Source organism: Bradyrhizobium iriomotense (assembly GCF_018130765.1).
Lineage (GTDB): Bacteria > Pseudomonadota > Alphaproteobacteria > Rhizobiales > Xanthobacteraceae > Bradyrhizobium > Bradyrhizobium iriomotense_A.
Genome location: NZ_JAFCJZ010000009.1, coordinates 1 through 57,401 on the forward strand (window position 1 = coordinate 1; position 57,401 = coordinate 57,401).

Sequence of the window (57,401 nt, forward strand, 5' to 3'; positions counted from 1 at the left end):
CGGCCAGCTTCCCGCTCCAGCCGGCGCGACGACCTGACCTGGTTGATGTAGCCGTAAAGATAGAGCCTCAGCAGATCCGCAGGATCGTAGGGCGGATGCCCCACTTCCTCGGCGCCACGGTCCGCGTGGCGGAAGCCGAGCTTGGCAAGGTCGAGCGCGCAAACGAAGCTCTCGATCGCCCGGACCGGATTGTCCGGCCCGACATAGTCCTCAATCCGCGCAGGAAGCAGACTGGGCTGCTCCCGGCTCTCGCCGGTCTTGAACGTGCGATTCGCCATAAGACGAAGCCTACATCAACTCCCAAAAAGCGTCGTTCTTGCCCAGCCTCGACGAGTCAAACGTCGGCGCACTCGCGCTAACGTTATTGCGACTTCCGTAAGCGGTTGAACTCCCACGCAGTTTCTACTGTGCATGGGGTTGTTTTCGTACTTTTTGTTTGGCGGCCGACTACTCCGCCGCTTTTTCTCTCAAGCGCTGCGCATAGACGTTGATGATCAGCGCCGCCAGCAGGATCAGGCCGCGGATCAGGATCTTCAGGAAGCTGTCGATGTTGACGTGGTCGAGGCCGTTATTCAGGACACCGAGAACGAAGAGCCCGACGATGGTGTTGCCGATGCCGCCGCGGCCACCGAACAGGCTGGTGCCGCCGACGACGACGGCGGCGATGGAGTCGAGCAGATAGGTGTCGAACTCGTTCTGCTGCGCGCTGCCGAAATGAGCGACACCGAGCATGCCGCCGATGCCGGAGCACACCGCCGAGATCACCATGACGGCGCCGAGGATGAGCTTGACGTTGAGGCCGGAATATTCGGCCGCCTCGCGGTTGCCTCCGACCATGTAGACGTAGCGGCCGAAGCGCGTGTAGGTCAGCACCAGATGGCCGCCGAGCAGCATGATGGCGGCGACGATGACGATCCAGGGGATGCCGCCGATCGAGCCGGAGCCGAGCGTCGTGATCAGGCTCGGCACCTTGTAGGCGATCTGGCCGCGCACCAGGAGTGCGGAGATGCCGGCGGCGATCTGCATCATCGCCAGCGTCATGATGAAGGAGGGGATGCCGATCACGGTCAGCCCCAGCGCATTGACGAGGCCGAGCAGGGCGCAGAGCAGGATCGACAGGATGATCGCAACTGCGCCGGGCAGCGGGATGTTGGCGATGTTGACGTAGGATTCCTGCAGCGTGAAGTAGGCAACGGCAATGCCGGTGACGTTGGCGATGCTGGCGATCGAGAGGTCGATCTCGGCGCAGAGGATCACGAAGGTGAGGCCGACGGCGATGATGCCCGTCACCGACACCTGCGTCAGGATGTTGCCGAGATTGTCGAGCGTGGCGAAGGAGGGGCTGGCGAAGGCGAAGAAGGCGGACAGGAAGATCAGCGTCAGGAACGGGGCGATGTTGCGCATCTGCGAGCGCAGGAAGGGCGCAAGGCCGCGCGCCCGATGGGCTTCCGCAAAGGCCGTCTCACTGCTCGCCATGGTGCTTCTCCGTCACGCCGCTTCCAGCAGGCGGTCCTTGCTGACCGGCTCGTTCTTGAATTCCCGCACCAATGCGCCGCGCTTGAGCACGAGGATGCGGTCGGCCAGCGACAGCACCGTTTCCGGCTCGGTCGACAGCACGATGATCGCGAGCCCCCTGGCGCGGAGGTCGCGGACGATGTTGATGACGTCGTTCTTGGCGCCGACATCCATGCCGCGGGTCGGCTCGCAAAGCACCAGCAGCCTTGGCGGATAGGTGAGCCATTTTGCCAGCGCCACCTTCTGCTGGTTGCCGCCCGAGAGCATGCCGAGATCGAGGCCGACCACCGGCGGCCTGATCTGCAACTGCTCAACCTGGCGCCTCGCGATATCGCGCTCCTGCGTTGGCTTGAGCAGCAGGGAGGAGATGCGGTCGAGAATACTGATCGAGATGTTCTTGTAGACCGGCTCCTGGTGAAACAGCATGTCGCGCCGGCTCTCCGGCACCAGCGCCACGCCCGCGCGCCGCGCTGCCGCCGTGCTGGCGAAGGTCTTGGGCGTGCCGTCGACGACAAGCGTGCCGCCGTCCGGCTTCAGCTTGCCGAACAGGATGCGCGAGAGCTCCTGCTGGCCGCAGCCCATAAAACCATAGATGCCGAGCACCTCGCCGGCGCGCGCCTCGAAGGAGACGTCCTTCAGGCTGCGCGCAAGCGAGAGCTGATCGGCCTTCAGAACCACCGTGCTGTCGCTCGGCTGCGGCAGCATCAGATCGTCGGTGTAGCTGTGCTCGAGCGCCTCGCCGCCACGGCCGATCATGGCCTCGATCAGCGCGCCCTTGCTGGTCGCCGCGCTCGCGGTCTCCGCGACCTTCCGCCCGTTTCGGAACACGGTCACCGTGTCGGACACAAGCAGGATGTCCTCAATGAAATGCGAGATGAAGACGATTGCCGTGCCGTCCTCGCGCAGCCGCCTCAGCGTTGTGAACAGACGCTCGACCTCGGGCGGGGAGAGGGCGGAGGTCGGCTCGTCCAGGATGACGATGCGCGCGCCGGAGAACAGCACGCGGGCGATCTCGATCAGCTGCTGCAGCCCGATCGGTAAGTCGCCAAGCCGCGACATCGGATCGACGTCGATGCCGAAGCGGGCGAGCTGCTCGCCGGCCTCGCGCGCCATCCGCCGCCATTGCACGAGGCCGAGGGCGTTGGTCGGCTGGTTGCCGAGGAAGACGTTCTCGGCAACCGTGAGATCGGGGGCGACAGAGAGCTCCTGATGCACCATGGCGATGCCGGCCGCATGCGCGTCGCGGGCCGAGCGGAAATGCGTCTCCTTCCCGTCGATCAGGAAGCGGCCGGAGAACTCGGTGTGCACGCCGGCGATGATCTTCATCAGCGTGCTTTTGCCCGCGCCGTTCTCGCCGACGAGACCGTGGATCTCGCCGGGAAGAAGCGCGAAGTCGACACCACGAAGCGCTTCGACGCCGCCGAAGCTCTTCGTGATGCCCTGCAGTTCCAGGATGGGTGAACGACCCGCTGACATGGACGCTCAGATCAGGAAGTGATCCTGCATCCACTGCATCCCGGCGGCGTTGGCCTTGGTCACGACCGGGCCGTCGGTGACGACGTTCTTGGGAATGCCCTGTCCGCTCTTTTCGCCGCCGACCACGGCGGAGACGCCTGCGATGATGGCGCCGCCATGGATGCGGCAGGACGGATTGCGCACGGTCGCGAACATGCGGCCTTCGCTCACCGCTTGGATCGCCGGCGGCATGGCGTCGACGCCGCCGATCAGGATGTTGGTGCGGCCGCGCGCCTTCATGATGTTGGCCGCCGCCAGCGCCATGTCGTCATTGTGGAAGAACGCCGCGTCGATCTGGGGATACTTCGTGAGGTACGTTTCCCAGAGACGTGCGGTCTTCGAGACGTCCCAGTCGGCCGGCTGGGTGTCGAGCACCTCGATCCCGGGGAATTGCTTGACGACCGAGTTGAAGCCCTTGGCCCGTCCTTGCGCGCCGGTATGTCCGAGCGCGCCCTGCGTCATGATGATCTTGCCCTTGCCGCCCATGGCGTTGCAGAGGGCCTGCGTCACCGAAGCGCCCATGAACTCGTTGTCGGGGGCGAGGAAGGAATGGACGTTAATCTGGTCGAGCGGCGCGATCAGCGTGTCCATGTCGATCACCGGCGTGCCGGCGTCGATCATCTTCTGCACCGGCTGGGTGAGGGTGCCGATGCCGAACGCCTGGATCGCGACGAAGTCCCATTTCTGCGAGGCCATGTTGTCGATCGCCGCGCGCTGCTTCACCGCATCGAGCTGGCCGTCGAACCAGGTGACTTCGACATTGAACAGCTTGCCCCAGAATTCCGCCGCCTGCTTGCCCTGCGCGCACCACGTCGCCTGAAGGCCCGCATTGGAGAACGCCGCCTTCAGCGGTTTCTCGCTGCGTCCGACTTCGGCGGCCAGTGCTGGATTTATGCCCATGCTGCCGAAGAGGGCAGCCCCGGCGCCGGCGGTCGCTGCCGCCTGAAGAAGATCGCGCCTCGTCGTCGAGAAATCTTTCGTCCCGGACATCGCTCGCTCCCATATATCTTGTCGTCGGCGCGTCATTGCTTGCGCGACCGATGTCCGAAAGTCTCTCACAAGAGTTGTTGGCACTCAATCTGCAATCAATCGTGAGATCGCCGCTCGCGTTGGTGCAGCGCAAAGCGTCAGGCCGGAATGCCGGCGTATGTGTCGATCTCGACGAGCAATGCGTCCCAGGCCAGCGCCATGTTCGGCGTCCATTCATCGCCGAGCAGATCGCGCAGCGTATCCCTGATGATGGCGAAGAAGGCGATGAACAGTTCGCGCGACGTGCCATAGGCGTCGTGCGATGCGATCTCGCAGGCGATCAGCCGGAAATGTCCGCACCGCTCGCCTGCGAAGTCGAGAATCGCCTCGATCGTCAGCGCCAGCATCGATCCCTTCACGAGCTTGCTGCCTTGCGTCCGGAACATCGTCTGCGTTTCCGGATGGGCTTCGAACAGCCTCTGATAGACGAGCGGCGTGAGATCAGCGCAGCGCCGTGCCGCGAGCTCAAAACTCTGTTCGATGGGATGGAGGGAAGCATTCATCGGCTTTTCAGCCATGCGGGCAAAAAAAGAGCGGGGCCCTGGCCCCGCTCAAAAATTGTGTCGACCCTATTATCCCCGATCTTAAGATTTGATCTTGATTGACGGGGCGACGCTGCATTTTGCGCGCCAGGGGCTCCTCCCGAGACTTGGACCACCAGGCCTCGACCTCGCGGTCAGCGCCTGAGCAAGAGGATGCTAGATCAACTTTTCTCACTTGTCATCATTTTCGGCAACGATTGTTCAAAATAAGAGCAGCTGACGAAATGATCGGGCTTTTGGCTATCTAAGCATATGACAAATATAAGAAATCTGTGGATGGGCGGGGATGGTTGGGCTGCCTCAAATGCCGGACCCCGCCCGCCGGTAGGGGGATCCGACCACAGTTTTGGAATTTGCGCTGGGCCAAGCGGGCGGCGGAACTGGCCTCGACTCGGGTGCCGACGCGGTGTTTAGTTAGCGCACGAACGAATGGTTCGGTGGATGCGCGCACGGCTGCAAAAATTCTTACCTCTGGTCCTGCTCGCTTTGGCGATGCAGGTGCTGGCGCCGATTGCCGCCTGTCTGGCGGCAAGCCGAGCCGTTGCCGATCCGCTGTCCGCCGCCGTCATCTGCCATAGCGCGAGCGACCAGGGCGGTCTGAACGATCGGACTGGCTCGCCGACCGCGCATGGCGCTGCCTGTGCACTCTGTTGTCTGGCGCAGGCGAACGCTTCGCTCGATTCGCCGCCGCAGACAGCGTTCGCCATTCCCTTCCGCCACGTCGAACGCGTGGTGTGGCACACGGCGGATGTTCCCAACGTTGCCGCCCATAAGGGCTCAAGCGCCCAGGCGCGCGCGCCTCCCCGCATTTCCTGACGACCTCCACCGTCGCCGCGGCTCGTCCGCTGGCGATTGATGCTGTCGAACAGCCGGGAAGAAAGCCGGCGTCAGGAATGCCCCATGTTACGTTGTCATGCCCGCCGTGGCGTGAGCATCGTTGCCGTCCAGGCTGCGCTGCTTGCCTCGTCGAGCGGAGTTTTCGCCCAGAGCAGCAGCGCAGTGCTGCCGCCGGTTACCGTCGATGCGCCCGCGGCAACGAAGCCCAAGCCGCGCAAGCCGTCGGTGCAGACGACTGCCGCCCGGGGCCGGTGGGCGAAGCCCGCCAGCGAGCGGGAAGCTTCCGTCGTCACAGGCGAGCAGGGGGCGGGTAGCACCCGGCCGTCACTGGAGCCACCGGATGCCGTGGCGCGCTATCAATTGCCGCAGCGCTCCTTCAGCATCACGGCGAAGGAGGTCGATGAGACAATCAACCTCAAGGACCCCGAGGACGCCGTCAAATACATGCCGAGCCTGTTCGTGCGGAAGCGCAACGACGGGGATAACAATGCCGTGCTCGCGACGCGCAGCTGGGGCCTCAATTCGAGCTCGCGGACGTTGATCTACTACGACGATCTCCTGATCTCGGCGCTGATCGGCAACAACAACACGAATGCCTCGCCGAAATGGAACCTGATCTCGCCGGAAGCGATCGGGCGGGTCGACTACCTCAATGGTCCGTTCGCGGCCGCCTATCCCGGCAATTCGATCGGCGGCGTGCTACTGATCTCGTCAAAGATGCCGGACAGGCCGTTTGCGGTCGCCAAGGAAACCGTGTCCGTGATGCCGTGGAACCAGTACGGCACCAAGGACACCTACGTGACCAGCCAGACCAGCGCGGCCGCCGGCAATCGCGACGGCAAGCTGTCCTGGCTCGTCAGCGCCAACTATCTCGACAGTTTTCAGCAGCCACTCACCTACACCACCAGCGCGACAATCCCAGCCGGCACGACCGGTGCTTTCCCGGCTAAGAACAAGGTCGGTCAGGAAGCCGACGTCGTCGGCACCGGCATTCTCGCCCATTCGCAGCAGACGTCAGCCAATCTGCGGCTCGCCTACGATCTGTCGCCGCTGGTGCAGGCAACTTATTCGCTCGGGATCTGGAACAATCACCAGGTATCGGATCCGCAGACCTATCTGCGGTCGACGGCAACGGGACTGCCGACCTTCAATGGCATCACGACCTTCGCGAATGCCAAGTACATATGGGACCAGACCCATATGAGCAACGCGGTCGCGATCAAGAGCGACACCAAGGGCATTTTCGATTTTGATCTGTCCGCCTCGAGCTACAACTATCTCGAGGACACTCAGCTCAATCCCTACACGGTCACGTCAGGCCTCGGTTTCTCTCAGAACGGCAAGATCCAGCGCATGGACGGCACCAATTGGCAGAACGCCGACGCCAAGGGCATCTGGCGTCCGCTGGGTTATGGCGGAGCGCACGAAATCAGCTTTGGCATTCACGGCGACAGGTATCGTCTTGAAAATCCGACCTACGGATCTTCAGTCTGGTATCAGGCCTCGACCGCGACGGGACAGCTCTATGCCAATAGTCAGGGTGAAACGCGCACTGGCGCGCTATGGCTTCAGGACGCCTGGAAGATACAGCCCAATCTGAAGCTGACATTGGGTGGACGGCTGGAGAACTGGCAAGCGCTCGACGGCCAGAACGTCGTGACCCTGGCGAACGGCGTCGGGCTTATCACCTCGTCGTTTTCGAAGAACCAGCCGGGTCTTGCGTCGACGAATTTCTCGCCAAAGGCGTCGCTGTCCTACGATCCGAACAAGGACTGGAACATAACCGCCAGTTTCGGCGAGGCCTATCGCTATCCGACCGTCCTCGAACTCTATCAGAACGTCACAGTCGGCAACACGATCACGGTGGCCAATCCTTTCCTGAGACCCGAGCAGGATTTCACCGGGGAGCTCAACATCGAGCGTCACTGGAATGACGGCCGTGTCAGGCTGACCCTGTTCAGAGAGCGGACCAACGACGCGATCATCGCGCAGACCAACATGATCAACGCCACCCAGAGTGCGACGACGTTCAGCAACGTCGATGCCATCAGGATGCAGGGTGTGGAATTATCTGCTGATAAGGACAATGTCGTCATCGAGGGCTTGCAGGTCTTCGGCAGTGTGACCTACGTCGACTCCAAAATCCTGGCGGACGCGGGCTGGGCTGGCAGGGACCCGCTGACGAACGTACCCACCACCGTCGTCGGCAAGCGCGTGCCTTACGTGCCCGACTGGCGCGCCAAGTTCGGCGTGACCTACCGGCCGAACGACAGCTGGGCCTACACGGTTGCCGCACGCTATAGCGGCAAGCAATATTCGACGCTGGACAACACGGATCGTGTTTCCCACGTCTATGGCGCGTTCGATAATTTCTTCGTCGTGGACTTGAAGATCCACTACAACGCGACGAAGAATTTTGCGTTCGACTTCGGCATCGATAATCTCTTCAACGAGCAGTATTTCCTGTTCCATCCGTTTCCGGGGCGAACCTTCGTTCTCGCCGCCAAGTACACGTTCTGACGGGTGGAATGATGTTGACGACAAGAAAGGCAAACCACATGCACAAGCTCTCACGCATCCTCGCTCTCGCCGCACTCTCCGCCGCAATGTTCGCCGCCCCCGTCCGCGCCGACGACATCAAGGCCGGGGATCTCGTCATCTCGCAGGCGTGGAGCCGGGCGACGCCGGGCGGCGCCAAGGTCGCGGGCGGCTATCTGACGATCGAGAACAAGGGAACGGCCGCGGACAGACTGGTCAGCGTTTCCGCCGACATCGCGGGCAAGGCCGAGGTCCACGAGATGGCGATGGACAACGGCGTGATGAAGATGCGTCACCTCGACCAGGGGCTGGTGATCGATCCCGGCAAGACCGTGAAGCTCGCGCCCGGCGGCTATCACCTCATGCTCCAGGAGCTGAAGGGGCCGTTCAAGCAAGGCGACAAGGTTCCGGTGACGCTTCAGTTCGAGAAGGCCGGCAAGGTCGCCGTGTCTCTCGATGTGCAAGCCGTCGGCGCGCAGGCGCCGGGCGACGGCGGGCAGATGATGAAGAAGATGCACGATCATTCGGGAATGAAAATGTGATGAAACGGATCAAGTCCCTCATGACCTCAAATCGAACCATCGCGGGCCTCGCGTTCGCAATGACTGCGCTGCTGGCGGTTGCCGCGACACCGCTTGCCGCGGCGACCGACGACGACAGCTTCTTCACGCATCTGCACACCGAGAAGGCGATGGCCAATGTCACGGTCTCGCCCGGCCGCGCCGGTCCGGTCGAAATTGCCATCCAGCTCGAAACGGTTGACGAAACACCGCTCACGGCCCAAGCCGTGTCGGTGACGCTCGTGGATACGCAGACCGGGAGAAAGCTCGCTCCGGTCGAGGCCTCGCGCGAGGGCGAGGATGGCTGGCGCGTGAAGGTGGCGCAGTTGACGCCCGGACGCTGGATGCTGGGTCTCGGGATTTCGATCTCCGAGGCCGATCATGTCGACGTCGAATCGCCGATCCTGATCAAATGACCCCGCTCGAGAGGCCGAACATGTCGAAGCAATCCCTCTTGTTCCTTGTTGCCGTGTTCGCCGCATCGCCTGCGGCGGCGCATGTTTTTCTGGAGAGCAAGCAGGCCACCGTCGGGGCGTCCTACAAGGCGGTGTTCGCGGTCCCGCACGGCTGCGCGGGCTCGCCGACGGTCAAAATCCGCGTGCAGGTCCCGGAGGGGGTGATCGCGGTGAAGCCGATGCCGAAGGCTGGCTGGAGCGTCGATGTCGTCGAGGGCCAATATGCCGCTGAGTACAATTATCACGGCAACAAGCTCTCCTCCGGCGTCAAGGAGGTCGCATGGTCCGGCGGCAAGCTGTCGGACAAGAACTATGACGAGTTCGTCATGCACACGGTGCTGACCGACGCGCTCAAGCCGAACACGACTCTGTATTTCCCCGTCGTCCAGGAATGCGAGACCGGTGTCAGCCGCTGGATCGAGATTCCGACTGAGGGGGCAGGACATTCGCACGAGGGCAAATCACCAGCACCGGGTGTGAAGCTGTTGCCAAAACCCTGATGCGCCTCATCGCCGCGCTCGCGACGCTGTTGCTCGTTGCCGGCTTCGCGACCGGCGCGTCGGCGCATGCCGCTCTGGTCTCGGTCGATCCGGCGAGCGGCAGCATCCTGAAGACCGCGCCGAAGGTGGTGGAGCTGCGCTTCAACGAGGCGGTGACGCCGGGCGCAATTCTGCTGATCGACGGCGCGGGCAGGGCGCGGGACGACGCGCGCATCGACGCATCGGGCGAGACCATTTCGGTCGTGATGCCGCGTGACCTGCCGCAGGGCACAGCGGTGGTCAGCTATCGCGTGACCTCGCAGGACGGCCATCCCGTCGCGGGCTCGGTGATCTTCTCGGTCGGTGCTCCGACGGCGACGAAGCCGCCCGCCCGTGCGGATGGCGGATTGAGCGCGCTGATCTGGCTGGCACGGATCGGTCTCTATCTCGGCCTGTTCGTCGGTGTCGGCGGCGTGTTCTTTTCGCGGTGGATTGCGTGGTCGATGACGGGCACGGCAGTGCCGCGCATGGCGCTTCTCATCGGCATTCCGAGTGCGATCGTCTCGCTCGGCGTGCAGGGCCTCGACCTTCTCGGCCTGCCGCCAGCGGCGGTCGTGACGGCTGCTCCGTGGAAGGTCGCATTCGCGACCAGTGCCGGCCCCGCGCTGCTCGTCGCGGTCGCATCGATGCTGCTCGCGATGATGGCGCTGCGCAGCGCGTGGTACGCGCGCGCCTTTGCGATGATCGCATTTATCGGCGTTGGCCTGTCACTCGCCATGACCGGGCACGCAGCAACGGCGCCGCCCGAGATGCTGACGCGGCCGGCGATCTTCCTCCATGGCCTCGGCGTCGCCTTCTGGATCGGAGCCCTCGCGCCGCTCGCCGCGCTGATGTCGAAACCGGCGACCGCGGCGCTGCCGGTCGTGAACCGCTTCTCGCGCATTGCCGTGCTGGCGGTCGGTGTGCTGGCGTTGACCGGCCTTGGCCTCGCCATCGTTCAGCTCGAAAGGCCGTCCGCGCTGATCGAGACCCGTTACGGGGCCATCCTGTCGATCAAGCTTGGTCTGGCCGTCCTGCTGCTGGCTCTTGCCGCACTCAATCGGTTCCGGCTGACGTCGGCGCTGGCGCGGGACGAGAAGGCCGCGCCCGCACTCAAGCGCTCGATCCTGCTCGAATGCGTGATCGCGCTCGCCATCTTCGCCGTCGTGGCCGGCTGGCGTTTCACGCCGCCGCCGCGGACCATTGTTCCCGAGACGCCGCTGGCGCTCCACATCCACACCGACAAGGCGATGTTCCAGGTGCTGGTCGCGCCGGGGAAGGCTGGCGTCAACGACTTCGTGCTCCAGCTCATGACCGGAGAGGGGACGCCGCTTGGGGCAAAGGAGGCGACGTTGACCCTGAGCCTGCCGGAGCGGGGCATCGAGCCGATCGAGCGGGCCGCTTCGCTCGGGCCGGACGGCTACTGGCATGTGCGCAAGGTCGAGCTGCCCTTCGCCGGCCGCTGGCATGTGCGGATCGATGCGCTGGTGACCGATTTCGAGCAGATCACGCTCGAGGACGAACTTGAGGTGGCGCCGTAGGCAAACCGGTTCAAGCTGAACCTGAAGGCAACGGAAAAATGACAGGAATTCCGCTGCCTTAGCGGCTTTTCCTCATTCCCGGTCTTGTGTTTTCGCTCCCAATCCGCTTTCACTGCAACCCCTCACTGATTCCCAGAGTATTGCCATGCGGTTGTCGCGGTTCTTTCTGCCCATCCTGAAGGAAAATCCGAAAGAGGCGGAGATCGTCTCGCATCGGCTGATGCTGCGCGCCGGCATGATCCGGCAGGAGGCGGCCGGCATCTATGCCTGGCTGCCGCTCGGCTTCCGCGTGCTGAAGAAGATCGAGCAGATCGTGCGCGAGGAGCAGGACCGCTCCGGCGCGATCGAGGTGCTGATGCCGACGCTCCAGCTCGCCGACCTCTGGCGCGAGAGCGGCCGCTACGACGCCTACGGCCCGGAGATGCTGCGCATCGCCGACCGCCACAAGCGCGAGCTGCTGTACGGGCCGACCAACGAGGAGATGATCACCGAGATTTTTCGCGCGTATGTGAAGTCCTACAAGAACCTGCCGCTGAATCTCTATCATATCCAATGGAAATTCCGCGACGAGCAGCGTCCGCGCTTCGGCGTGATGCGTGGCCGCGAGTTCCTGATGAAAGACGCCTATTCGTTCGACCTCAACGAGGCGGCGGCGCGCGTGGCCTACAACAAGATGTTCGTCGCCTATTTGCGCACCTTCGCGCGGATGGGACTGAAGGCGATCCCGATGCGCGCCGAGACCGGTCCGATCGGCGGCGATCTCAGCCACGAGTTCATCGTGCTCGCCGAGACCGGCGAATCCGGCGTGTTCATCAACCGCGACGTGCTGGACCTGCCGGTGCCCGGCGAGGACGTCGACTATGACAGCGACCTGACGCCGATCATCAAGCAATGGACCTCGGTCTATGCCGCGACCGAAGACGTGCACGATGCCGCGCGGTTCGAGCAGGAAGTGCCCGCGGACAAGCGGGTGAATACCCGCGGCATCGAGGTCGGCCAGATCTTCTATTTCGGCACCAAATATTCCGAGCCGATGAAGGCGCTGGTGGCGGGCCCTGATGGCGTCGATGTGCCGATCCATGGCGGCTCCTACGGCGTCGGCGTCTCGCGCCTGCTGGGTGCCATCATCGAGGCCTGCCATGACGATGCTGGCATCAAGTGGCCCGAGGCCGTCGCCCCGTTCCGCGCGGTGGTGCTCAACCTCAAGCAGGGCGATGCCGCGGTCGATGCGGCCTGCGAGAAGCTCTATGCCGAGCTTCAGGCCAAGGGCGTCGACGTGCTCTACGACGACACCGACCAGCGCGCTGGCGCCAAATTCGCCGCCGCTGACCTGATCGGTATCCCCTGGCAGATCATGATCGGGCCGAAGGGGCTCGCCGACGGCAAGGTCGAGATCAAGCGGCGCAGCGACGGCTCCCGCGAGACCATGTCGCCTGCGGACGCGGTCGCCCGGCTGGTCGGCTGAATATTGTTCATCGCCCGATATCGCGGCCGCCAATCCGGCCACAATTGACCCCGAATCATGGGATTATCGAGCGATGGACGAGACCATGACTGAAACCGTGCAAACCGCGCCTTTTGCGCCATTCGAGTGGATGCTGTCGGCGCGCTACCTGCGGGCGCGCCGCAAGGAGGGATTCATCTCGGTCATCGCCGGGTTCTCGTTCCTCGGCATCATGCTGGGCGTGGCGACGCTGATCATCGTCATGGCCGTCATGAACGGCTTCCGCAAGGAGCTGCTCGACAAGATCCTGGGCCTCAACGGCCACATCCTGGTGCAGCCGCTGGAATCGCCGCTGACCGACTGGAAGGACGTCGCCGACCGCCTCAGCCAGGTCAAAGGTATCCGGCTCGCCGCACCCGTGGTGGACGGCCAGGCGCTGGCGTCCTCGCCGTGGAACGCCTCGGGCGTGCTGGTGCGCGGCATCCGCTCCGACGATCTCAACAACCTCACCTCGATCGCCAAGAACATCAAGCAGGGCTCGCTCGAGGGGTTTGACGAGGGGCAGGGTGTCGCAATCGGCCGGCGCCTTGCCGACCAGCTGTCGCTGCATGCCGGCGACAGCATCACGCTGGTGGCGCCGAAGGGCGCGGTGACGCCCATGGGCACGACGCCGCGCATCAAGCCCTACAAGATCGTCGCCGTGTTCGAGATCGGCATGTCCGAATACGATCTCGGCTTCGTGTTCATGCCGCTCGCGGAGGCGCAGGCCTATTTCAACCGCAGCAACGACGTCACCTCGATCGAGGTGTTCACCACCAATCCCGATCAGATCGTCGCCTTCCGCCAGGCCGTGACGGAAGCCGCAGGCCGGCCGGTGTTCCTGGTCGACTGGCGGCAGCGCAATTCGACCTTCTTCAACGCGCTTCAGGTCGAGCGCAACGTGATGTTCCTGATCCTGACCATGATCGTGCTGGTCGCAGCCCTCAACATCGTCTCCGGCCTGATCATGCTGGTGAAGGACAAGGGCAGCGACATCGCGATCCTGCGCACCATGGGCGCCTCGCAGGGCTCGATCATGCGCATCTTCCTGATCACGGGTGCCTCGATCGGCGTGGTCGGCACGCTGGTCGGCTTCGTCGTCGGCCTCGTGATCTGTCTCAACATCGAGTCCATCCGGCAATTCCTGTCCTGGCTGACCTCGACCGAGCTGTTCTCGCCAGAACTCTATTTCCTGTCGAAGCTGCCCGCCGAGATCGACATCGGCGAGACCACGGCGGTCGTCATCATGGCGCTGACGCTGTCGTTCCTGGCGACGCTGTATCCGTCCTGGCGCGCCGCGCGCCTCGACCCCGTCGAAGCGCTCCGGTACGAGTGAGGGGCTGATGGAGCAGCAGGGGGCGGAAGACGTACCGGTCATTTATCTCCACGAGATAAAGCGGCAGTACTTGCAGGGCGAGGTGCCGCTGACGATTTTGGACGGCGCCAAGCTCGCGCTGTGGGCGGGACAGTCGGTCGCGCTGGTGGCGCCGTCGGGCTCGGGCAAGTCGACGCTGCTGCACATTGCCGGGCTGCTGGAAGCGCCCGATTCCGGCGAGGTCTATGTCAACGGCGCGCCGACCTCGCAGCTGCCCGACATCGAGCGCACCCAGCTGCGCCGCACCGATATCGGCTTCGTCTACCAGTCGCACCGGCTGCTGCCGGAGTTCTCGGCGCTGGAGAACGTGATGATGCCGCAGATGATCCGTGGCCTGAAGAAGTCCGAGAGCGTCAAGCGGGCCAAGGAGATCCTCGGCTATCTCGGCCTCGGCGATCGCATCACCCATCGCCCGGCGGAGCTGTCGGGCGGCGAGCAGCAGCGTGTCGCGATCGCGCGGGCAGTCGCCAACGCACCGCGCGTGCTGTTCGCGGACGAGCCGACCGGCAACCTCGATCCGCACACGGCCGATCACGTCTTCCAGGCGCTGATGCAGCTGGTCAAGGCGACCAAGGTCTCGATGCTGATCGCGACCCACAACATGGAGCTCGCCGGACGCATGGACCGGCGGGTCTCGCTGTCGAACGGCCAGGTCGTCGAGCTCGAATAAAAAAATCGCGAAAACAACCCCATGCACAGTAGCCGGCCTGTTTCAGCCGGTGCCGGCCTGACGCCTGCCAGGCGTTTGATGTGTCGGGCAAAACGGCGCTGACCGCGCATCGCCGCAGCGGGCACGTCAACTACGGCCTGATCACGGTCAATTTGAACGGCCCGCCATTGGCGGCGGCATGCGCCACGGCCTCATTGGCATGGTCGAGATCGAAGGCCGTCGTCTCGTATTCCTCCAGTCGCAGCAGCCCCGAGCGCACCAGTGCGATCAGACGCGCGGCCGCATCGGGCGGATACATCCAGACGCCGTGAATGCTGATGCAGTTGCGCATGATCCAGGGGTAGGGCAGCTCGAGGCCCGCGCCGCCGGCCATGCCGACCCCGCCCATGAGCACGACGCGGCCGTAAGCGCGCACCGTCATGACCGCCGCGCGCACGACGGTTGGGCTGACCGAGGGCGGCATGATGTCGAACACGCAGTCGATCGGCCCTGGTGCTGCGCGCTTCATCGCTTCGCGGTCGTCATCCTCGTTCCCGGTGAGCCTGACCGGCTTCACGCGGCTGCCGAAGCGGCGGACGAGATCGGCCAGGATCTTTTCGTTGCGGCCCGGCGTCACCACGCAGGCCGCCCCCATCGCCAGAGCAACCGACACCGCAGCGCTGCCGAAATTGCCGGTGGCCCCGCTCACCAGCACGGTCTCGCCCGGCTGAAGCTTGGCGGCGAGGAAGCCGCCATAGGGCACCAGCAGGGTCCCCAGCGCGCACCATTGCGTCGCGTCCTCCGACGTGATCGCACCGAGCCGTTTGACGTTCTCGGTCGGCACGCGCATCTGCTCGGCGAACGAGCCGTGACGAAAATGCTGTTGCAGGCGCATGCCGCCGGGACCGGCCGCCGTGAGCCCCTGCAGGGCGATGTCGGGCGCAACGGCATCGTCGCGCGAGCGCACCGTCGGGTCGCAGAACACCCAGTCGCCGACCGCGAGCTTGGTCGCGTCCGGGCCGACCGCGCGCACCCGCCCGATGCCGCCCGGGCCGGGGATAACAGGCAGGTCGAGCGCGTAGTTGCGCTCCCCGCTGAAGACCTCGTTCATGTAGGACAGCACGCGCGTGGCGACGACATCGACAATAACCTCGCCGGTACCGAGCACCGGGTCGGGGGCAGTCTCGATCGCGAGCGGCGAGCCGAAGGATTTGAGCACGGCAGCTTTCATGATGTTCACCTCAGGGACGGGTGAGGTGGATATGCCTCGCCCTTGAAGGGACAAGAAGGCCTGGTATTATCCTAGTATTCCCAAGGCCCTCCATCGAGGACACCGATCATGGCCGATCCACGCCGCGTCGAATTCGGCGACTTCTTGAGGTCCCGTCGTGAAAAGCTGTCACCGAAGACCGTCGGCCTTCCGGCAGGCCGCCGGCGCCGCACCGTGGGCCTGCGCCGCGAGGAGGTCGCCCAGCTCGCCGGCATCGGTGTCGACTGGTACATCCGCCTCGAGCAGGGCCGCACCGTCAGCCCCTCGGTCACCACGATCGACGCGCTGGCCCGCGCGCTGCGCCTCTCAAAGACCGAGCACGCGCATCTCAAGGCGCTGGCGCGCGATGGCGCCAGGGGCGCCTTCGTGCGGGAGACCGTGCCACCGCCGATCCAGCGGATGATCCAGAGCCTGACGCAGCCCGCCTACGTCACCGGGCGGCGCTGGGACGTGCTGGCCTGGAACGAGGCGGCCGAGGAGGTCTTCGGTTTCGGGAAGCTGCCCGAGCAGGACCGCAACACGCTGCTGCTGGTGCTGACAAACAGGCAAACGCGAAAATTCTACGGCGCGAGCTGGACCGATGTGGCCAGGAGCATGGTCGCGATGTTTCGAGCCACTCACGACGTCTGGGCCGGCGATCCCGCCTTCACGGAACTGCTCACGCGGCTGCGTCAGGGCAGTCCGGAATTCGTCAAATGGTGGGAGGCGCACGACATCCGCAGCACCTCGTCGGGCCTCAAGACCATGAACCATCCGACCAAGGGCCTGCTCCGGTTCGAGCACACGAGCTTCCAGGCCAATGACGATCCCGCGCTGAAGCTCGTGATCTACACGCCGGTGTGAGGCGTGAAGACACAGGGGGCGACTACCGGCTTTCGGCGGCCTCAATGCTTCAGCGTCGCGACCTCGAAAGTGAACTTGACCTCAACTTCGACTCAACAGGTTCGGGCAGTGCTGCTGTCTGAAGCCTTCGGCCGCGGGATCGTTCACTTCGCCTGATAAAGCCTGAGATAGTTGGGCGAATACATCGCCGCATTCTTGAGCGCGTCGAGATCACCGATCGTCAAGGTCCGATCCTTCAGCACGATCAGGCCGGACGCCCGCAATTCCTGGATCGTGCGGTTGAGATGAACCACCGACAGGCCGGTCGCGTCGGCCAGATCGGTCTGGGTCACCGGAAGCGCGCAGGAATTGCCATCGACCAGGCCCACGGGGCGAAGCCGCTCGAAGATTTCGCAGAACAGATGGGCCACCCGCTCGAACGCCGCGCGCCGGCCGAGGTTGATGACCCATTCGCGCTGGATCGCGCTGTTCAGCAGCGTCTCGCACATGAAGGCTTCGGCCAGCGTGCGATTGGCCACCATCAGCTGTTCGAAGCGCGCACGCTTGATCTCGGCATAGGCAACCGGCGTTGCCGTCGTGATCGAATGATCCATGGTGGAAAGAAGATAAGCGTGGGCGTCGCAGGTCTCGCCCGGCAGGATGAAATTGACGATCTGCCGACGCCCGTCCTCCAGCGTCTTGTGGCGGAACAGCCAGCCCGAGAGCACGAGGCGGACGCTGTCGACGGGATCGCCTTCGGCGATCAAGTCCTCGCCCGGCCCGGCACGCAACAAGCCTTCGAGAATGGCATGTTCCAGCGCAGCGGCGTCCTCGTCAGACAGCGGGCGCAAGGCGTTGAAGCGGCGAAAGACCGCCTGCGCCACACCGCCGTCGCTCCCGTGAGTCCGCATCATCCCTCCATCGACGGCGTATGGAAGGTACGCCTGGTCAGGGGGATCGCGATCAGGCAGGTGAGGCCGGATGCGTTGAACGACATGGTCGTCTGCCCCTTCAGCTCGAACGCAAGAGTGCGCTCCAGAAGCTCGGTGCCGAAACCCTTGCGCGGTGGCGGCGTCACCGCCGGACCGCCCCGCTCACGCCATTCGAACAGCAGTTGCGGAGGCTCGACGGCTCCGTCGATATGCCACGAGATTTCGAGCCGACCGCCGGGCTGGCTCAACGCGCCGTATTTGAGCGCGTTGGTCGCAAGCTCGTGGATCGCGAGCGCAAAGGTCTCTGCCGCCTTCGGCTGGAAGCGTACCGCAGGCCCGGAGGCGCGCACCTGCTCGCCCTCATGGGCATTATAGGCCAGCAGCTCCTCGATCACCAGATATTCAAGATCGACGCCGCCCTCCGGATCGCGCGTCACCAGGGCCTGGGTGCGCGCGAAGGCATTGAGGCGCCCGTCGAGATGGGCGGCATATTCCTCGACCGTGGAGCTCGTCTCCGCGGAGCGGCGCGCGATCGACCGCACCACGCCCAGCGTATTGCGCACGCGGTGCTGAAGCTCGGCGAGGAGAAGGCGCTGCCGTTCCTCTGCGCGGGTGATCGCGGTGACGTCGATGAAGGTGATCACGACGCCGGCGATGAAATTGTCGATGCTGCGATAGGGTAGGATGCGGACGATGTAGCGCGTGCCGCTGTCGGGCGCGGTCAGTTCGCGTTCGGCGCTGGCGAGCGTGCGCAGGACGCGGCGTACGTCGTCGTAGAGCTCCTCGATCGGAATACGCGCCTTGATGTGGGCGATCGGGCGGCCGACATCGGTCTCGACCAGATGCAGGATGTGCGTGATCGCGGGGGTGAAGTTCATCACGCGGAGATCGTTGTCGAGGAAGACGGTTGCGATCTGCGTGCTTTCGAGGAAATTCTTGAGGTCGCTGGTGGCGCGGGTCAGCTCCTGAACCCGGTGCGCCAGCTCGCCATTGACGGTGGTCAATTCCTCGTTGACCGATTGCAGCTCCTCGCGCGAGGTCTCCAGCTCCTCGTTGGCGGATTGCAGCTCTTCATTGAGCGATTGATATTCCTCGTTCGAGGATTTCAGCTCTTCGTTGGTGCTTTCGAGCTCTTCGATCGTTGCCTGGAGGCGCTCGCGGGTCGCCCGCAATTCACCTTCGAGACGTTCGACATGCTCGGTCCGCACCAGCACGCCGGGATTGTTCTCGGGGGCGTCGGCGACGGGCGCCGGGCCATCCTTGAACAGGACGATGAAATTGCGATGACCGCCGGCGCCATCCTGGATCGGCTCCACGGTGATGTCGACGAGAACGCGATGGCCGTTGACGCCGAGCTGGATCTGCTCGGCATGGGCGGACTCGTTGGTTTCCGATGCGCGGGAGAGGGCGGTGCGCAGCTCCAGCCTGAGATCGCGATGCACCAGCTGGAGCAGATCGAGCGAGGCGGCGCCGGCCGTCGGCTCGATGTAGCGTCCGGTGCGCCCGGAAAAATGCAGGATCTGGAAATTGTCGTCCGTGATCACATAGGCCGGCGCATACCGTTCCGCGACGCGCTGGGCGCGGCGTTCGAGGCCCACGTCCGGCCCGAACGAGCGGGCCGGCTGCACCTCGACCGGCGCACGCCCTGCCGAGGCCGAGATTGGAAATTCGGGCGGCAGCCGCGTGCCGGTGTCGAGCTTCCTGAAGATGCGGGCGCGACGATCGACCGGCGCAAACAGCTTCGGGTGCCGCGTCACGTTCTCTGAGTTGCCGAGGAACAGGAAGCGCTCGGGCAGCAACGCGAAATGGAACAGCGGGATCACCCGGTTCTGAAGCTCTGCGTTGAGATAGATCAGCAGGTTGCGGCAGGAGACGAGATCGAGCTTGGAGAACGGGGCGTCCTTGATCACGTTGTGCTGGGAGAAGATGCACATCTCCCGCAATTCCTTCACCACGCAATAGGTGTCGCCCTCGCGCACGAACCAGCGCGCCAGGCGCTCGGGAGACATGTCCTGCTCGATATTGGTGCGGTAGCGCCCGACGCGGGCGGTGGCGAGCGCCCGGCCGTCGATGTCGGTTGCGAAGATCTGCACCTGGGGAGCGGAATCGAGCGTCGCCATGTGCTCGCGCAGCAGGATGCCGATCGAATAGGCCTCTTCGCCGGTCGCGCAGCCCAGCACCCAGACGCGGACCTGCTGGCCGTTTCCCTTGGCCCCGAAGATATTCGGGATGATCTGCGTCTCGAGCACTTCGAACTCGCGCTTGTCGCGGAAGAACTCGGTGACGCCGATCAGGAGGTCATTGAAGAGGTTCTGGGCCTCGTCCTTGTCGGTGCGCAGGAAGTCGACATAGGCGGTGATCTCCTCGATCTGCACGACCTGCATGCGCCGCTGCACGCGGCGCAGGAAGGTGTTCTGCTTGTAGCCGTGGAAATCGTTGCCGGTCTTGTTGCGCAGGATGTCGGCGATGCGCGACAGCGAGGTCGCCGCCGCAGCCAGGACCTCGTCGAATCCCTGCTTCTCCTCCAGCCGCCGGAGATGGCGGGCATAGACCTGGATGTGCTCCGGGATGTCCTCCGGTGGCAGGACGTAGTCCGCGATCGCCGCCGGCTTGTTGCTGTCGACCAGATGGTCGGACGACTCGTCGCCGGCCAATCTTTCCGCAATGGCGAGGCCGCCGTGGTCCTTCAGCGTAGCCGTGCCGAGCGTGCCGTCGGCGCCGGTCCCGCTCAAGAGAACGCCGATGGATTGCTCGGCACGCTCTTCGGCGAGCGATACCAGGAAACTGTCGATGGTGGCCCGTTCGCCCGGACCCTGTTCGGCCTTGCGGACCGCAAAGCGCCCGCCCTGGATCGTGGTGATCATGGCCGCCGGGCTGAGATAGATCGCGCCCCCTTCCACCGCCATTGCATCGCGGACATCGGCGAAACGCGCGCCGTCGGCGCGCTGGATGATGCTGCGCAACCGCCCGTCGTCGAGCACCTCGGCGTTCTGGAGGACAAGAACCACCGCCTGGTCGTCGCTCAATGTCAGCTTGGCGAAGAACCGCTCGATGCTGTCGATTGCGCCGGCCGATGCCCCCACGCCGATGACCAACGGGGCCTTGGCCTGAGGCTCCGGCTCCCCCGCCGTCTTGCCGACTTCGTCCATGATTGCCGCTACTCTCGTTGCCCGGGGACCAACGGGTTCCGGTTTCTGCAAATAGCAGAAATCGACGTCATCCCAACAGCCAAAAGCGGAAAACGTTCGCGCCTCCGACGCGGTCCCGACGGTGCAAATCGCAAGGCGCGCGGCGCGGCCGTATCAGGCGACCGCTGGCGGCACCTGGTCGACCTCCTGCTGGAGGTAGTTCACTCTCTGAATGATCAGGGTGCGATGCCGCTCCCATTCCACCAGGGTCTGCTTGAGCAGCTCCACCAGCCGTTCCGCCTGCCGGCAGTCATATCCGCCGGCCTGTAACTCCCGCACCCGATCCTCCTGCCTGCGGACGCGCTGCCAGCCTTCTTCGATATCGAGATCGGCTTTCTTCAGAAGCCGCTGCTCGTCGCGGAGTTGCCGGGTACGCTCGGTAAGGGATGCTGCCATGGCGGCGTTTCTCACTTCCCGCGCGGGACGGGAGGATCAAGCGATTGTAGCACGACGCGCCGGATCATGTCGGCGTATTCGCGATATTCGACCGCGCGCCGCTCGTACATTTCGACCACGGCCGGCCTGCCGCTGCGACGGCCATCCGCGGCCATGCGCTGCACGAGCTCGGCCCGCTCCTCGATGATCCGGAGCGCGACGCGCAGGGCTTCATCGACTTGCCCTTCCTGCTCCTTGGCGAGGGCATCGGTGGTGTAGGCGTGGCCGACCTGACAGCGAAACCGCGTGGGATGAGCCTCTTTCACTTCGGAAAGGACCCCGCCGCAGGCGGGGCATGTCAGCGCCGCCGGATCGGCAATGTCGGCCAGGATTGCGGAGCCAATTCTTTCACCCGCGGCGATTTCCACCTCCAGGCGGATATCCGGAGCGATCGGACGTGCGGCCCCCGGCGGCTCCCGGGCAAGATCGCAGAGGACGTCGCCGAGCCGTGCGGCGGGAACGCAGCGGTCGGCGGTGGCTGCCTCCAGCGCGCGCTGCGGCATCTCCGCAGCGATCGCCTCCGAGGGGTCCTGCACGATCGTCATTCCGCCGCAGCGCTTGATTGCGTTGAGGCCGGCGGCCCCGTCCGAAAGCAATCCGCTCAGCACCACCCCGATCACGCGCGGACCGTGATGCAGGGCGGCCGAGCGGAACAGCGCGTCGATCGCGGGTCGCACCATGTTCTCGCGCGGGCCGCGCCCGAGCCGGATTCGATCGTCCAAGAGCAGCAAATGATGGTCGGGGGCACCGAGATAGACGTGGCCGCGCTCGAACTTCATGCCGTCCACGGCCTGATGCACCGGGAGCCTGCCGGCAGCAGCGGCCACGGTGGCCAGGATGCCGATGCCCTGCGCAGGTAGGTGGAGGACGATAAAGATGGCCGCCGGAACATCCGGATGCAAATCCGCCAAAATCTGTGTCAGCGGCACCGTGGCTCCGGAGGAACCGCCGATGACAATGATGTCGCGGTTGCTCATGGAACCCGCCATTCAATGCTTCGTTTGCACCAAGACGGCCTCGAGGCCTATGTTCCTATCCATTGCTGGGTGCTGGAGGAAACATGGCGCTATCGCCAACGTTGTCGCGCGGGCACGCCCCGTTGTCGGGACGTCGCATCCTCGTTGTCGAGGATGAGTATTTCCTCGCCGACGACATCAGCCGTGCGCTGCGGTCGGCGGGCGCGGAAATTGCCGGTCCGGTCGGCGTGCTTGACGATGCGCTCCCCATCATCAACGGCGGCGGTGTTCTCGACGGCGCAGTGCTCGACGTGAACCTTCGCAGCGAGATGGTCTTCCCGGTTGCGCAGGAGCTCAGGGCCCGCCAGGTGCCATTCGTGTTCACGACCGGCTACGACAAGGTCAGCATTGCTCCACAGTTTCACGACGTGTTGCTCTGGGAAAAGCCGATCGACGTTGCGGCGTTGGTCCGCGGCCTGGCTGGGTTGATCGGGAAGCCGAAGGCGTGAGGCGCAGCGTCGCGCCGTTGCGCGAGCCCAGGACATGATCCAAGTGAGGTTCGAATGATCTACATCCCCCGCGCGGGCGACGCGCAGCTCCTGTCCTTTTCCCGCGAACTGGTTCGCGATGCCCTTGAGATACTGCGCAACAGCGATCACATCGCAAAGGCGCAGCGTGTCCGTGATGAACTGGTTGCGCTCGGGCCGGTTCGCGGGGAGGGCGATCCGGCCTAAAGCAGGCGGCTCCAGGTCAGCCACATAGCCACGGCAAGGCAAAGGGCGATCCCGAGATAGGGCAACGCCTGCGACGAGGCTTGGCGCAAGGAGTAACCCGTCAGCTCACCATCATCCATATGATCGCCCCCAGCATCACCAGGAAACCCAGCATCGCCGTAGCGATGAATGCCCGTTCGACGCGATCCATCGTCATCGTAGTGCCCTCATCCCGGAGACGATTTTGACGTTTTGTCGCGCCGAGTGCATTAGGCTATGTGAATCGCCAGCCGCTTTCTGAGCGATGGCCGGCCTGGTCCAAGCGAAGCTGCGCTTACGGCACTGCGGCAGCCGGAGGCGTTGCGCTGACGTTCGGCACCGTGGCCGGCCAGGGGCTGATCGGGTTGAGCGCCGACAAGGCGCAGGATGACTTGAGCTGCGTCCAGGCCGGCGCGAGGCCCGTCAGGTCGATGTCGAATTTCGTCTCGTCCGTCTTGTCGTCGGGCATCGTCGTGGTCTCGCGGACATGGAGGGAGCGGGAGGCCAGGACCGCCTTGACCATGTCGGCGTCGATGCTGCCGCGCCAGACCTCGTACTTGCCTGATCGCAGCGGTGACCCTCCGGCCTGCTTGTCCGTGGCGGTGTCCGCCGCTATCAGGATCGTGCTCTTGCCGGTGGAGGCCTCGTCGATTTCGGCCGCGAACCACAGCGGCACGCGCGTCCTGTTCTCGCACGACAGGCGCCACTCCATGGTCCGGAACGAAGAGGCGTTCTCCTTCTTCATCACCGCGATCTTGCGGACGTACGGCCGGGCGTCCTTTTCCAGCTTCCACGCCGTTTCGGCGAGCGGTCGCGTGTCGATCCCGAAACGATAGAGCTCGGCGCGCGTCAGCACGTGCAGGTTCTCGAACTTCACGGTCCGGATCAGGGCGTCGAGCTCGCGGCTGATTCCCATCGACGCGATGAACGCAGTGCGGTCGCGATCGGCGCTCGCCATTCGGCGCTGCCTCGCTTCGGCGACCACCTGCGGGGGCGGATCCCCATGAAAGCGCAGGACCAGCCTGGAGTTGTGGACCGCCAGCGCCGCGTCGGGCGCCACCTCGCGGGATGTCGCTCCGATGAACAGGTAACCGCAGGCCGAGTTGCACATCGCCTTGCGGGTGGTGAGCTCGGCCTCGGCCTCGACCTCGCCGCCTGCGTTCTTCACCTTCAGGCAGGCGGCGTCCACCTGCGCGTTCGCCGCGCACGCCGTCACGATGGTGCGACCGACCCGGGCGATCGCCTTGCGACCGCGCAGCAGCCGCCCGATCGCGTAGGACTGCTCCACGTTCCCGCCGGGCGAATAAAGGTAGATCGGACGCTGTGTGTTCTTGACGGCGGCGAGGAAGCGGCTAATGCGCGGAGCTGCGTCCCCGTCGATATCGCCCTCGATGGCGATCCAGCGGTCGCAGCCCGGCCCGCATGCATCAGGCGCCCCCTTGGCGAGATAGATCGTCAGCTTGGATGCAAATCCGGCTTTCTCCGACGGCGTTTCGGCGCGCAATACACCGGGATGCAACAGCGCGGCGACGGCAACTAGAATACGGGCGAGCATGAAATGATCGACTATGCGGTGATGCCGATCCTGACGCTATACGACGCTTGGCGCTTTCACAACTTGCGGTGGCGCTCCAATTCGCGTTTATTTCGCTGAGGTCCGGGCGGGCAGATCCTCGTGAGCGGCCGAACGGCTTCGGTGGTCCGGCGCCAGCGGCGGCGCGAGCGGAGCAGCGTCGCGCCGTGAGGCGACCTCGACCGGAGCAGGTTCGGCATCGCGCCGGGCGATGGCCCAGATCAGCAAACCGAGAAGCGCGAGTGCAGCACCGACGGGACCGGTGGAGGTCCAGCCCAGCCCCTCGCGGATAGCAAGGCCGCCCAGGAATGGGCCGAGCGCATTGGCGGTGTTGAACGCCGAATGGTTCAGCGCGGCCGCGAGCGCCTGTGCATCACCCGCGACGTCCATCAGCCGCGTCTGGAGAATAGCGCCGAGCGAAACGCTGGTGCCGATCGCGAATATGTCTGCCGCCAGTAGCCAGGGATTGTGTGCGGCAAGCGGAAACACCAGCAGCGCGACGGCTGCAAACAGCAGGATGATGCCCGCCGTCGGCATCAGGGCGCGGTCGGCGAAGCGCGGCACGAACAGATTGCCGAGTGTCGCTCCAATCCCGAATAATGCGAGGAAGAACGGGATGGCCGCGGGGCTGACTTTGGTGACCTCGATCAGCGTCGTCGCAAGATAGGTGTAGACGGCAAACATGCCGCCGAAGCCGATCGCGCCGATCGCCAGCGTGATCCAGACGCGGCCGCTTCTGAGGGCGCCGAGTTCGCGCAGCGGATCGGACTTGCCGGCGTGGTCGCGCGGCGCGAACAGGGCGCACAGCAGCACCGTGAGCAGCGCCAGCACCGACACGAGACCAAAACTCGCGCGCCAGCCGACCGATTGGCCGATCGCATTGGCCAGGGGCACGCCGATGATGGTGGCGCAGGTCAGGCCGAGCATCACCTGGCCGATCGCCTGCGAGCGGCGCTGTTGCGGAACCAGCGAAGCCGCGACCAGTGCGGCGATACCGAAATAGGCGCCGTGCGGCAGCCCCGACAGGAAGCGCGCCGCGATCATCCAGCCAAAGCCGGGTGCGAGCGCGGTGAGCGCGTTGCCGAGCGCGAACACGGCCATCAGGACGAGCAGCTGCGTGCGCCGGGCGAACCGCGCACCCAGCACTGCGATCAGCGGCGCGCCCAGCACCACGCCGAGCGCGTAAGCGCTGATCGCGTGCCCCGCGGTCGGCTCGTCGATGTGGAGGTCGGCGGCGAAGAACGGCAACAGGCTCATCGACGCGAATTCGGTGGTCCCGATCGCAAAGCCGCCCATCGCGAGCGAGACGAGGACAATGGCGAGGTGAGGGGGATTGGCGGCCGCGGTCGAATTGGCGCGGGGCGAGGTCGCGTGAGGCGAGATCGTCATGAGTCCTGCATCGGTGGCGTCAACGGGAACCAGCCCAGCGAACGTCGCCATCCCTGCAAGATTTGTCCGTCGTACTTAAACCCGGATCAGTCTGCGTCAACAGCGGACGCGCGATGCAGGGCATGCCGCATATCAGTGTCCCGATTTGCGTGTGCCAACGCTAGCCGGAGTGCCTGGACCGCGGCTCGGGTCTCCGCTGCGAAAAATACGGGTTCGCGACGCAGCTCGCCGAACGTCCGACGGCGAGAAACCTGCACTGCTCGAGTGAGGTGTAGCGGCAGTCGAAATAGCCGACCTGGCCGTAGACCTGCATGCAGACGGGATAGGTGGGGTCATAGGTCTGCGCGCGCGCCTGCGCGCTCACGAAGAGTGTGCCGGTCGCAACGAGTGCAAGCCAGCCGCTGCGCATCTCAGCGCGACAACAAGTAGCCGGGTGCCAGCGTGCGCGGACGATTCTGATACGCGTATGGATCATCACTCTGTCCCCCGAAATAGGGATTGGCGATGCAGGTCAGCGCGCGGCCCGATGCGCTGGCCTGACACTGCGCGTAAGTATCGAACCTGCAATTGCTCAGTCCCGGCCATTCATCGCCCGTGAGGCAGAACGCGTGATGCGTACCGAATGCGCGTGCGGGCGTGCTTGTGCTCAGCGTCAGCGTGAATGTGGCGATTGCGAGCGAAAATGTGGCGACAATGGGGAGGGCAATTCGTGCGCGCATTTCTCGATTCTCCAATCACACAATTGTGCGCGCGACGATGTTACGCGCGCCTGCAGTTTATCTCGCCTCGTCGACATTGGAACTGCCGAAAACACTTGTTTCAAAGGGTTTCCAGCACGCTCTGATAAATCTTCATTAATGAAGCGCGGGCCTTTGGCGTGAACTGTTGCGTCGAGGTTACAGCAATTCCGTCGATCGCTGTTATGACCACGCCATGGCCAGGGGGCCTAACGACGAAACTGGAACGGGATTGAAATGAAGAAGAATTTGTTGCTTGCCGCTGTGAGCCTCGTCGCGCTCAGCGCAGCTGCACCGGCGCTGGCTGCCGATCTCGCGGCTCGGCCGTACACCAAGGCGCCCGCGATGGTCGCCACCATCTACGACTGGAGCGGCTTCTATATCGGCATCAACGGCGGCGGTGGTTCGTCGCACGCGACCTGGGATCTGGTCGGCTTCGGCCGTGACGGTTCGCACGATGCGACCGGCGGCACCGTCGGTGGTCAGATCGGCTATCGCTGGCAGTCCGGCCAGTGGGTGTTCGGTGTGGAAGGCCAGGGCAACTGGGCCGACTTCTCCGGCAGCCACGTCGGCGCGATCTCCGGCTTCACCAACAACACCAAGATCGATTCGTTCGGTCTGATCACCGGCCAGGTCGGCTACGCCTGGAACAACGTGCTGGTCTACGTGAAGGGCGGTGCGGCTGTGGTCGGCACCAAGTACGACGCCTCTCTCGCCGGCGTGTCGCTTGCTTCGGCCAACGACACCCGTTGGGGCGGCACGGTCGGTGCGGGCCTCGAGTTCGGCTTCGCTCCGAACTGGTCGGTTGGCGTCGAGTACGACCACATCTTCCTGGGCGGCAAGGATCAGACCCTGACCGGTGGTCTCGGTACTCTGGCGATCCACACCAAGCAGGACGTCGACATGGGCCTCGTCCGCCTGAACTACAAGTTCGGCGGCCCGATCCTCGGCCGTTACTGATACCGATCGGCCTTTGCGAGCGATCATCGAAAGCCCCGGCCATTGGCCGGGGCTTTTTTATTGCGTGAATTCAGCGAGTTAACCATCGCGTTGCGAGATCGCCAGCCAGGCTTGACTCCCGTGAACGAAATGAGAACAATGTTCTTCATACGTTCTAGCAAGGGAGCGAGGTCATGTTCAGGATTTTCGTGGAAGAGGCGGCTGCACTGGCGTCCATCACGCTGTTCGTCGGGATGATCGCGATCTGGGCCCAGGTCATACCGCAGCTCTAGACCTGCGGTTTTGTAGACCGCTGCTCCTCTTCACCGGCGCCCGTTGGGGAAAAGCGGGACGACGCGGCGAAGCGGCCGCTCCGGCGTGGACTCTGAAGCTGTGAGACCCCACCATTGTGACGCGAGTCGGCCGGGCGGGGACGTCCCCTCGGAGCCGGCGACCGCTCCATCTCATCTGCAAGAGGCCGTCACGCGACCATGCCGAGCGCCGGATTTGTCCACCTTCACGTTCACTCGGCCTATTCGCTGCTCAAGGGCTCGATCAAGATCGGCAAGCTCGCCGAGCTTGCCAAGAAAGACCATCAGCCCGCGCTGGCGCTGACCGACACCGACAATCTGTTCGGTGCGCTGGAGTTCTCCGACAAGATGGCGGGCTCCGGCATCCAGCCGATCGTCGGCTGCGAGCTTGCGATCGACTTCGCAGATCAGGATCCGAACGCGCGCAACGCGATGGGCCCCTCGCGCGTGGTGCTGCTGGCGGCGCAGGAGCGCGGCTATCGCAGCCTGATGCGGCTGAATTCGCGGGCGTTCCTGGAGACGCCCGACAGCCATGCCCCGTTCATCAAGTTCGACTGGTTCGACGGCGAGACCGAAGGCCTGATCGCGCTCACGGGCGGACCGGACGGACCGATCTCGCTGGCGCTGGCCGGCGGCATGGCCGAGCTGGCGGCGGCGCGCTGCGAGCGTCTGGCCAACCTGTTCGGCGACCGGCTCTACATCGAATTGCAGCGTCACAACATCGATAAGGAACGGCGCGTCGAAAGCGGCTTGATCGACATCGCCTATGCGAAGGGCCTGCCGCTGGTTGCGACCAACGAGCCGTATTTCGCTTCGACCGACGACTACGAGGCGCATGACGCGCTGCTCTGCATCGCCGGCGGCCGGCTGATCGCCGAGACCGACCGCGTGCAGCTCACCCCCGATCACCGCTTCAAGACCCGCGCCGAGATGGCGGTGTTGTTCGCCGACATTCCGGAGGCGCTGGCCTCGACGGTGGAGATCGCCGAGCGCTGCTCGTTCCGCCCGATGACGCGCAAGCCGATCCTGCCGTTCTTCACGGTCGGCGCCGCCGCAAGCTCCGACGCCGCATCGGTCGAGGCCGCCGAGTTGAAGCGGCAGGCGGAGGAGGGGCTCGCCAACCGCCTGCGCGTGCACGGCCTGTCACAGGGCAGGACCGAGGAGGACTACAACAAGCGCCTGGCGTTCGAGCTCGACGTCATCATGCGCATGAAGTACGCGGGCTACTTCCTGATCGTGTCCGACTTCATCAAATGGGCCAAGGCGCACGGCATTCCGGTCGGACCGGGCCGCGGCTCGGGCGCAGGCTCGCTTGTCGCATGGGCGCTGACCATCACCGACCTCGACCCGATCAAGTTCGGCCTGCTGTTCGAGCGCTTCCTCAATCCCGAGCGCGTCTCGATGCCGGACTTCGACATCGACTTCTGCCAGGATCGCCGCGGCGAGGTGATCAAGTACGTGCAGGAGCGCTACGGCCGCGACCAGGTCGCGCAGATCATCACCTTCGGTACGCTGCAGGCGCGCGGCGTGCTGCGTGACGTCGGCCGCGTGCTGCAGATGCCCTATGGCCAGGTCGACAAGCTGACGAAGCTGGTGCCGCAGAATCCGGCGGCACCCGTGACGCTTGCGGCCGCGATCGAGAGCGAACCAAAACTTCAGGCGTTCCGCGACGAAGACCCGGTGGTGGCGCGCGCCTTCGACATCGCGCAGCGCCTCGAAGGCCTGACCCGCCATGCCTCGACGCACGCGGCCGGCATCGTGATCGGCGATCGCCCCTTGAGCGAACTCGTGCCGATGTACCGAGATCCGAAGTCGGATATGCCGGTGACCCAGTTCAACATGAAGTGGGTCGAGCCGGCGGGCCTCGTGAAATTCGACTTCCTCGGTCTGAAGACGCTGACCGTGCTCGACGTCGCCTGCAAGCTGCTTAAGCCGCGCGACATCCATGTCGATCTCGCGACGCTGCCGATCGACGATGCCGAAAGCTATCAGATGCTGGCGCGCGGCGACGTGGTCGGCGTGTTCCAGGTTGAAAGCCAGGGCATGCGGCGCGCGCTGATCGACATGCGCCCCGACCGTTTCGAGGACATCATCGCGCTGGTCGCACTGTATCGCCCGGGCCCGATGGCGAACATCCCGACCTATTGCTCGCGCAAGCATGGCGACGAGGAGCCGGAATATCTCCATCCCGTGCTCGAGCCGATCCTGAAAGAGACCTTCGGCGTCATCATCTACCAGGAACAGGTGATGCAGATCGCGCAGGTGATGTCGGGCTATTCGCTCGGCGACGCCGACCTTCTGCGCCGCGCCATGGGCAAGAAGATCCGCGCCGAGATGGACAAGCAGCGCGACATCTTCGTCGCGGGTGCGGTCAAGAACGGCGTGCCGAAAGGGCAGGCCGAAACCATCTTCGAATTGCTCGCCAAATTCGCCGACTACGGCTTCAACAAGAGCCACGCGGCGGCCTATGCGCTGGTGTCCTACCACACCGCCTACATGAAGGCGCATTACCCGGTGGAGTTCATCGCAGCGTCCATGACGCTCGATCTCAACAACACGGACAAGCTCTCCGAATTCCGCTCCGAGGCGCAGCGCCTCGGCATCAAGGTCGAGCCGCCGAACATCAATCGCTCCGGTGCGACCTTCGAGGTCGGCGACAAGGTCATCTACTACGCACTCGCCGCGCTCAAGGGCGTCGGTATCCAGGCGATCGAGCAGATCATCGAGGAGCGCACGAAGCGGGGGGTGTTCACCTCGCTCGCCGACTTCGCCGCGCGCGTCAATCCGCGTGCGATCAACAAGCGCATCATCGAAAGCCTGGCAGCCGCCGGCGCCTTCGACACGCTGGAGCCGAACCGCGCCCGCGTCTTCGCCGGCGCGGACTCGATCCTGGCCGCCTGCCAGCGCGCGCATCAGGCCGAGACCATCGGTCAGAACGACATGTTCGGCATGTCGGCGGACGCGCCGACCATCATGCTGCCGCAGATCGAGCCGTGGTTGCCGGCCGAGCGGCTGCGGCGCGAATATGACGCGATCGGATTCTTCCTGTCGGGACATCCGCTCGACGATTACGCCACCGTCCTGAAGCGGCTGCGGGTGCAGAGCTGGGCCGAGTTCTCGCGCGCGGTGAAGACCGGCGCCACCGCCGGCAAGGTCGCGGCCACCGTGGTCTCGCGCATGGAGCGGCGCACCAAGACCGGCAACAAGATGGGCATCATGGGCCTGTCGGACCCGACCGGGCATTTCGAGGCGGTGCTGTTCTCCGAAGGCCTTGCGCAATATCGCGACGTGCTGGAGCCGGGCGCCGCGGTGCTGCTCCAGCTCGGTGCCGAGCTGCAGGGCGAGGACGTCCGCGCCCGCGTGCTGCATGCCGAGCCGCTCGACGATGCCGCGGCCAAGACGCAGAAGGGCCTGCGTATCTTCCTGCGCGACACCAAGCCGCTCGAGTCGATCGCCAAGCGTCTCGCCGGACCCGACATGGCCGCGTCGAACGGCGCCGCGCCGAAGGTCGGCAGTCCCGGGATTGCGCCGCGTTCCAATGGCGACGGTGAGGTCTCGCTGGTGATGATGCTCGACCTCGAGACCGAGGTGGAGATGAAGCTGCCCGGCCGCTTCAAGGTCTCCCCGCAGATCGCCGGCGCGATCAAGGCGGTTGCGGGGGTGGTGGACGTGCAACAGCTTTAACGCTGCACGCGCCGCGCAAACCAAAGCTTAACTATCAAGTTCACACTTGGTTTCGAAGCCTGCCGCGCACAGCTATCAGTTGTTTCCCGGCGCGAAACCAAGGAAGAAGAACCATGTGTGACAAATGCTCCGAAAATCTGCATCAGTCGGTTGCTCCCTCCCGGCGCTCGATGATGCTGTTCGCCGCCTCCGCGCTCGGGGTGGCAGCGTTTGGCGGGCCCGCGCTGGCCAAGGAGGCGAAAGCGCCGCCGAAACCTCAGAACGTGCTGTCGCCCGATGCGGCGCTCAAACGGCTGATGGATGGCAATTCGCGCTACGTATCGGGTGTGTCGCGCCGTCACGACTTCGCGCACGAGCGCGAGGCATTGGTCGGCGGTCAGAACCCCTACGCTGCCGTTCTGAGCTGCGCTGATTCGCGGATCGCGCCTGAATATGCCTTCGACAGCGGACGCGGAGACCTGTTCGTGTGCCGCGTCGCCGGAAATTTTGCCGGCGATGAGACCGTTGCGAGCATGGAGTACACCGTCGCCGTGCTCGGCACGCCCCTGATCCTGGTGCTCGGCCATGATAATTGCGGCGCCGTCGACGCGACGATCAAGTCACTCAAGGACGACAAGCCGCTGCCGGGACATATCCCCTCGCTGGTCTCCGCGATCGCACCGGCGGTAAAGACGGCTGCCCAGCAGAGCGGGAATGCGCTCGACAACGCCATCCGTCAGAATGTCATCGACAACGTGGCCAAGCTGAAATCGGCTGCGCCGATCCTCAATGCAGCGGTCGAGCAGGGCAAGCTCAAGGTGGTCGGCGGCATCTATCGGCTGAGCACAGGGACTGTCGAGTTGCTGGCCCAGGGCTGAGGTTGGTCGCGCATCTTTCCGGCGGCTCGTCCGCGCGATCCACGCAGTGGTCGTCGGATGTTGTTGCAACCCTGCGCTGATTCTGGCTAGCATTCACCCGGGGAATGGACTGGGGTGTGCGATGCTGCGATGGGGCGCGTTGGTGGTGACCGCTGGCGTCATGCTGGCGGGGTGCGTGAGCGATCAGGTCGGAACGGATTTCGCATCCATATCAAAGAAGATCGGACCTCCGCGCGCGGGTCAGTCGCGCGTGGTGTTCCTGCAGGACAAGCGCAACGGCCTCAGCATGGCGTTCTGCGCCTGCGAGGTGAAGCTCGACGGCGCGCCGATGGGCAAGGTGCTCGCCGGGAAATATGCCTATGTCGATCGTCCGGCCGGCCGTCACGACGTGCTGGTGACCGAGCTGATGTTTCCCGGAGACACCAAGCGCGAGATCGTGATGGAATCCGGCCGCACGCACTTCTACCTCATCAAGAGCAGTGCCAGGCATGATGCCGCCACGGGCGGGGCGGTGCTTGGCGGTTTGGCCGGGCTTGCGGTGGTTTCCGTCGCGACGGCTGGCGAGGCGAATCCCGGGCCCGCCGATCTCGTCGCGCTGGATGAGGCGACCGCGCGAACGAAGCTCGCAGAGTTGCAGGCCGTCGAGTAGGACGCGACGCGCGGCTCCGTGCGCGGGGCTCGAGAGCCTTACGCCATTTCGCGGTTGCGAGGCTGACTTGCAGATGAGTTGCTGCTGACCCGGAGCTTACGCCGGCAACGGCGCGGCCATGCCGCCGCCTCAATCCGGGCATCTCGTTCAAGCGCCATTCAGCTGGCCGCGCGTCTGATGCGCGGTGGCACCTCAACAACAAAAGCGGGCACAGCCATGCGTGGGACGCTCAAAGTCTTCATCTGCCTTCTCCTGCCGATGGTGGTCCTCGCCGCGGGCGCGCCGCATCAGGCGCGTGCGCAGCAGCAGGAAAAGCGCATCGCGCTCGTGGTCGGCAACGGCGCCTATGCCAAGTCGCCGCTGGCGACGACCGCGAACGACGCCGGCCTGATCGCGCAGACGCTGCAGGCGGCGGGTTTCGACGTCGTCGGCGCCCGCGATCTCGACGGCGACACGCTGCGCAAGAGCTTTCGCGATTTCGTCCAGAAGGCGCAGGCGTCCGGACCCGGCACCGTCGCGATGGTCTACCTGGCCGGCTACGGCGTGCAGCTCGCCGGCGAGAACTATTTCATCCCGGTCGATTCCAACGTCACCCGCGACACCGACATTCCGACTGAAGCCTTGCGGATCAGCGATTATGCGCGCCAGCTTGCGGCCATTCCGCTCAAGGCCAACATCGTCGTGCTCGATGCAGCCCGTGCGCAGCCTTTTATCGAGGGCGAGCAGCCGATCGCGAGCGGGCTTGCACTGGTCGAGCCCGATCCGAACATGCTGATCGCGTTCAACGCCGCGCCCGGCACGGTGGCGCCGGAGGAGCCGGGACCGTATGGCATCTACGCGCAATCGCTCGCCGAGATGATCCGCACCGGCGGGTTGCCGTTGGCTGACGTGTTCGACCGCGTCCGCCTGCGGGTCAACGAGGCCAGCAAGGGCGCGCAGGTGCCCTGGAACGAGCAGAAGATATCGGCGCCGTTCTCCTTCTTCGAGCGCGGGCCCGACGCGCCGCCGCCGGAGACGGCACCGGATCAGGTCGCCGCGATCCGCAGCAAGCCGATCCGCGATCTCGGTGCGCAGGATGCCTATGCCGCCGCGCTCTCGCGCGACACGCTGCCGGCCTATGAGGAATTTCTCGCGGCCTATCCGAACGATCCGATGTCCAGGCGCGTGATGGCGATCGTCGCGGCGCGCCGCGAGGCGATCACCTGGCGGCGCACGTATCGGACCGATACGCCGGACGCTTACTGGTCCTATCTGCGCCGCTATCCGCGCGGGCCTCATGCTGGCGATGCACGGCGCAGGCTTGCGATCCTGACCGCGCCGCTCGAGCCGCCGCCGAGCTTTGCCATGCTGGATTACGACGTGCCGCCACCGCCGCCGGAGGAGGTGGTCTATGTCGATCGCCCGGTGCTGTATTTCAGCGACCCCGATTTCGGCTTCGCGCCGCCACCGCCGCCGCCGGTCTACTACCTGCCGCCGCCGCCACCGGATTTCGTCGTGCTGCCGCCGCCGCTGCCCGTGGTCGGCCTGTTCGTGCTGCCGCAGCCGGTGTTTGTGCCGATTCCGGTGTTCGTGAGGCCGCCGGTCTATGTCGCGCCGCCGCCGAACAACATCATCTTCAACAACATCCATAACACCACGGTCATCAACACCGTGATCAACCAGGCGCCGGCACCGGCGCCTGCTGCGGGAGCCGGCGCAGGACCGGCCAATCTGGCGCCGGCGGTTGCCGGCCGCGCCAACCCGGTGGCGCCGGCGGTGCCGCAGGCGGTGATGCAGCGCGCCGCCCTGATCCAGCAGGGCAAGGCACCGTTGCCGCAGAGCGCGACGATTCAGCCGACGGCAAAGGCAGGGACACCAGCGGCGACGCCGGCGAATGTTGCGCCGACCGCAGCGCCGTCGCCGTCGGTCGCTCCGCAGACCAGGCTGCCCCAGGCCAACACGCTGCCGGTTCCCGGCGCTCATGGCGGTCCGCCGGCGCCGCCGGCCGGGGCAGGGCCCTTGCTGGGAGCCAAGCCCGCACCTACGGCGACTGCACCCGGTGGACCGGCGCCAGCCCATCCAGGGGCGCCGACGGCTGCGGCGCCTGGCACAACACTGCCTGCCCATCCAGGTGCGCCAAATACGGCCGCTACAACTGCGCCCACCACGACAAGCCCGACCGCAGCGCCGTCACCGCTGGTCGCGCCGCAGACCAAGCTGCCCCAGGCCAACACACTGCCGGTTCCCGGTGCCCATGGCGGTCCGCCAGCGCCGCCGGCCGGGGCAGGGCCCCTCCCGGGCGGCAGGCCCGCGCCGACGGCTACAGCGCCCGGCACAACGCTGCCTGGCCATCCCGGTGCACCCAATGCGGCCGCTACGGCTGCGCCGACCACAACAAGCCCGACTGCTGCGCCGGGCCAGCCGCCCAAGCCGCCGGTGGCGCAGACCCCGCCGGGGGTGGGGCCAGCGGATCGCGCCAAGTCCGCAACCCGCGAGCCGCCCGGCACGCCTCCGGCCGCGGCCGGAAGGCCGATTGCGCCGCCGCCCTCGGCTGTGCATGAGCCGATCAGGCCGCAGAATCGGCCATCGGCCGCCCCGCCGCAGGCGGCAAGACCTGTCGCACCGCCGCCGCGGCCCCAGGCCGTGGCGCGGCCCACGCCGCCGCCTCCGCCGCGCGTATCCGCGCCGCCGCCACGGGTGGCTGCCCCTCCGCCGCCGAGGATGGCTGCACCTCCGCCGCCGCGTCCCGCTCCGCCACCGGTTGCTGCGGCCCGTCCCGCGCCGCCACCGCCTGTTGCTCGGCCGGCTCCGCCACCGCCGCCGCCACGGGTGGCCGTAGCCCCACCGCGTCCGGCGGCACCTCCGCCACGCCCGGCGGCTCCGCCGCCCGCGGCCAAGAAGTGCCCGCCCAACCAGCCGAAGTGCTAGACGGTACGGTGGTATTGATGGAGTAGGGGCCCTTGGCGGGCGAAACCCGCCCGGATAGGGCCCTTATTTCCTTGCTTCTGGCCGAAATTGCGCTATAGAGCGCGCCATCTCACACGGAAACATGGCTCACAAGGCCGTCCGGTGGCAGCCGGGGCGAGAACGCTCCGTTTTGCTCACACGTTTCCGGAGGAACCAACCGGAGAATTAGAACGATGGCACTGCCCGATTTCACTATGCGTCAGCTGCTCGAAGCTGGCGTGCACTTTGGTCACCAGTCTCACCGCTGGAATCCGAAAATGGCGCCGTTCATTTTCGGCACCCGCAACAACATCCACATCGTCGATCTCGCCCAGACCGTGCCGATGCTGCACCAGGCTCTCCAGGCCGTCAGCGACACGGTGGCCAAGGGCGGCCGCATCCTGTTCGTCGGCACCAAGCGCCAGGCGCAGGACGGCGTTGCCGATGCTGCCAAGCGTTGCGCGCAGTATTTCGTCAATTCGCGCTGGCTCGGCGGCACGCTGACCAACTGGAAGACGATCTCGGCCTCGATCAAGCGCCTGCGTCATCTCGATGACGTGCTCTCGGGCGGCGAAGCCAATTCCTATACGAAGAAGGAGCGCCTGACGCTTCAGCGCGAGCGCGACAAGCTCGACCGCTCGCTCGGCGGCATCAAGGACATGGGCGGTCTGCCCGACCTGATCTTCGTGATCGACACCAACAAGGAAGACATCGCGATCCAGGAGGCCCAGCGCCTCAACATCCCGGTCGCCGCGATCGTCGACACCAATTCGGACCCGAAGGGCATCACCTATGTGGTCCCCGGCAATGACGACGCCGGCCGCGCCATTTCGCTGTACTGCGATCTGATCGCGCGTGCGGCGATCGATGGCATCTCGCGTGCCCAGGGCGATTCGGGCATCGACATCGGTGCCTCGGCCCGTCCGCTGGCCGAAGAGCTGCCGGCAGCGTCGTCGAGCGGCTTCCAGGGCCTCGCTGGTCCCCGCGGCACCGCCGACGATCTCAAGAAGCTCCCGGGCGTGTCGGGTGCGATCGAGAAGAAGTTCAACGACCTCGGCATCTTCCACTACTGGCAGCTCGCCGAGCTCGACCACGACACCGCGCACACGATCGGCGAAGAAGTCGGTCTGCCGAGCCGCGCGGATGCTTGGGTGGCCAAGGCCAAGGCGCTGACCGCGGAAGCGGAATAGTCAAAAAGAGCGATGGGTTGGCCGGATAGGATCCGGCCACCATTTCAGTTGACGCGAATTCCTGAGATGGACCGCGGCGGGGCGATTTGATGCCACGCCGCGGCAAACCGGCAGGTACAAAGGATTTTCAACGATGGCAACGATCACAGCTGCGATGGTCAAGGACCTGCGCGAATCGACCGGCGCGGGCATGATGGACTGCAAGGCCGCGCTCACCGAAAACGACGGCAACATGGAAGCGGCGCAGGACTGGCTGCGCAAGAAGGGCCTGTCCAAGGCCGCCAAGAAGTCGGGTCGCGTCGCGGCCGAGGGTCTGATCGGCGCGCTCACCAGGGGCACCAAGGGCGTCGTGGTCGAGGTCAACTCCGAGACCGACTTCGTCGCGCGCAACGGCCAGTTCCAGGGCCTCGTCAAGATGATCGCGCAGGTCGCGTTTGACGCCGGCGCAGACGTGGAGAAGATCAAGGCCGCCAAGGTCGGCGACGTCACGATCGAGACCGCCATCAATGATGCGATCGCCACCATCGGCGAGAACATGACGCTGCGCCGCGCCGCCGCCCTCGAGGTGAAGCAGGGCGTGGTGTCGCACTACGTCCACGGTGCCGTCATCGACGGTGCCGGCAAGATGGGCGTGATCGTCGCGCTGGAATCGCCGGGCAAGGCCGACGAGCTCGCCGCCCTCGGCCGCCAGATCGCGATGCATGTCGCCGCCGCCAACCCGCTGGCGCTCGATCCGTCCGGCCTCGATCCGGCGGTCGTCAAGCGCGAGAAGGACGTGCTCGCCGACAAGTATCGTCAGCAGGGCAAGCCAGAGAACGTGATCGAGAAGATCGTCGAGTCCGGCCTGAAGACCTACTACAAGGAAGTCTGCCTGCTCGAGCAGGCCTTCATCCACGACACCGGCAAGTCGGTGGCGCAGGCGGTGAAGGAAGCCGAGGGCAAGGTCGGCGGCGCTGTGAAGATCGCCGGCTTTGTGCGCTATGCTCTCGGTGAGGGAATCGAGAAGCAGGAAAGCGACTTCGCGGCCGAGGTCGCGGCGGCCAGCGGCAAGAAGTAAGCGCCGGAACGTTCCTTCCGGCGTGCCGCCGGAAGCGGCGCCCGGACAAGGAAAAGTGCTCATGACTGATCCGGTCTATCGTCGCGTCGTGATCAAGCTGTCCGGCGAATATCTCGCGGGACAGCAGGGGTTTGGCATCGATCAGCCGACCGTCGACCGGGTTGCTGACGATCTGATCGCCGCCCGCAAGCTGGGCACCGAGGTTGCGGTCGTGATCGGCGGCGGCAACATGGTTCGCGGCGTCGAGGTCTCCTCCCGGGGGGTGTCGCGCACCACCGGCGACACCATGGGCATGCTCGCCACTATGATGAACTGCCTCGCGCTGGAAGCGGCGATCGAGCGCAAGGGCACGCCGGCGCGCACGCTGTCGGCCTTCGTCATGCCCGAGATTTCCGAGCTGTTCACCCGCACTGCGGCGCACAAATACCTCGCCGAAGGCCGGATCGTGCTGCTCGGCGGCGGAACCGGCAATCCGTTCTTCACCACCGATACGACCGCGGTGCTGCGTGCGGCCGAGATCGGCGCGGAGGCGGTCCTGAAGGCGACCAATGTCGATGGCGTCTACTCGGCCGACCCGAAGAAGGATCCGAGCGCCACGCGGTTCGACCGGCTGACGCATTCGCAGGCGATCGAGGGCGGTTACAAGGTGATGGATGCGACCGCCTTCGCGCTTGCCCGCGAGACGTCGCTGCCTATCATCGTGTTCTCGATCGCGGAGCCGGGCTCGATCGGTGCGATTCTGCGTGGCGTCGGCCACGGAACCATCGTCGCCGGCTGACGGCTCAGCTGCCGCGCCCTCAAAGGAAGGGCGCGGTGAGGTCGCCGGGATTTTGAAGGAGAAACGTGATGGCCACGGGTAATTTCGACCTCAACGAAGTGAAGCGCCGCATGCAAGGCGCCGTTGCCTCGCTCAAGCACGAGCTTGGCGGTCTGCGCACCGGCCGCGCCTCGGCCTCGATGCTCGATCCCGTGCAGGTCGACGCTTATGGCAGCCACATGCCGCTCAATCAGCTCGCCACCGTCAGCGTGCCTGAGCCGCGCCTGATCTCGGTGCAGGTCTGGGACAAGTCTATGGTCAAGGCGGTGGAGAAGGCGATCGTCGACTCCAATCTCGGCCTGTCGCCCGCGACCGAAGGCCAGGTGCTGCGCCTGCGCATCCCCGAGCTCAACGAGGAGCGCCGCAAGGAGCTGGTGAAGGTCGCGCACAAATACGCGGAGGCCGCCAAGGTCGCCGCGCGCCATGTCCGCCGCGACGGTCTCGACGTTCTCAAGAAGCTCGAGAAGAATCACGAGATGTCGGAGGACGATCAGAAGCGTCACGCCGACGAGGTGCAGAAGGCGACCGACGGCACCATCACCGAGATCGACCAGCTGCTGGCCGCCAAGGAAAAAGAAATCCTGACCGTTTAAGGCTGCCTCCATGTCCAACGCCGCCGCGCCAGCAACGGAAGGACCCGACCGGTCCGAGGCGCCCGCGCATGTCGCCATCATCATGGATGGCAACGGGCGTTGGGCGGCCGCGCGCGGCCTGCCGCGCGCGGAGGGGCATCGCCGCGGCGTCGAGGCCCTGCGCCGCGTGGTGCGCGCCTCGCACGAGCTCGGCATCCGCTATCTCACCATCTTCTCCTTCTCATCGGAGAACTGGTCGCGTCCGGCGAGCGAGATCGGCGATCTCTTCGGTCTGCTCCGCCGCTTCATCCGCAACGATCTGGCCAGCCTGCATCGCGACGGCGTCAAGGTCCGCATCATCGGCGAGCGCGACGGGCTCGAAAGCGATATCTGTTCGCTGCTCAACGAGGCCGAGGAGCTGACGCGCGACAACACGCGCCTCACGCTCGTCGTCGCCTTCAACTACGGCTCGCGGCAGGAGATTGCGAAGGCGGCGCAGAAGCTGGCGCGCGAGGTCGCCGAAGGCAAGCGAGATCCTGCCACGATCGACGCCGAGACGCTCGGCGCGCATCTCGATGCGCCCGACATTCCCGATCCCGATCTCATCATCCGCACCAGCGGCGAGCAGCGCCTCTCGAATTTCCTGATGTGGCAGGCCGCCTATAGCGAGCTCGTCTTCGTGCCGATCCACTGGCCCGATTTCGACAAGGCGGCGCTGGAGGGCGCGATCGCCGAATTTGCCAGGCGCGAGCGCCGTTTCGGCGGCCTGGTCGCGAAAACCGCCTCGTGAGCGAACCCGACGCCGCATCGGCAGGCGCAAAGCCTGCCCCGAGCAATCTGGTGCTGCGGGTCCTCGCAGCGCTGGTGCTGGCGCCGCTGACCATTGCCATCGCTTATGCCGGCGGCTGGCTGTGGGCGCTTCTCGTCACCCTGGTCTCGATCGGGCTGTTCGCGGAATGGCTGATGGTGGTGGGCGCGGGATCGGCCGCGCTGACCGGGGCAGGGACGGTCGTCATCGCCATGATGGGAGCCGCCGTCGCTTTTGGCGCTCTCAAGACCGCCGTTGTCACCGGCCTCATCGGCGGTGCGATCGTGACGCTGATCGCGCGGGGCAAGTTCTTGTGGGCGGCCACTGGATTCGTCTATGCATCGGCGGCGCTGCTGGCCTCGATCCTGGTGCGGAAGGATCTCGTCAACGGTTTCTCCGCGCTGATGTTCGTGCTGCTGGTGGTGTGGGCGACCGATATCGGCGGCTATTTCGCCGGCCGCGGCATCGGCGGGCCGAAGCTGTGGCCGCGGGTGAGCCCGAAGAAGACTTGGGCAGGAGCCCTCGGCGGCTTTGCCGCGAGCCTTGCGGTCGCCGCCGGCTTTGCGGCTTGCGGGATCGGGAAGGCGGTCCCGCTGCTGCTCGTCAGCGCCGTGCTCTCGGTGGTGTCGCAAGCCGGTGATCTCTTCGAATCCGCGGTAAAGCGGCGGTTCGGGGTCAAGGATTCCAGTCACTTAATTCCCGGCCATGGCGGGCTTATGGACCGCCTGGACGGTTTTGTTGCCGCCATCCTGGCGGCCTGGTTTATCGGCTTTCTCCGTCACGGTGTGCATAGCGCCGGAAGCGGTCTTATGGTTTGGTGAGGATATGAGCGCCGTTCCCTTGCGTAATAACAGGCTTGCTGCGTCCGACATTCGCAGCGTCACAGTCCTCGGTGCCACCGGCTCGATCGGCGACAGCACGATGGATCTGCTGCGCGCCTCTCCCGAGCGCTACCGCGTCGAGGCGCTGACGGCGAACGGCAATGTCGAAGCGCTGGCCAAGCTCGCGAAGGAATTCAACGCGCGGTTCGTGGCGATCGCGGACAGCTCAAAGCTCGGCGAGCTCAAGGCTCTCCTTGCGGGAACGAGCACCGAATGCGGCGCCGGTGAAAGCGCGGTGATCGAGGCGGGCGCGCGCCCAGCTGATTGGGTGATGGCGGCCGTCAGCGGCGCCGCCGGGCTGAAGCCGGCTCTCGCGGCGGTCGATCGCGGCGCGCATGTCGCGCTCGCCAACAAGGAATGCCTTGTCTGCGCCGGCGATTTCTTCATGCAGCGCGCGGCGAAAGCGGGCGCCTGCATTTTGCCTGCGGATTCCGAGCACAATGCGCTGTTCCAGGCGCTCGCCTCGGGCAATCGCGACGAGCTCGTTCGCGTCATCATCACCGCCTCGGGCGGCCCGTTCCGGACCTGGAAGCCGGCCGACATCGAGCAGGCGACGCTCGAGCAGGCGCTGAAACACCCGAACTGGAGCATGGGCCAGAAGATCACGATCGACTCCGCCTCGATGATGAACAAGGGCCTCGAGGTGATCGAGGCCTCCTATCTGTTCGCGCTCTCGCCAGACGAGATCGACGTGCTCGTGCATCCGCAGTCGATCATCCACGGCATGGTCGAGTTCTCCGACCGCTCGGTGATGGCCCAGCTCGGCGCTCCCGACATGCGCACGCCGATCGCCCACTGCCTCGGCTGGCCCGACCGCATCAAGGGCCCGGCGGCCAAGCTCGACCTAGCCAAGATCGGCCAGCTCACCTTCGAGGCGCCGGACTTCGAGCGGTTCCCCGGACTGCGGCTGGCCTACGATTCGCTCCGGACCGGGAAGGGGGCCACCACGGTCTATAATGCCGCCAACGAGGTCGCCGTCGCCGCCTTCATCGCCGGCAAGATCCGCTTCGGCGCGATTGCGCGGCTGGTCGAGGCGACCCTCGACGACTGGATCCGCGGCGGGAATCAGGCCCCGATGACATCGGCGGATGATGCAATATCTGTTGACCATGTTGCTCGAAATAGAGCCGCCGCCCTATTGCCTCAAATTGCCTTAAAGGCATCCTAGTTGGTTCGGGGCCAGGGCCTTGCGGCGCTGGATGAGGGAAATCGATGATCGACTTTTTTGTCCATAGTTTCAATACGTTGAGCCATGGGCTCCTCGGCTACGCGGTTCCCTTCCTGTTTGTCCTGACCATCGTCGTGTTCTTCCACGAACTCGGCCATTTCCTGGTCGCGCGCTGGGCGGGCGTTCGGGTGTTGACCTTTTCGCTCGGTTTCGGACCCGAGCTGATCGGTTTCAACGACCGCCACGGCACCCGCTGGAAGATCTCGGCGATCCCGCTTGGCGGCTACGTCAAGTTCTTCGGCGACGAGAGCGAGGCCTCGACCCCGTCGGCCGATACACTTGCGGCGATGACGCCCGAGGAGCGCGCCGGCAGCTTCCACCATAAGAAGGTCGGCCCGCGCGCGGCCATCGTCGCGGCCGGTCCGATCGCCAATTTCATCCTGGGCGCGCTGATCTTCGCCGGCATGGCCCTGTACTACGGCAAGCCAAGCACGATCGCGCGCGTCGACGGCGTCGTCGCCGATGGCGCGGCGGCCGCGGCCGGTTTCAAGATCGGGGACGTCGTCGTTCAGATCGACGGCAAGCCGATCGAGAGCTTTGCCGACATGCAGCGAATCGTTGCGATGAACGCTGGTTCGACGCTTGCGTTCCAGGTGAAACGCGACGGCGCCATCGTGTCGCTTTCGGCGACCCCGGCGCTGCTCGAGCGCAAGGATCCGTTCGGGAACAGCCACCGTGTCGGCGTGCTCGGCGTCGAGCACAAGTCGCAGGCCGGCGAGGCATCGACCGCACCCGTCGGTATTGGCGAAGCGCTCAAGATCGGGGTGGAGCAGGTCTGGTTCATCATCACCAGCACCTTCAAGTTCCTGGGCTCGCTGTTTGTCGGACACGGCAATCCGAACGAGGTCAGCGGGGTCCTGGGAATCGCGAAGATGTCGGGGCAGGCGGCCAGCGCCGGGTTCCAGTTCGTGATCAATCTGTGCGCGGTGCTGTCCGTGTCGATTGGTCTTTTGAACCTGTTCCCGATTCCGCTGCTCGATGGCGGTCACCTTCTGTTCTACACGGCGGAGGTCGTCCGCGGACGGCCCCTGTCCGAGCGGACTCAGGAGATGGGGTTCCGAATCGGGCTGGGCTTGGTGCTGATGTTGATGGTGTTTGCGACCTACAACGACATCCTGCGGATGGCAGCTTCCTGATAGGGGCTTTTTTGTGGCGTTGCTGTTGAGCAACGTCCTGGAATGAAATTGAAATTACGGCGCTTTCGGCCGTTTGCGGCGTCGGCGAAATTGGCTACAAGCGGCCTGAACTTGGGGAATCTCCAGACCGGCGTTGGGGTGGGTCTGGCACGGAATGATAAGGGCGCGTTGCGCATGAAGTTTGGACTGCGACTCCGGGGGGGCTTGCTCGCAACCCTGATCATGTTCGGCGCGCCGGTGGTTGCCCCGGTCGGGGCTGTTTTTGTGTCTTCGTCTGCGCTTGCTCAGACCGTCCAGTCGATTTCCGTCGAGGGAAATCGGCGCGTCGAGGTGGAGACGATCCGCTCCTATTTCAAGCCGGGTCCGGGCGGCCGCCTGGATCAGGGCGCCATCGATGACGGCCTCAAGGCGCTGATCGAGACCGGCCTGTTCCAGGACGTCAGGATCAATCGCGGCCCCGGCGGCCAGATCGTCGTCTCCGTGGTGGAAAACCCGGTGATCGGGCGCATTGCCTTCGAGGGTAACAAGAAGATCAAGGACGAGCAGCTCACTGCCGAGGTCCAATCCAAGGCGCGCGGAACCTTCTCCCGCGCCATGGTGCAGTCCGACACGCTGCGAATCGCTGAAATCTATCGCCGCTCCGGCCGCTACGACGTGCGCGTCACGCCCGAAGTCATCGAGCAGCCGAACAACCGCGTCGATCTGATCTTCACGATCGTGGAAGGCTCCAAGACCGGCGTGAAGTCGATCGAGTTCGTCGGCAACGTCGCGTTCTCGTCCTACCGCCTGCGGGACGTCATCAAGACGCGCGAATCGAACCTTCTCAGCTTCCTTGCCAGCGGCGACATCTACGACCCTGATCGTGTCGAGGCCGACCGCGACCTGCTCCGCCGCTTCTACCTCAAGAACGGTTTTGCCGACGTCCAGGTCGTGGCCGCGCTCACCGAATACGATCCGGAGAAGAAGGGCTTCAACGTCACCTTCAAGATCGAGGAAGGCTCGCAGTATCGCGTCGGCGCGGTCGACTTCCGCTCCAGCATTCCGAACTTCGATCCGTCTTCGATGCGGGCCTATTCGCGCGTCGGTGTCGGCTCGCTCTACAACGTCGAATCGGTCGAGAAGTCGGTCGAGGAGATGCAGATCGAAGCCTCGCGCCGCGGCTATGCCTTCGCCGTGGTCCGTCCCGGCGGCGACCGCAATTTCGAGGCGCACACGGTGTCCGTCGTGTTCAACATCGACGAGGGCCCGCGCACCTATATCGAGCGCATCAACCTGCGCGGCAACACCCGCACGCGTGACTACGTCATCCGCCGCGAGTTCGATATCTCCGAGGGCGATGCCTACAACCGCGCGCTGGTCGACCGTGCCGAGCGACGCCTAAAGAACCTCGACTACTTCAAGAGCGTCAAGATCACGACGGAGCCCGGCTCGTCGAGCGACCGCGTCATCCTGATCGTCGACATGGAAGAGAAATCGACCGGCGACTTCTCGATCTCGGGCGGTTACTCCACGACCGACGGCGCGCTGGCCGAAGTTTCGGTCTCCGAGCGCAACCTGCTCGGCCGCGGCCTGTTCGCCAAGGCGTCGGTGACCTACGGCCAGTACGCGCGCGGCTATTCGCTGTCGTTCGTCGAGCCGTATCTGCTCGACTATCGCGTCGCGCTCGGCCTCGACCTCTATCAGCGCCAGCAGCTGTCCAACAGCTACATCTCCTACGGCACCAAGACGCTCGGCTTCTCGCCGCGTCTCGGCTTCTCCCTGCGTGAAGATCTGGCGCTCCAGCTGCGCTACTCGATCTACCAGCAGGAAATCTCGCTGCCGGGCTACCTTGCGAACTGTAATAACATCCAGTTCCTGCCGGATGGGACGCCGAATCCGGCCTTCAACCCGAGCCCGGCCTTCTCCAACGCGACTGGTATCCCCCTTGCCGCTTCGACCAACGGCCTCGGCTGCTACAGCGACGGCGAAGCCTCGCTGCCGGTGCGCAAGGAGCTTGCCAGCGGCAAGACCCTGACCTCGGCGCTCGGCTACACGCTGACCTACAACACGCTGGACAACAACAAGAACCCCAGCGACGGTCTGCTCGTCGACTTCCGCCAGGACTTCGCCGGCGTCGGCGGCGACGTCTCCTACCTGAAGTCGGTGATCGATGCGAAGTACTACACGCCGCTGGTGTCCGACATCGTCGGCCTCGTGCACGTGCAGAGCGGCATCCTGAACAAGATCGGCAGCAACGATCTGCGCATGCTCGATCACTTCCAGATGGGCCCGAACCTCGTCCGCGGCTTCGCCCCGAACGGCATCGGTCCGCGCGACATCAATCCGTTCGACACGCAGGACGCGCTCGGCGGCACCAAGTACTGGGGTGCTTCTCTCGAATTGCAGATGCCGTTCTGGTTCCTGCCGAAGGAAGTGGGTCTGAAGGGCGCGGTCTATGCCGACGCCGGCGGTCTGTATGACTACAAGGGCCCGACGACGTGGAGCGTGACCGGCGAAACGACCACGCCAGCCAACTCGAACTGCATCCCCTCGACCACCAATCCGGTGACCGCGGGAACCTGTACCGGCCTGATCTATGACGACAGCAAGGTGATCCGCTCGTCGGTCGGTGTCGGCCTGATCTGGCAGTCGCCGTTCGGTCCGCTGCGCTTCGACTACGCCGTGCCGCTCAGCAAGGGCAAGTACGACCGTACGCAGGAGTTCCGGTTCGGCGGCGGCACCACCTTCTAATTCGAACAGCACATCATGATCTGGTCCCTCAGTTTTCCTGGGGGACCGATCTCTAAAAAGATCGTGCTCAATCCATGAGATAAGGCATGATGCGGCCCGACCGCTTCATGCCGAAGCCGGACCGCGACGGGGTGGAATGGCGCAGCCGACCTTCTTCACAAAGCCGCCTGCCACAGCGCTGGCCGACATTGCCACGCTGACCAAGGCGCAGCTGGTCGACCCTGAGAGGGGCGGCCACGTCATTACGGGCCTGGCTTCGCTCGACGAAGCCGGCCCGATGCATCTGGCATTCTTTGACAACCTCAAATATGTCGATCAGCTCAGGGCAACCAAAGCGGGGGCCTGCCTGGTCAGTCCGCGCTTCGAGGCCGAGGTGCCCGCGCATGTGGCCGTGCTGCGGGCGAAGCAGCCGTTCCGCGCCTTCGTCGGGATCGCCCGGGAATGGCATGCGGACGCGCTGAGGCCGCAATCCTGGACCGGCAATGACGGCATCGCCCCGTCGGCCATCATCGATCCCACGGCCCGGCTCGAGGACGGCGTGATCGTCGAGCCGCTGGCGGTGATCGGCGCGGATGTCGAGATCGGCAGCGGCACGGTGGTCGGCGTCGGCGCGGTGATCGGCCCCGGCGTCAAGATCGGCCGGGACTGCAATGTCGGTGCCCGCACCGCGGTCCAGTGCGCGCTGATCGGCAACAACGTCCTGATCCATCCGGGCTGTTCGATCGGCCAGGACGGCTATGGCTTCATCTTCTTCGGCCCCGAGGGGCATCTGAAGGTGCCGCAGACCGGGCGCGTGCTGATCCAGAACGACGTCGAGGTTGGCGCCAACACCACGATCGACCGCGGCTCCTTGCGGGACACCGTGATCGGCGAGGGGACCAAAATCGACAATCAGGTCCAGATCGGCCACAATGTCACGATCGGTCGGCATTGCCTGCTGGCGGCCCAGATCGGCCTCGCGGGCAGCCTGACCATTGGCGACAACGTGGCGCTCGGAGCGAAGGTGGGCATCAACAATCACCTCAAGATCGGCGATGGAGCCCAGGTGACCGCGATGAGCGCGGTCAAGGATGACATTCCGCCGGGCGGCCGCTGGGGCGGGCATTTCGCCAAGCCGACCAAACAATGGTTCAAGGAGATCATCGCGGTGGAGCGCCTGGTACGCGACAGCAAGGCCGATCCGAAGAACGAGGGACGGGAATGACGGCGGAATCACCTGTTAAGTTCGAGCTGGTGGATATCAACGCGATCCTCCAGACGCTGCCGCACCGCTTTCCGATGCTGCTGATCGATCGCGTGATCAACATCCGCGCCGATTACAGTGGCATCGGCATCAAGAACGTCACCTTCAACGAGCCGGCTTTCCAGGGGCATTTCCCCGAGCGTCCGGTCTATCCCGGCGTCATGATGATCGAGGCGATGGCGCAGACGGCGGGCGTGATCGGCATCAAGTCGGTCGAGGGCACCGAGAAGCCGCGCGCGGTCTATTTCCTCACCATCGACAAGTGCAAGTTCCGCAAGCCCGTGCAGCCCGGCGATACCATCGAGTATCACATGCGCTCGCTCGGTCGCCGCAAGACCATGTGGTGGTTTCACGGCGACGCCAAGGTTAACGGCCAGGTGGTCGCGGAGGCCGACGTCGGCGCCATGCTGACGGATTGAGGGGCTGCGACGGCTGCTCATGCGCTGCAGTCGTAGCGACTGCCGGCCGTCTCGCGCCTGATATTCTGGTTGAAGAACTGGCCCATGGACGGTGCACCCAGAAGGCGTTCGACCGTCTCGTCGGCTACGCCGCAATAGCGGTCATAGGCGCCGTTGATTGCGACGACGAGGTCCCGGTGCGCGCGATCGTAGCAGACGCGCTGAAGGACCGTGCTGCGGGTGATGTCGCGGCACTCGAACGTTCCGAGATCGACAAAGCGACGCCCGCCGGTCTCGACCGTCTCCGAGACGATCGGGGAGGCCGCGAGCTGTGCGAGCAGAAGTGCCAGAGCCCTGACCACGATGACTTCAAGCTCCACTTGAACATGTTGACGAGTTAGGAGGGCCGGCTCATCCAGCGCCTGAAACAGGCCGATATGATACGTCACTGGACAGATCGGGCATAGTCGCGCTAACCAGCGGAAAACTGAGCGACTTCAACACCTAACCAGACCTTCTTGATGAGTCAGATTGCTTGATGAGTAAGATTGATCCCACCGCACGGGTCGCGGACGGCGCCGTGATCGGCGAGGGCACCGAGATCGGCCCCTTCTGCATCATCGGCCCGAACGCTGTGATCGGCAAAAACTGCAAGCTGATCGGACAGGTCACGGTCATCGGCCACACCTCGGTCGGCGATGGTTGCGTGATCTCGCCGTTCGCGGTGCTGGGCGGCGCGCCCCAGGATCTCAGCTACAAGGGCGAGCCGACCACGCTCGAAATCGGTTCCGGCTGTACCATCCGCGAAGGCGCGACGATGAATGTCGGCACCATCAAGGGCGGCGGGCGGACGCGCGTCGGCAACGACGGTTATTTCATGAACAACAGCCATGTCGGCCATGACTGCATGGTCGGCAACAACGTGATCTTCGCGACCTCGGCAACGCTCGGCGGCCACTGCGAGATCGGCGACGCCGTCTATATCGGCGGCCTGTCCGCCGTGCATCAGTTCACCCGTATCGGCCCCTATGTCATGGTCGGCGGTGTCTGCGGCGTCCGCGACGACGTCATCCCGTACGGGCTCGTCAATGGCCAATATGCGGTGCTGGAGAGCCTCAACCTGATCGGCATGAAGCGTCGCAAGTTCACCAAGCAACGGCTCGCGACCGTGCGCGGCTTCTATCAGAAGCTTTTCCACGGGCCCGGCACGTTCGCCGAGCGGCTCGAGGCGGCGCGGCCGCTCGCGGGGGAAGACCCGGCCATCGCCGAAATCCTCGACTTCATCGGCAAGGGCAAGCGCCCGCTCTGTCTTCCCGCCATCGAAAAGTGAACCTGCGATGGCCGCGGACATGACATCGGCGGCTCCAGAGATTTCATCGCCGGTCGGCGTGGTCGCCGGCGGCGGTGCGATGCCGTTCGCGGTGGCGGAGTCGCTCGCGGCGCGCGGCATCACGCCGGTGCTGTTTCCCCTGCGGGGGGCCTGCGATCCGGCGCGGGTGGAAAAATTCCGCCACCGCTGGATCTCGGTCGGCCAGCTCGGCCGCGCCATGCGGCTGTTCCGCGAGGAGCGCTGCCGCGACCTGATCTTCATCGGCACCCTGGTGCGGCCTTCGCTCTCCGAGATCCGGTTCGATTTCACGACGTTGCGGCTACTCGGCAATGTCATCCGTGCCTTCCGCGGCGGCGACGATCATCTCTTGTCCGGCGTCGGGCGCATTCTCGAGCAAGGCGGCTTTCGCATGGTCGGGATCAAGGACGTCGCGCCCGATCTCTTGATGCCCGAGGGCTGCATCAGTCGCGCCTGGCCGAACGACAACAGCAAGACCGACATCGAGCGTGGACGCGCGGTGCTGACGGCGCTCGGCCCGTTCGACATCGGGCAGGCTGCGGTCGTGATCGACGGCCATGTGGTGGCGGTCGAGGACATCGAGGGCACCGACGCGCTGCTCGCGCGCGTCGCGCGTCTGCGCGAGGAGGGCCGCATCCGCGCCGCCACCGGCCGCGGGGTGCTGGTGAAGGCGCCGAAGAGCGGCCAGGATCTGCGCTTCGACCTGCCGACGATCGGCCCGCGCACCATCGAAGGTGTCGCCAAGGCCGGCCTTGCCGGCATCGCCGTCATCGCCGGCAACACGATTGCCGCCGAGCCGCAGGCGATGATCGCGCTTGCGGACGCCAAATATCTCTTCGTCATCGGCCTGCCCAAATGATGCAGACCCGCGATCCCAAGCGAAAGATTTTTCTGATCGCGACGGAGGAATCCGGCGATCGGCTCGGCTCGGCCCTGATGAAGGTGCTGCGCCAGCGTCTCGGCGACGGCGTGCAATTCGTCGGCGTCGGCGGCCGCACCATGGCGCGCGAAGGGCTCGAGACGCTGTTTCCGATCGAGGAGCTGTCGATCGTCGGTTTCGCCGCAGTGGTGCAGCAATTGCCAAAAATCCTGCGGCTGATCCGCCAGACCGTCGATGCCGTGATCGAGGCCGCGCCGGACGCGCTCGTCATCATCGACAGTCCCGACTTTACCCATCGCGTCGCCCGCCGCGTGCGCACCAAGAATCCTGCGATCCCGGTCGTCGACTACGTGTCGCCGCAGCTATGGGCCTGGCGGCCGGGACGGGCACGGACCATGCTCGGCTATGTCGATCATGTGCTCGGCCTGTTGCCGTTCGAGCCGGAGGAATACCGCAAGCTCGGCGGTCCGCCCTGCAGCTATGTCGGCCATCCCCTGATCGAGCAATTGTCCTCGTTGCGGCCGAATGTGGAGGAGCAGAAGCGCCGCAACAGTGATCCGCCGGTGCTGTTGGCGCTGCCCGGCAGCCGCCGCAGCGAGATCCGGCATCATCTCGACGTGTTTGGCGCAGCGCTCGGCCGGCTGCAGGCGGCGGGACACGCCTTCGAGCTGATGCTGCCGACCATGCCGCATCTCGAAGTCACCGTGCGCGAAGGCATTACGAGCTGGCCGGTCAAGCCGCAAATCGTGATCGGCGAGGCCGAGAAGCGCGCCGCGTTCCGCATCGCGCACGCCGCGCTGGCGAAATCAGGCACGGTGACGCTCGAGCTCGCGCTGTCAGGTATTCCGATGGTGACGGCCTATCGTGTCGGCGCGATCGAGGCCTTCATCCTCCGCCGCGCGATCCGCGTCTCCTCGGTGATCCTCGCCAATCTCGTGATCGGCGAGGATGTCATTCCGGAGTATCTGCAGGAGGACTGCACGCCGGAAAAGCTCGCGCTGGCGCTGTCGGAGGTGCTGACCGATACGCCGCTGCGCCAGCGGCAGGTCGAGGCCTTCGCCCGGCTCGATCAGATCATGTCGACCGGCAACAAGTCGCCGAGCGTGCTCGCCGCCGATGTCGTGCTGGCGACGATGCGGAAGACGCGGCGGTAGAGACGGTCCGGTAGGGTGGGCAAAGCGAAGCGTGCCCACCATTTTGTTTTTGGTCGAAGAGAGAGACGGTGGGCACGCTGCGCTTTGCCCACCCTACGGCACTGCCCTAGGCCAAGCCGCCGTCAACGCGAAAACACTGGCTGGTGATACGCTGGCTCTCGTCGGATGCCAGGAACAGCGCCATCCGCGCGATGTCCTCAGGTGTCACCGCATCGGGAATGGCCTGGCGGGTACGAAACTCGGCGATGACCCGTTCGTCCGGATACCACAACCGGCGCTGGCGCTCGGTGATCACCATGCCCGGCGCGATCGCATTGACGCGGATGCGGTCGGGGCCGACGGACCGTGCCAGCGAGTTGGTGAAGCCGACGATGGCCGCCTTCGCAGCGGCATAGACCGGCAGCGCCGGCGCCCCGCGCATCCAGGCGATCGACGACATGTTGATGATCGAGCCGCCGCCGCGCGCCCGCATCTGCGGCACCACGGATTGTGCGGCAAAGAAGACGTGCTTCAGGTTGACGCCGATCATCCAGTCGAACTCGGCGGGCGTCACCTCCGCGAGCCCCTGGCGCTGGTCATTGGCGGCGTTGTTGACGAGCACCGCGGCGTCACCGAGCGATCGATGCACTTCAGCCATCGCGCCGCGCAAGGTGTCGATGTCGAGGAGGTCGCAGGGCACGAACAGCGGCGCGGCAGAGGAGATCTTCGACAATTCCTGAGCCAGCGCTTCGCCTGCTTGCGTATCGATGTCGAGGAACGCGACGCGGGCGCCTTGGCCTGCGAAGGCGCGCACGAAGGCGGCGCCGATGCCGCTGGCGCCACCGGTAATCAGCACCGCGCGGTCCGCGAGGCCGGCATAGCTCGTCTTTGTCATGCGATCAGTCGCTCCGTCTCGGGGTCGAACAGGCAAAGGCGGCGGGTGTCGAGCGCAAAGGGGGCGGAGGTGCCCGGTGCGGGGCGGACGTCCGGTGAGATGCGCGCCTGTGCGGGCTCGCCGCCAAGCCGCAGCAGGACGATGGTCTCGGCCCCCGTGGGTTCGATCATCTCGACCGGCGCGGTGACGACAACCGGCGCGCAGGACGCGCCGGAGAACGCGCGGTCGCCTTCGGCGATGCATTCCGGCCTGATTCCAAGCACCACCTCGCGGCCGACATAGGATGCGGCGGCATCGTAGCCCTGCAAATGCAGACGCACCTCGTCCGGTCGCCCGGCGCCGATCACGACCACCGGCCCGCGGCCATCCGCCTCGAGCCGTGCCGGCATCGTGTTCATCGGCGGTGAGCCCATGAAGCGGGCGACGAACAGATTGGCGGGATAGCGGTACACGGTGTCGGGGTCGGCGAACTGCTGCACCACGCCGCGATGCATCACGGCGATGCGGGTCGCCATCGTCATGGCCTCGATTTGGTCATGGGTGACGTAGACGATGGTGGCGCCGATACGCTGATGCAGGCGCTTGATCTCCATCCGCATCTCGACGCGCAGCTTGGCATCGAGATTGGAGAGCGGCTCGTCGAACAGGAAGAGCAGGGGATTGCGCACCAGCGCCCGGCCCATCGCCACGCGCTGGCGCTGGCCGCCGGACAGTTGCGACGGCTTGCGGCCGAGCAGCGGCTCGATCTGGAGCAGCCGGGCCACGTTCGCCAGCGCCTTCTCCTGCTCCGCCTTGGCAACGCGGCGGCACTCCATGCCGAAGGTGATGTTCTGGCGCACGGTCATCGAGGGATAGAGCGCATAGGACTGGAACACCATGGCGATGTCGCGGTCCTTCGGGGGTACGTCGTTGACGATGCGCCCACCGATCTCGATCGTGCCGGCGCTGGGATGGTCGAGCCCGGCGACGATGTTGAGCAGCGTGGACTTGCCGCAGCCTGACGGCCCGACCAGCACGGTGAACTCGCCGCTCTCGATGTCGAGATCGATGCCCTTCAGCACCTCCAGATTGGCGTAGCGCTTCGACAGCGCGCGAATGCTCAGTGCTGCCATGATGGCCTCATCATTTCACGGCCCCGGCGGTGAGGCCTCGCACGAAGTACCGGCCGCCGAGGAGATAGATCAACAGGGTGGGTAGCGCCGCGATGATTACCGCAGCGCTCTGCACGCCATGCTGCGGGATATCCGCGATGGCGGCGGACAGCGCGATGAGGGCGGCCGTAACCGGTTGCTGCTGGCCGGTCGTGAATGTCACGCCGTAGAGGAACTCGTTCCAGATGTGCGTGAACTGCCAGATCACGGTGACGATCAGGATGGGGGCCGAGAGCGGCAGGATGATCCGCCAGAAAATCCGAAAGAACCCGGCGCCATCGATGCGCGCGGCCCTGATCAATTCATGTGGAATGGCGATGTAGTAGTTTCGGCAGAACAGCGTGGTGAAGGAGAGCCCCTGGATGGTGTGAATCAGCACGAGGCCTGTCAGCGTGTTGATGAGGCCGATGTCCCGCAGAACGATGGTCCAGGGAAGCAGGCGCATCTGCTGGGGCAGGAAGAGGCCGAGGGTCACGATGCCGTAGATCCAGTTGTCGCCGCGAAAACGCCAGAGCGACACGGCGTATCCGGCAATCGCGCCGAGCAGGGTCGAGATGATCGTCGCCGGGATCGTGACGAGCGCGGAATTCAGCATGTAGGGCCGGATGCCGGCGCAGGTCTCGGCGACGCAGAAGCCGCTCCAGGCCCTCGCATAATTGCTCCAGGCCCATTGTTGCGGCCAGCCGATCATCGAGGCCTGCGCGATCTCCTCGTTGGTCCGGAGCGAGTTCAGGACGACGACAACCAGCGGCGCGAGATAGGCTGCGGCGATCAGCAAGACGCAGAGATAGATCAGAAACCGGCTCGGTGCGAAGGTTCGCTCACGCATGGGTCGCCCGCCGTCGCTGGACATAGCGCCACGCCGCATAGGGCAGCAGCACCGCGAGAAGGATGAGCAGCATCAGCACGGCTGCCGCAGCGCCCCGGCCAAGCTGGCTGCGCTGGAACATGAGGTCGTAGACGACGAGGGCCGGCAGCTGGGTGGCGATCCCGGGCCCGCCATTGGTGAGGGCGCGGACGAGGTCGAAGGCCGAGATCGCGAACTGCAGCTGGACGACGATGACGGTGATGGTGATCGGCCAAAGCGTCGGCAGGATGACGCGCCAGTAGGTCCGGATAGCTCCGGCGCCGTCGATCTGCGCGGCCTTGATGATGTCGGCGTCGACCGACCGAAGGCCGGCAAGGAAGAGCGCCATGGCGAAGCCTGAGGACTGCCAGATCGCGGCGATGACGATGGTCCAGATGGCCATGTCGCGGTCGACCAGCCAGTCGAACCGGAAGGAGGTCCAGCCGAGATCGTGGACGAGCTTCTGGATCCCGATGCCGGGATTGAGCAGCCAGCTCCAGACCGTGCCGGTGACGACGAACGACACCGCCAGCGGGTAGAGGAAGATGGATCGCAGCACATTCTCGCCGCGAATGCGCTGATCGAGCAGGATCGCGAGCATGAGGCCGGTGATCAGGCTCAGCAGCACGAAGGCGCTGCCAAACAGCAGCAGGTTGTCGAAGGCGATCTGCCAGTTCCGCGACGCCAGCACCGCATTGTAGTTGCGCATCCCCACCCAGCCCGTAACAGGGACAAGCGTGGAGGGCGTGAACGAAATCCAGATTGTCCAGAGCGAAAACGAGATGAGATGCGCCGCCGACAACAGCAGCGGCACCCAGATCATCAGGTATTCGGGCAACCGACCGACCGCGCCGGAGATTGCCGGCCGGCCCGTTGCTGGAGAGGCGATGTCGGTCAACGCGCGCCCTCGACGGCCTCGGCGAGGCGGGTGACCGCCTGCTCCGGCTTGATCGTCTTGTTCTTCACGTACTCGGTGAGCACGTCGATCATCGCGGCGGTCAGGCCGTTTTCCTGCGCCATGTTGTGGGCAAGGCTGAGGACGGCCTGATTGTTGGCGACAGCATCCTTGAGCGCGGCTGCCGTTCGCCGCTGACCATCCGACCAGCCTTCACCGGAGAGGTCGACATCGGTGCGCACGGGGATCGATCCCGTGATCTGCGAATACATGGTCTGGATCGCCGGATCCATGACGAGCTGGGCCATCAGCGTCTGCCCGGCCTGCAGATCGGGCTCCTTGCGCTGCCAGAAGATGAAGGCATCGGCATTCAGTAGGAAGACCGGTTTGCCGTTGTCGCTGGGGCCCGGCACGATGATGAAATCGTCGAACTTGAAACCGGCGTTGCGCAGCACGCCTTGCGCCCAGCCACCCTGGATCATCATGCCCATCTCGCCGTCGATGAAACGCTTCAAATTGGTGGCATAGGGCTGGGCGCCGACATTGGGGTCCATCCACTCGGAGATCCTGCGCACCTGTACGAAGGCAGCCTTGATCTCGGGGCCCTCCAGGGCCTTCTTGTCGAGATTCATGATGGCTGCGCGGTATGCGGTGGGACTGATGCCGGCGAGCGAGGCCTCGAATTTCTGGCCGTCGTCGGGGCGGGTGCCGCCATTGGCGATGGGATAGGTGATGCCGCCCGATTTCATCTTCTCGGCGAGATCGTTGAAGTCAGCCCAGGTGACGGGGGTCTTGTCGGCCTTGGCCTTGTCCATCGCGCGTTTGGAGAGGAACAGCATGTTGGTGCTGTAGATCTGCAAGGGCAGCGCAATCCACTTGCCGCCAGGCTTGTGCAATTTTGCAAGATCCGGAGCGACGACCTTTTCGTAACCAGCGGCCGCGACAATGGCGTCGAGATCGACGGTCGGGGCAATCTTCGACCAGGCTGCGATCTCGGGACCCTTGAGCTGCGAGCAGGCCGGCGGATCGCCGGCGATGATCTGGGCACGCAGCTTGTTCATCATCTCGGTGGTGAAGCCGGGGACGGGCGAGTGCTGCCAGACCCCGCCTTTCTCCTCGAATTTCTTGCCGAGCGCCGTGATCGCCGCTCCGTCACTGCCCGCGGACCATTGCGAGATCGCGGTCAGGCGCGGCTTGACCGCGCCTTGCGCGCGGGCAAATGCCGGCAGTGCAAGCGCGGCAACGGATCCAGCGAGCAGACGACGCCTTGTTGTTGTGATCGGCATGGCAAGTTCCTCCCGGTGTGAACTCTCGTGGCGCGTGCAGGCTGCGCGGCTCAGGGCATGTCAGGCAGCCTCCGTCGATGCGGCGGGCATGCCACCGCTTCTGGCGAGGCAGAAGGCGGCGAAGGCAAGCGCGGCCTGCGGATCATTGCCGGTCGAGGGCGGCACGAAGGCGAGGGATACTTGCGCCAATTTGCGACCGCCCAGCAGGCAGGCGTCGATCCCGTCGATCACCGACTTACGGTCTTGCTCGGCGAGAAGCGACGGCCAGCCGCTGATCGCGACCCCGCCGCAAGGCTTCACGTTCAGCGTGTTGCCGATCGCAAGGCCGAGCCGGAACAGCCGCCGGCGCAACTCCTGGCGAATGCGCGACGAGAGCGGGATCGCGTTGACCCATTCGTGGCCGAGCTGAAGCAACTCGGTTTCGGAAACGCCAAGAAGCTCGGCCAGGGCCGGCAGTGACGTGTAGGCCTCGACGCAGCCATGATGTCCGCAGCGGCAGCGCGGTCCATCCGGCCCGAACACCATGTGGCCGAGCTCGATCGGCTGCAGGGCATCAGTTTCGGCCGGATCATCCATCCAGGCGCCGGCGACGCCGTGGCTGACAAAGACGAACAGATGCGTGTCGCTGAAGGGATAATTCTCCGTGCGGCAGCGGTGAAAGGTGGCGTGCGCCACGACCGAATTGGTGAACTCGGCCGGCACGCCCGCAAACATCTCGCCGAGCATGTCACGGATGCGCCCGACGTCGCAGGGGATGATCGGATTGCCCGACACGCTGAGCCGGCCGAGGCCGGGGATGGAGACGCCGATCTGCGCGAGGGTGATGCGGCGGCGGCGCGTCCAGTCGCGCAGCAATGTCATCGCCTCGCGGAACACACGGCCGACGGACTCGACGGTCGGCGTCTTCGGCAGCGGAACACGCTCGGCGTA

The 57,401-nt window shown here is 65.1% G+C and carries 52 protein-coding genes (1 of these 52 running past the window's edge); 31 read left to right on the forward strand and 21 right to left on the reverse strand.

What is annotated here, in order from left to right; all coding sequences use genetic code 11:
- From JQ635_RS16895 to JQ635_RS16915, 5 genes are all read right to left on the reverse strand, one after another.
- The coding region (locus tag JQ635_RS16895) for a transposase (protein ID WP_211410979.1) at positions 1-278 on the reverse strand (278 nt) is incomplete at its 3' end.
- A 169-nt stretch (positions 279-447) separates the two neighbouring features.
- Entirely contained in the window at positions 448-1,476 is a 1,029-nt protein-coding gene (locus JQ635_RS16900; protein ID WP_161534781.1) for an ABC transporter permease, read from the reverse strand.
- A 12-nt stretch (positions 1,477-1,488) separates the two neighbouring features.
- A complete protein-coding gene (locus tag JQ635_RS16905; RefSeq protein WP_211410980.1) occupies positions 1,489-2,991 on the reverse strand; it encodes a sugar ABC transporter ATP-binding protein in 1,503 nt (500 codons plus the stop codon).
- Positions 2,992-2,997: 6 nt separating this feature from the next.
- On the reverse strand, positions 2,998-4,020 hold the full coding sequence (locus JQ635_RS16910) for a sugar ABC transporter substrate-binding protein (RefSeq protein ID WP_026311892.1): 1,023 nt from the start codon (positions 4,018-4,020) through the stop codon (positions 2,998-3,000).
- 137 nt (positions 4,021-4,157) lie between these two features.
- Positions 4,158-4,562 carry a globin gene (locus tag JQ635_RS16915; RefSeq protein WP_211410981.1) on the reverse strand — a complete coding sequence of 135 codons (405 nt, stop codon included), beginning with the start codon at positions 4,560-4,562 and terminating at the stop codon, positions 4,158-4,160.
- Between the two features lie 480 nt (positions 4,563-5,042).
- Here JQ635_RS16915 and JQ635_RS16920 point away from each other — a divergent pair, with 480 nt between their 5' ends.
- The 9 genes from JQ635_RS16920 to JQ635_RS16960 all read left to right on the forward strand — a co-directional run bounded on the left by JQ635_RS16920 (position 5,043) and on the right by JQ635_RS16960 (position 14,578).
- Positions 5,043-5,417, forward strand: coding sequence for a DUF2946 domain-containing protein (locus JQ635_RS16920; RefSeq protein WP_211410982.1), 375 nt, complete (start codon positions 5,043-5,045; stop codon positions 5,415-5,417).
- Positions 5,418-5,501: 84 nt separating this feature from the next.
- The gene (locus tag JQ635_RS16925) at positions 5,502-7,958 is read left to right on the forward strand and encodes a TonB-dependent receptor (RefSeq protein WP_246583599.1); all 2,457 of its coding nucleotides are present in this window, start codon (positions 5,502-5,504) and stop codon (positions 7,956-7,958) included.
- Positions 7,959-7,996: 38 nt separating this feature from the next.
- Positions 7,997-8,518, forward strand: coding sequence for a copper chaperone PCu(A)C (locus tag JQ635_RS16930; protein WP_211410984.1), 522 nt, complete (start codon positions 7,997-7,999; stop codon positions 8,516-8,518).
- A gap of 20 nt (positions 8,519-8,538) precedes the next feature.
- Positions 8,539-8,952: a hypothetical protein gene (locus tag JQ635_RS16935; protein ID WP_246583600.1), complete on the forward strand. Its 414-nt coding sequence runs from the start codon at positions 8,539-8,541 to the stop codon at positions 8,950-8,952.
- A gap of 20 nt (positions 8,953-8,972) precedes the next feature.
- Positions 8,973-9,491: a YcnI family protein gene (locus tag JQ635_RS16940; RefSeq protein WP_211410986.1), complete on the forward strand. Its 519-nt coding sequence runs from the start codon at positions 8,973-8,975 to the stop codon at positions 9,489-9,491.
- Positions 9,491-11,050, forward strand: coding sequence for a copper resistance CopC/CopD family protein (locus JQ635_RS16945; protein ID WP_211410987.1), 1,560 nt, complete (start codon positions 9,491-9,493; stop codon positions 11,048-11,050). Before JQ635_RS16940 ends, JQ635_RS16945 begins: the two co-directional genes overlap by 1 nt.
- 145 nt (positions 11,051-11,195) lie before the next feature.
- A complete protein-coding gene (gene proS / locus JQ635_RS16950; RefSeq protein WP_183238930.1) occupies positions 11,196-12,515 on the forward strand; it encodes a proline--tRNA ligase in 1,320 nt (439 codons plus the stop codon).
- A gap of 73 nt (positions 12,516-12,588) precedes the next feature.
- Entirely contained in the window at positions 12,589-13,869 is a 1,281-nt protein-coding gene (locus tag JQ635_RS16955; RefSeq protein WP_018642337.1) for a lipoprotein-releasing ABC transporter permease subunit, read from the forward strand.
- A 7-nt stretch (positions 13,870-13,876) separates the two neighbouring features.
- The gene (locus tag JQ635_RS16960; RefSeq protein WP_174719152.1) at positions 13,877-14,578 is read left to right on the forward strand and encodes an ABC transporter ATP-binding protein; all 702 of its coding nucleotides are present in this window, start codon (positions 13,877-13,879) and stop codon (positions 14,576-14,578) included.
- Between the two features lie 130 nt (positions 14,579-14,708).
- On the opposite strand, the gene JQ635_RS16965 is transcribed toward JQ635_RS16960, so the two are convergent.
- On the reverse strand, positions 14,709-15,788 hold the full coding sequence (locus tag JQ635_RS16965) for a quinone oxidoreductase family protein (protein WP_211410988.1): 1,080 nt from the start codon (positions 15,786-15,788) through the stop codon (positions 14,709-14,711).
- 108 nt (positions 15,789-15,896) lie between these two features.
- Here JQ635_RS16965 and JQ635_RS16970 point away from each other — a divergent pair, with 108 nt between their 5' ends.
- Positions 15,897-16,670, forward strand: a complete 774-nt coding sequence (locus tag JQ635_RS16970; RefSeq protein WP_211410989.1) for a helix-turn-helix transcriptional regulator — start codon at positions 15,897-15,899, stop codon at positions 16,668-16,670.
- A gap of 143 nt (positions 16,671-16,813) precedes the next feature.
- Here the strand turns inward: JQ635_RS16970 and JQ635_RS16975 are convergent, their stop codons facing one another.
- The 4 genes from JQ635_RS16975 to JQ635_RS16990 all read right to left on the reverse strand — a co-directional run bounded on the left by JQ635_RS16975 (position 16,814) and on the right by JQ635_RS16990 (position 22,181).
- A complete protein-coding gene (locus JQ635_RS16975; RefSeq protein ID WP_211410990.1) occupies positions 16,814-17,563 on the reverse strand; it encodes a Crp/Fnr family transcriptional regulator in 750 nt (249 codons plus the stop codon).
- The gene (locus JQ635_RS16980; protein ID WP_211410991.1) at positions 17,560-20,730 is read right to left on the reverse strand and encodes a CheR family methyltransferase; all 3,171 of its coding nucleotides are present in this window, start codon (positions 20,728-20,730) and stop codon (positions 17,560-17,562) included. Before JQ635_RS16980 ends, JQ635_RS16975 begins: the two co-directional genes overlap by 4 nt.
- Before the next feature lie 153 nt (positions 20,731-20,883).
- Complete coding sequence (locus JQ635_RS16985) at positions 20,884-21,165, reverse strand: hypothetical protein (RefSeq protein WP_211410992.1); 282 nt, start codon at positions 21,163-21,165, stop codon at positions 20,884-20,886.
- Between the two features lie 11 nt (positions 21,166-21,176).
- Entirely contained in the window at positions 21,177-22,181 is a 1,005-nt protein-coding gene (locus JQ635_RS16990) for a chemotaxis protein CheB (RefSeq protein WP_211410993.1), read from the reverse strand.
- Positions 22,182-22,264: 83 nt separating this feature from the next.
- On the opposite strand from JQ635_RS16990, the gene JQ635_RS16995 reads away from it, so the two are divergent.
- Together JQ635_RS16995 and JQ635_RS17000 are read left to right on the forward strand one after the other, a co-directional pair.
- Positions 22,265-22,669 (forward strand): response regulator, encoded by a 405-nt coding sequence (locus JQ635_RS16995; RefSeq protein ID WP_211410994.1) that lies wholly within the window; start codon positions 22,265-22,267, stop codon positions 22,667-22,669.
- 54 nt (positions 22,670-22,723) lie between these two features.
- Entirely contained in the window at positions 22,724-22,894 is a 171-nt protein-coding gene (locus JQ635_RS17000; RefSeq protein WP_211410995.1) for a hypothetical protein, read from the forward strand.
- 313 nt (positions 22,895-23,207) lie between these two features.
- Here the strand turns inward: JQ635_RS17000 and JQ635_RS17005 are convergent, their stop codons facing one another.
- The 4 genes from JQ635_RS17005 to JQ635_RS17020 form a co-directional block, all read right to left on the reverse strand.
- The gene (locus JQ635_RS17005) at positions 23,208-24,467 is read right to left on the reverse strand and encodes a hypothetical protein (protein WP_211410996.1); all 1,260 of its coding nucleotides are present in this window, start codon (positions 24,465-24,467) and stop codon (positions 23,208-23,210) included.
- 87 nt (positions 24,468-24,554) lie between these two features.
- On the reverse strand, positions 24,555-25,874 hold the full coding sequence (locus JQ635_RS17010) for an MFS transporter (protein WP_211410997.1): 1,320 nt from the start codon (positions 25,872-25,874) through the stop codon (positions 24,555-24,557).
- 160 nt (positions 25,875-26,034) lie between these two features.
- Positions 26,035-26,283, reverse strand: coding sequence for a DUF3551 domain-containing protein (locus JQ635_RS17015; RefSeq protein ID WP_211410998.1), 249 nt, complete (start codon positions 26,281-26,283; stop codon positions 26,035-26,037).
- Position 26,284: 1 nt separating this feature from the next.
- Positions 26,285-26,593 carry a DUF3551 domain-containing protein gene (locus tag JQ635_RS17020; RefSeq protein ID WP_211410999.1) on the reverse strand — a complete coding sequence of 103 codons (309 nt, stop codon included), beginning with the start codon at positions 26,591-26,593 and terminating at the stop codon, positions 26,285-26,287.
- 255 nt (positions 26,594-26,848) lie between these two features.
- Between JQ635_RS17020 and JQ635_RS17025 the strand changes: the two genes are divergently transcribed.
- The 16 genes from JQ635_RS17025 to fabZ all read left to right on the forward strand — a co-directional run bounded on the left by JQ635_RS17025 (position 26,849) and on the right by fabZ (position 48,057).
- On the forward strand, positions 26,849-27,571 hold the full coding sequence (locus JQ635_RS17025) for an outer membrane protein (RefSeq protein ID WP_211411000.1): 723 nt from the start codon (positions 26,849-26,851) through the stop codon (positions 27,569-27,571).
- A gap of 470 nt (positions 27,572-28,041) precedes the next feature.
- Positions 28,042-31,545, forward strand: coding sequence for a DNA polymerase III subunit alpha (gene dnaE, locus JQ635_RS17030; protein ID WP_211411001.1), 3,504 nt, complete (start codon positions 28,042-28,044; stop codon positions 31,543-31,545).
- Between the two features lie 113 nt (positions 31,546-31,658).
- Positions 31,659-32,402: a carbonic anhydrase gene (locus tag JQ635_RS17035; protein WP_211411002.1), complete on the forward strand. Its 744-nt coding sequence runs from the start codon at positions 31,659-31,661 to the stop codon at positions 32,400-32,402.
- 175 nt (positions 32,403-32,577) lie between these two features.
- Positions 32,578-33,051 carry a DUF2846 domain-containing protein gene (locus JQ635_RS17040; protein WP_349631867.1) on the forward strand — a complete coding sequence of 158 codons (474 nt, stop codon included), beginning with the start codon at positions 32,578-32,580 and terminating at the stop codon, positions 33,049-33,051.
- Between the two features lie 216 nt (positions 33,052-33,267).
- Positions 33,268-35,958, forward strand: coding sequence for a caspase family protein (locus JQ635_RS17045; RefSeq protein ID WP_211411004.1), 2,691 nt, complete (start codon positions 33,268-33,270; stop codon positions 35,956-35,958).
- A 212-nt stretch (positions 35,959-36,170) separates the two neighbouring features.
- On the forward strand, positions 36,171-37,166 hold the full coding sequence (locus tag JQ635_RS17050) for a 30S ribosomal protein S2 (RefSeq protein WP_211411005.1): 996 nt from the start codon (positions 36,171-36,173) through the stop codon (positions 37,164-37,166).
- A gap of 133 nt (positions 37,167-37,299) precedes the next feature.
- Positions 37,300-38,223, forward strand: coding sequence for a translation elongation factor Ts (tsf, locus tag JQ635_RS17055; protein WP_211411006.1), 924 nt, complete (start codon positions 37,300-37,302; stop codon positions 38,221-38,223).
- 61 nt (positions 38,224-38,284) lie between these two features.
- Positions 38,285-39,001, forward strand: a complete 717-nt coding sequence (gene pyrH / locus JQ635_RS17060) for a UMP kinase (protein WP_211411007.1) — start codon at positions 38,285-38,287, stop codon at positions 38,999-39,001.
- A 68-nt stretch (positions 39,002-39,069) separates the two neighbouring features.
- Positions 39,070-39,633: a ribosome recycling factor gene (gene frr, locus JQ635_RS17065; RefSeq protein ID WP_128951567.1), complete on the forward strand. Its 564-nt coding sequence runs from the start codon at positions 39,070-39,072 to the stop codon at positions 39,631-39,633.
- Positions 39,634-39,643: 10 nt separating this feature from the next.
- On the forward strand, positions 39,644-40,402 hold the full coding sequence (locus JQ635_RS17070; protein WP_211411008.1) for an isoprenyl transferase: 759 nt from the start codon (positions 39,644-39,646) through the stop codon (positions 40,400-40,402).
- Positions 40,399-41,241, forward strand: coding sequence for a phosphatidate cytidylyltransferase (locus JQ635_RS17075; protein WP_211411009.1), 843 nt, complete (start codon positions 40,399-40,401; stop codon positions 41,239-41,241). The genes JQ635_RS17070 and JQ635_RS17075 overlap by 4 nt, the downstream gene beginning before the upstream one ends.
- Before the next feature lie 4 nt (positions 41,242-41,245).
- Positions 41,246-42,469 carry a 1-deoxy-D-xylulose-5-phosphate reductoisomerase gene (gene dxr, locus JQ635_RS17080; RefSeq protein WP_211411010.1) on the forward strand — a complete coding sequence of 408 codons (1,224 nt, stop codon included), beginning with the start codon at positions 41,246-41,248 and terminating at the stop codon, positions 42,467-42,469.
- A 44-nt stretch (positions 42,470-42,513) separates the two neighbouring features.
- Positions 42,514-43,665: an RIP metalloprotease RseP gene (gene rseP, locus JQ635_RS17085; RefSeq protein WP_211411011.1), complete on the forward strand. Its 1,152-nt coding sequence runs from the start codon at positions 42,514-42,516 to the stop codon at positions 43,663-43,665.
- A gap of 174 nt (positions 43,666-43,839) precedes the next feature.
- Positions 43,840-46,395 carry an outer membrane protein assembly factor BamA gene (bamA, locus tag JQ635_RS17090; RefSeq protein ID WP_211411012.1) on the forward strand — a complete coding sequence of 852 codons (2,556 nt, stop codon included), beginning with the start codon at positions 43,840-43,842 and terminating at the stop codon, positions 46,393-46,395.
- Positions 46,396-46,531: 136 nt separating this feature from the next.
- Positions 46,532-47,599 (forward strand): UDP-3-O-(3-hydroxymyristoyl)glucosamine N-acyltransferase, encoded by a 1,068-nt coding sequence (gene lpxD / locus JQ635_RS17095; protein ID WP_211411013.1) that lies wholly within the window; start codon positions 46,532-46,534, stop codon positions 47,597-47,599.
- Positions 47,596-48,057, forward strand: coding sequence for a 3-hydroxyacyl-ACP dehydratase FabZ (fabZ, locus tag JQ635_RS17100; protein ID WP_211411014.1), 462 nt, complete (start codon positions 47,596-47,598; stop codon positions 48,055-48,057). The genes lpxD and fabZ overlap by 4 nt, the downstream gene beginning before the upstream one ends.
- 17 nt (positions 48,058-48,074) lie before the next feature.
- Here fabZ and JQ635_RS17105 read toward each other — a convergent pair whose 3' ends face one another.
- Positions 48,075-48,398 carry a KTSC domain-containing protein gene (locus JQ635_RS17105; protein WP_211411015.1) on the reverse strand — a complete coding sequence of 108 codons (324 nt, stop codon included), beginning with the start codon at positions 48,396-48,398 and terminating at the stop codon, positions 48,075-48,077.
- A 176-nt stretch (positions 48,399-48,574) separates the two neighbouring features.
- On the opposite strand from JQ635_RS17105, the gene lpxA reads away from it, so the two are divergent.
- Genes lpxA through lpxB form a run of 3 tightly spaced genes read left to right on the forward strand, consistent with a single transcriptional unit; the run spans position 48,575 to position 51,418 of the window.
- Positions 48,575-49,366 (forward strand): acyl-ACP--UDP-N-acetylglucosamine O-acyltransferase, encoded by a 792-nt coding sequence (gene lpxA, locus JQ635_RS17110; protein ID WP_211411016.1) that lies wholly within the window; start codon positions 48,575-48,577, stop codon positions 49,364-49,366.
- 19 nt (positions 49,367-49,385) lie between these two features.
- Positions 49,386-50,243, forward strand: coding sequence for an LpxI family protein (locus tag JQ635_RS17115; RefSeq protein WP_211411200.1), 858 nt, complete (start codon positions 49,386-49,388; stop codon positions 50,241-50,243).
- On the forward strand, positions 50,240-51,418 hold the full coding sequence (gene lpxB, locus JQ635_RS17120; protein WP_211411017.1) for a lipid-A-disaccharide synthase: 1,179 nt from the start codon (positions 50,240-50,242) through the stop codon (positions 51,416-51,418). Before JQ635_RS17115 ends, lpxB begins: the two co-directional genes overlap by 4 nt.
- 106 nt (positions 51,419-51,524) lie before the next feature.
- Here the strand turns inward: lpxB and JQ635_RS17125 are convergent, their stop codons facing one another.
- The 6 genes from JQ635_RS17125 to JQ635_RS17150 form a co-directional block, all read right to left on the reverse strand.
- Positions 51,525-52,292: an SDR family NAD(P)-dependent oxidoreductase gene (locus JQ635_RS17125; RefSeq protein ID WP_211411018.1), complete on the reverse strand. Its 768-nt coding sequence runs from the start codon at positions 52,290-52,292 to the stop codon at positions 51,525-51,527.
- The gene (locus JQ635_RS17130) at positions 52,289-53,404 is read right to left on the reverse strand and encodes an ABC transporter ATP-binding protein (protein WP_211411019.1); all 1,116 of its coding nucleotides are present in this window, start codon (positions 53,402-53,404) and stop codon (positions 52,289-52,291) included. The genes JQ635_RS17125 and JQ635_RS17130 overlap by 4 nt, the downstream gene beginning before the upstream one ends.
- A 10-nt stretch (positions 53,405-53,414) precedes the next feature.
- Positions 53,415-54,272, reverse strand: coding sequence for a carbohydrate ABC transporter permease (locus JQ635_RS17135; RefSeq protein ID WP_211411020.1), 858 nt, complete (start codon positions 54,270-54,272; stop codon positions 53,415-53,417).
- Entirely contained in the window at positions 54,265-55,113 is an 849-nt protein-coding gene (locus tag JQ635_RS17140; RefSeq protein WP_246583612.1) for a carbohydrate ABC transporter permease, read from the reverse strand. Before JQ635_RS17140 ends, JQ635_RS17135 begins: the two co-directional genes overlap by 8 nt.
- Positions 55,114-55,184: 71 nt before the next feature.
- A complete protein-coding gene (locus JQ635_RS17145; RefSeq protein WP_211411022.1) occupies positions 55,185-56,471 on the reverse strand; it encodes an ABC transporter substrate-binding protein in 1,287 nt (428 codons plus the stop codon).
- Between the two features lie 60 nt (positions 56,472-56,531).
- Positions 56,532-57,401 carry the 3' portion of an ROK family transcriptional regulator gene (locus JQ635_RS17150; RefSeq protein ID WP_211411201.1) on the reverse strand. It continues 309 nt past the right edge of the window, so the window shows 870 of its 1,179 coding nt (coding positions 310-1,179); the start codon falls outside the window, past its right edge; its stop codon occupies positions 56,532-56,534.

Coding starts and splice junctions, on each gene's coding strand:
- JQ635_RS16900 (WP_161534781.1), bottom strand. CDS start 1,476: ATGGCGAGCAGTGAGACGGCCTTTGCGGAAGCCCATCGGGCGCGCGGC.
- JQ635_RS16905 (WP_211410980.1), bottom strand. CDS start 2,991: ATGTCAGCGGGTCGTTCACCCATCCTGGAACTGCAGGGCATCACGAAG.
- JQ635_RS16910 (WP_026311892.1), bottom strand. CDS start 4,020: ATGTCCGGGACGAAAGATTTCTCGACGACGAGGCGCGATCTTCTTCAG.
- JQ635_RS16915 (WP_211410981.1), bottom strand. CDS start 4,562: ATGAATGCTTCCCTCCATCCCATCGAACAGAGTTTTGAGCTCGCGGCA.
- JQ635_RS16920 (WP_211410982.1), top strand. CDS start 5,043: ATGCGCGCACGGCTGCAAAAATTCTTACCTCTGGTCCTGCTCGCTTTG.
- JQ635_RS16925 (WP_246583599.1), top strand. CDS start 5,502: ATGTTACGTTGTCATGCCCGCCGTGGCGTGAGCATCGTTGCCGTCCAG.
- JQ635_RS16930 (WP_211410984.1), top strand. CDS start 7,997: ATGCACAAGCTCTCACGCATCCTCGCTCTCGCCGCACTCTCCGCCGCA.
- JQ635_RS16935 (WP_246583600.1), top strand. CDS start 8,539: ATGACCTCAAATCGAACCATCGCGGGCCTCGCGTTCGCAATGACTGCG.
- JQ635_RS16940 (WP_211410986.1), top strand. CDS start 8,973: ATGTCGAAGCAATCCCTCTTGTTCCTTGTTGCCGTGTTCGCCGCATCG.
- JQ635_RS16945 (WP_211410987.1), top strand. CDS start 9,491: ATGCGCCTCATCGCCGCGCTCGCGACGCTGTTGCTCGTTGCCGGCTTC.
- proS (WP_183238930.1), top strand. CDS start 11,196: ATGCGGTTGTCGCGGTTCTTTCTGCCCATCCTGAAGGAAAATCCGAAA.
- JQ635_RS16955 (WP_018642337.1), top strand. CDS start 12,589: ATGGACGAGACCATGACTGAAACCGTGCAAACCGCGCCTTTTGCGCCA.
- JQ635_RS16960 (WP_174719152.1), top strand. CDS start 13,877: ATGGAGCAGCAGGGGGCGGAAGACGTACCGGTCATTTATCTCCACGAG.
- JQ635_RS16965 (WP_211410988.1), bottom strand. CDS start 15,788: ATGAAAGCTGCCGTGCTCAAATCCTTCGGCTCGCCGCTCGCGATCGAG.
- JQ635_RS16970 (WP_211410989.1), top strand. CDS start 15,897: ATGGCCGATCCACGCCGCGTCGAATTCGGCGACTTCTTGAGGTCCCGT.
- JQ635_RS16975 (WP_211410990.1), bottom strand. CDS start 17,563: ATGATGCGGACTCACGGGAGCGACGGCGGTGTGGCGCAGGCGGTCTTT.
- JQ635_RS16980 (WP_211410991.1), bottom strand. CDS start 20,730: ATGGACGAAGTCGGCAAGACGGCGGGGGAGCCGGAGCCTCAGGCCAAG.
- JQ635_RS16985 (WP_211410992.1), bottom strand. CDS start 21,165: ATGGCAGCATCCCTTACCGAGCGTACCCGGCAACTCCGCGACGAGCAG.
- JQ635_RS16990 (WP_211410993.1), bottom strand. CDS start 22,181: ATGAGCAACCGCGACATCATTGTCATCGGCGGTTCCTCCGGAGCCACG.
- JQ635_RS16995 (WP_211410994.1), top strand. CDS start 22,265: ATGGCGCTATCGCCAACGTTGTCGCGCGGGCACGCCCCGTTGTCGGGA.
- JQ635_RS17000 (WP_211410995.1), top strand. CDS start 22,724: ATGATCTACATCCCCCGCGCGGGCGACGCGCAGCTCCTGTCCTTTTCC.
- JQ635_RS17005 (WP_211410996.1), bottom strand. CDS start 24,467: ATGCTCGCCCGTATTCTAGTTGCCGTCGCCGCGCTGTTGCATCCCGGT.
- JQ635_RS17010 (WP_211410997.1), bottom strand. CDS start 25,874: ATGACGATCTCGCCTCACGCGACCTCGCCCCGCGCCAATTCGACCGCG.
- JQ635_RS17015 (WP_211410998.1), bottom strand. CDS start 26,283: ATGCGCAGCGGCTGGCTTGCACTCGTTGCGACCGGCACACTCTTCGTG.
- JQ635_RS17020 (WP_211410999.1), bottom strand. CDS start 26,593: ATGCGCGCACGAATTGCCCTCCCCATTGTCGCCACATTTTCGCTCGCA.
- JQ635_RS17025 (WP_211411000.1), top strand. CDS start 26,849: ATGAAGAAGAATTTGTTGCTTGCCGCTGTGAGCCTCGTCGCGCTCAGC.
- dnaE (WP_211411001.1), top strand. CDS start 28,042: ATGCCGAGCGCCGGATTTGTCCACCTTCACGTTCACTCGGCCTATTCG.
- JQ635_RS17035 (WP_211411002.1), top strand. CDS start 31,659: ATGTGTGACAAATGCTCCGAAAATCTGCATCAGTCGGTTGCTCCCTCC.
- JQ635_RS17045 (WP_211411004.1), top strand. CDS start 33,268: ATGCGTGGGACGCTCAAAGTCTTCATCTGCCTTCTCCTGCCGATGGTG.
- JQ635_RS17050 (WP_211411005.1), top strand. CDS start 36,171: ATGGCACTGCCCGATTTCACTATGCGTCAGCTGCTCGAAGCTGGCGTG.
- tsf (WP_211411006.1), top strand. CDS start 37,300: ATGGCAACGATCACAGCTGCGATGGTCAAGGACCTGCGCGAATCGACC.
- pyrH (WP_211411007.1), top strand. CDS start 38,285: ATGACTGATCCGGTCTATCGTCGCGTCGTGATCAAGCTGTCCGGCGAA.
- frr (WP_128951567.1), top strand. CDS start 39,070: ATGGCCACGGGTAATTTCGACCTCAACGAAGTGAAGCGCCGCATGCAA.
- JQ635_RS17070 (WP_211411008.1), top strand. CDS start 39,644: ATGTCCAACGCCGCCGCGCCAGCAACGGAAGGACCCGACCGGTCCGAG.
- dxr (WP_211411010.1), top strand. CDS start 41,246: ATGAGCGCCGTTCCCTTGCGTAATAACAGGCTTGCTGCGTCCGACATT.
- rseP (WP_211411011.1), top strand. CDS start 42,514: ATGATCGACTTTTTTGTCCATAGTTTCAATACGTTGAGCCATGGGCTC.
- bamA (WP_211411012.1), top strand. CDS start 43,840: ATGAAGTTTGGACTGCGACTCCGGGGGGGCTTGCTCGCAACCCTGATC.
- lpxD (WP_211411013.1), top strand. CDS start 46,532: ATGGCGCAGCCGACCTTCTTCACAAAGCCGCCTGCCACAGCGCTGGCC.
- fabZ (WP_211411014.1), top strand. CDS start 47,596: ATGACGGCGGAATCACCTGTTAAGTTCGAGCTGGTGGATATCAACGCG.
- lpxA (WP_211411016.1), top strand. CDS start 48,575: ATGAGTAAGATTGATCCCACCGCACGGGTCGCGGACGGCGCCGTGATC.
- JQ635_RS17115 (WP_211411200.1), top strand. CDS start 49,386: ATGACATCGGCGGCTCCAGAGATTTCATCGCCGGTCGGCGTGGTCGCC.
- lpxB (WP_211411017.1), top strand. CDS start 50,240: ATGATGCAGACCCGCGATCCCAAGCGAAAGATTTTTCTGATCGCGACG.
- JQ635_RS17125 (WP_211411018.1), bottom strand. CDS start 52,292: ATGACAAAGACGAGCTATGCCGGCCTCGCGGACCGCGCGGTGCTGATT.
- JQ635_RS17130 (WP_211411019.1), bottom strand. CDS start 53,404: ATGGCAGCACTGAGCATTCGCGCGCTGTCGAAGCGCTACGCCAATCTG.
- JQ635_RS17135 (WP_211411020.1), bottom strand. CDS start 54,272: ATGCGTGAGCGAACCTTCGCACCGAGCCGGTTTCTGATCTATCTCTGC.
- JQ635_RS17140 (WP_246583612.1), bottom strand. CDS start 55,113: ATGATCTGGGTGCCGCTGCTGTTGTCGGCGGCGCATCTCATCTCGTTT.
- JQ635_RS17145 (WP_211411022.1), bottom strand. CDS start 56,471: ATGCCGATCACAACAACAAGGCGTCGTCTGCTCGCTGGATCCGTTGCC.